We start from the raw sequence: 57,671 nt of genomic DNA on the forward strand, positions 1-57,671 counted from the left end.
GGTGCTCGGGGCCGCCGTCGGCCTCCTCGCCCCGACCGTCGGCGTCGCGCTCAAGCCGCTCGGCACCGGCTTCGTGTCGCTCGTCAGCATGATGGTCGCGCCGGTCATCTTCTGCTCGATCGTCCTCGGCGTCGGCTCGGTCGCGAAGGCCGCGACCGTCGGCAAGGTCGGCGGGCTCGCGCTCCTGTACTTCCTCGTGATGTCGACCTTCGCGCTCGCGATCGGCCTCGTCGTCGGCAACATCCTGAAGCCGGGCACCGGCCTCGAGATCACCGGCACCTTCACCGGGGCGCCGGAGGAGAAGGTCACGACCGTCGACTTCCTCCTCGGCATCGTGCCGACCTCGTTGCTGTCGTCCCTCACGAGCGGCGACATCCTGCAGGCCCTGTTCGTCGCGCTCCTCGTCGGGTTCGCCCTCCAGCGCCTCGGCAAGCGGGGCGAGCCGGTGCTGAAGGCGATCCGCTCGTTCCAGACCGTCGTGTTCCGCGTGCTCGCGATGATCATGTGGGCGGCCCCGATCGGCGCGTTCGGCGCGATCGCCGCGGTCGTCGGCGCGACCGGCGCGAAGGCCCTGCTCGGCCTCGCGACCGTGATGATCGGCTTCTACGTCACCTGCGCGCTCTTCATCGTGATCGTGCTCGGCACGATCTTGAAGCTGGTCACCGGGGTCAGCATCTTCTCCCTCATGAAGTACCTCGCCCGCGAGTACCTCCTGATCGTCGGCACGTCCTCCTCCGAGACCGCGCTCCCCCGCCTCGTCGCGAAGATGGAGCACCTCGGCGTGAAGAAGACCGTCGTCGGCATCACGGTGCCGACCGGGTACTCCTTCAACCTCGACGGCACCGCGATCTACCTGACGATGGCGTCGATCTTCATCGCGGACGCGCTCGGCAAGCCGATGGTCCTCACCGAGCAGATCGGCCTGCTCGTCTTCATGATCATCGCCTCGAAGGGCGCCGCGGGCGTCACCGGTGCCGGGCTCGCCACCCTCGCGGGCGGCCTGCAGGCCTACCGCCCCGATCTGGTCTCCGGCGTCGGCTTCATCGTGGGCATCGACCGCTTCATGTCGGAGGCCCGCGCGGTGACGAACTTCACCGGCAACGCCGTCGCGACCGTCGTGATCGGCGTCTGGACGAAGCAGTTCGACCGCGAGCAGGCCCGTCGGGTGCTCTCCGGCCAGGACCGCTTCGACGAGACCACGATGGACGCGGACGAGCACGCCCCCGAGCCGGTCGCGGTGCCGACGCCGGTCGCCCAGGAGCCGGCCCGCGTGCCGGTCGCCTGACGCACGGCTCGGGACGGGAGCGGGTCATGGAGCGGACGACGGGCTGGGCGGAGCGCATCGGGGTCGCCGAGGCGATGATCCCGGTGATCGGCGCGCTGCATCGGCGGAACGGGGTGGCGCTGACGATGCACGGACGGTCCCTCGCGGACCGGTCGGCGGTCGAGATCCTGAAACTGCACCGCGGCGCTCGCCGCATCGACGGCGTCGAGCCCGATCCCGCCCTCACCCGCCGTGTGCTCGACGCGGTCGCGGCGCTCGATCCCGGGCCGGCGGAGGTCGACCTGGCGAAGCTCGCGGCGCTCGCCCGAGCGGAGGGCGGCGACGTCGAGGCCGCGGTCGGCCGGGCGCTCGAAGCCGTCGCCGGCCGGGGCCGAGTCGGCTCCGGCACTCCCCGCGACGTGGTCCTCCTCTGGTTCGGCCGCATCGGACGGATCGTCGCCCGGCTGCTCGTCGAGCAGGCGGACGGCCCCGCCGCCCTCCGCCTCCGCGCCGTCGTCGTCCGCGGCGGCGGCCCGGCCGACCTGGAGAAGCGAGCGAGCCTGCTGCGCCGCGACTCCGTCCACGGCCGCTTCCGCGGGACGATCGTCGTCGACCACGCGTCGTCGACGATCGTCGCCAACGGCACACCGCTCCGCTTCGTCGCGGACACGGCCGCCCTCGCCGATGCGCTCCCCGACCTGACCGACGCGCTCCTGATCGACAGCACCGGCGCTCGGCGGGACGCGGCCTCCCTCGCCGCGCACCTGCGCGTCCCCGGCATCGGCCGGGTGCTGCTGACCGCGCCTGGAACGGGCGTGCGGAACGTCGTGATGGGGGTGAACCACGACGCGGTGGAGGACGCGGACCGCATCGTGGCCGCGGCCTCCTGCACCACGAACGCGATCGCGCCGGTGCTCCAGGCCGTCGACGACGCGTGGGGCGTCGAGTCCGGGCACGTCGAGACCGTCCACGCGTACACGAACGATCAGAACCTCACCGACAACTTCCACCGCGGTGACCGCCGGGGCCGGGCCGCGGCGCTGAACATGGTGCTCACCGAGACCGGCGCCGCGACCGCCGTGGCGAAGGCGCTGCCGCGGCTCGAGGGCAGACTGACCGGCAACGCGATCCGCGTGCCGACCGCCGACGTCTCGCTCGCCGTGCTCCACCTGCGCCTCACCCTCCCGGTCACGCGGGAGGAGGTGAACGAGCACCTCGCCGCGCTGTCGCTCGACTCCCCGCTGCAGCAGCAGCTCGACTACGTGGAGTCCCACGAGGTCGCTTCGAGCGACTTCATCGGCTCGACGCACGCGGGCGTCGTCGACGGCCTCGCCACCGTGTGCGCGAACGGTTCGCTGACGCTCTACGTCTGGTACGACAACGAGTGGGGCTACTCGAGCCAGGTCGTCCGACTGGCGAAGCACCTCGCGCACGGCGCGCTGCCGAGCTTCCCCGTCACCGTGTGGACCGCGGCGGGTCGGCGGCCCGCCCTCGTGGCCGCCTCCGCCGGGTAGCCGCGACCTCGTCGGCGCCGATCAGGAACCCGTGTCGTCCTCCTGGCCGGCGCTCTGCCTCCCCACAGGATCGGCGGCGAGCGTGCCGCGGGCGCCGATCGGAGCGCCGATCCCCGACCGAACGGACGCCCATGCCGACCGAGCCCCCTGCGCAGAGCAAGCGCGAGCGCCGCAACGCGGCGCGGGAGCACGCCGCTGCGCTCCGCCTCGCGGAACGTCGTCGGCAGCGCCGCCGCCGGCTCGTCGTCTGGAGCAGCGCGGGAGCGGCGGCCGCCGTCGTGCTGGCCGCGATCGTCGTGCTCGCCGTCACCCTCTCCTCCACCGCCTCGGCCGGATCGACGGCGGCGAGCGCCGGCACCATCGGCCCCGAGGGCATGGCGGACGAGACCGGCACCGTCCTCGCGGCGAACACCACGGGCACCTCCGGCGCCACGAAGGACGGCATCGCCTGCAACACCGGCGAAGGCGCGGCGGAGCACATCCACACCCACGTCGCCGTGTACGTCGACGGCCGGCTCCGTCCCATCCCCGTCGGCGTCGGCGTGGTCACCCCGTCCGTCCAGGACGCCGGCACCCCGGACGCGTTCGCCCAGGCGACGCGCTGCTACTACTGGCTGCACGTGCACGCGAGCGACGGCGTCATCCACGTGGAGGCGCCCGCGAAGGCCACCTACACGCTCGGGCAGTTCTTCGCGGTCTGGGGCCAGCCGCTGTCCGCCACGAACGTCGCGGGCGCGACCGGGAGGCAGACGGTCTTCGTCGACGGCAAGCGCTTCACCGGGGACCCGGCGACGATCGCCCTCGGCTCGCGCGAGGACATCCAGATCGACGTCGGACGGGCCGTGCCGTTCCGCGCGGTCGACTGGAGCGCCAGCCAGCTGTGATCCGGCGGGGCCGTCGGCCTCGACGGGCGGCGTTCAGCGGGCGGCCTGCGCCGCGCCGGCGTCCGCGTGCGCGATGTGCGCGAGCTGCGGCCAGAGCACGATGACGAGCACGGCCGAGCCGACGAACGCGAACCAGAAGGGGGCGACGACGCCGAAGCCCTCCGCGAGCGCGCCGCCGATCCCCGCGCCCACGACCAGCCCGCCGAAGGTGGCCACGGTGTTGACGCTGTTCACCCGGCCCTGCAGCTCCTGCGGAACGGCTCGCTGCCGCACCGTGACGGAGGTCGTGCCCCAGACGAACGCGTGCGCGCCGAACAGCGCGAACACGATGTACGCGACCCACGGCGTCGTCGTGAGGGCGAGCGCGAGGTGGGTCGCGGTCTCCACGACGAGACCGACCCGCATCAGCGTCGCCAGCGACACCCGCCGCGTGAGCGCGCCGTAGCCGAGCGTCGCCGCGATGCCGCCCGCGGCGATGACGGCGGTGATCGCGCCGTACCCGATCGCGCCGAGCCCGAGCCGCTCGCGCGCGTAGAGCACGAGGACGGACCAGGCCGCGCCGTAGGTCACGTTGAACAGGAGGATGGTCAGCACCAACGTGCGGATGTTCGGGTGCGCCCACGTCCAGCGCAGCGCCTCCCCGATCTCGCGGTGGGGTCGGGCCGGCGCTCGCGGTGGTCGCGGCGGGAGCACGATCCGCGTGATGAGGATCGCGCCCGCGAGCAGCAGCAGCGCCTGCGCGACGAAGGGCAGCGCGGTGCCCGCGGCGAAGAGGAGGGCGCCGAGGGGCGGGCCGACCAGGTTCTGCATCGTCACGAAGCCGCCCATCAGCCGCGCGTTGCCGACGGCGAGGTCGTCGCGGTCGACGACGGCGGGCAGGAGGGTCGCCTCCGCGCTGTCGCCGAACACCTCGGCGACCCCGAAGGCGAACAGGGCGACGAGGACCAGCCCGATCCCGACCGCGTCGGTGAGGATCGCCGCGACCAGCACGCCGAGGACGGCGACGCGGACGAGCCCGGTGATCACCACGACGCGGCGACGGTCGAACCGGTCGGTCACCACGCCCGCGACGAGGCCGAGCACGAGCGGCGGCAGCCACTGCAGCGCGGCCGCCAGCGCGACGAGGAACGGGGACCCGGCGAGCCGCGCGACGAGGAGGGGACCCGCGGCGAGTGCGATGCCGTCACCGAGGTTCGACGTCCAGGCGGAGCCGAGCAGCCAGCGGAACGAGGCGCCCATCCGGGCCGGCGCCACCCGCTCCACCAGTCCCACGGCGGAGCAGCGTATCCGCGACGCGCAGCCGTCGTCGGACGCCGGACTACCGTTCCTGCATGGGCTCGGGCATCGTGCGGATCGTCGTCGGGGCCGTGCTCACCGTGTTCCTCGGGTCCTGGGCGCTCGCGAGCCTCGCGCTGCTCCTCGGCGGTCTCGTGCAGGGCACGAACGGCGCGACATTGATCGGCAACGCCATCGGCGCCGCGCTCGCCGTCCCGCTCACCGTGCTCGCGGCCCGTCGGCTGCTGCTCCGCGGGATCGCGCAGCGCCAGGCGGCCCGGGCCGCGCGACCGGGCCCCTCCTCCTGACCGCGCCGCGTCGCTCCGGCGCCCCGGCCTCGTCGGTCGGGATCGCGTTCGCGGGGGGGGTCGCGCGAGCCGTGTCGAGCACGCCCGAGGCGCTCACTCGTCCGTCCCGATGCGCACGATCCGGACCGACCCGGCGGGCACGCGCAGCGATCCGCTCACCGCCTCCCCGGTGAGCAGCTCGGCGCCGGTCGCACTGAGCTCCTGATCGCTTTCAGCGTGATTGATCGCGATGCGGAACCGACTCGCTCCGTCGCTGCGCTCGACGACCTCCATGCCCGTGTTCGCAGGACCGACGGGGATGCCGGTGTCGACGAGGACGTCCTCGAGCAGCGTGCCGAGGCGCTGGTCGTCGAGCCTGGTGGAGACGTACCAGGCCGTCCCCCGGCCGAACGCGTTCCGCGTCACCGCCGGCCGACCCTCCGCCCGGCCCGACGTGAAGACGCTGAGCGGCTGCGCGCCCTCCAGACGGAGGTCGTCCGCCCACAGACTCCCGGTGCCGCCGGACGACAGCGGCGCGGCCTCGTCCTCCGCGAACGGCAGGAACTCCTCGACGCGCAGGCCGAGCGGCTCTGCCAGTGGACCGAGGTATCCGCCGTCGGGGACGGCGTCGTCCTCATCGACCAGCGCGCTCGCGAAGCCGACGACGAGCCGACCGCCGTCGGCGACGAAGCGGGAGAGGTTCTCGCCCGCCCGCTTCGACACGAGGTAGAGCTGCGGCGCCAGCAGGACGGCGTACCCGGTCAGGTCCGCCTCCGGATGCACGAAGTCGACGGTCACGCGTCGGTTCCAGAGCGCGGAGTAGTACTGCTCGATCGCGCGGCGATGGCTCAGCTCGACCGACGGCCGCCACTCGAGGTCCTGCGCCCAGAACGACTCCCAGTCCCAGAGGATCGCGATGCGGGTGCGCACCTGGGACCCCTGGACCTCCCCCAGCCGTCGCAGGTCCTGACCGAGCGCCACGACCTCCTTCCAGATCCGCGAGTCCGGGCCGCTGTGCGGGAGCATCGCCGAGTGGAACTTCTCCGCGCCGTACCGCGAGGCACGGAACTGGAAGAAGAGGACCCCGTCGGCGCCGCGCCCGAAATGGCTCATGCTGTTCCTGGCCAGCTCGCCAGGACGCTTCGCGAGGTTCCTCGGCTGCCAGTTGACGGCGGAGGTGGAGTGCTCCATGAGGATCCACGGCCGTCCGCCGGCGAGCGACCTGGTGAGGTCCGCGTCCATCGCGAGCAGGACGTGGTTGTCCGTCCGCTCGGCCTTCAGGTAGTGGTCGTTCGCGACGACGTCGACCTCGCGCGCCCACTTCCAGTAGTCGACCGACGGGCAGTTCGTCGCCATGAAGTTGGTCGTGATCGGCAGGTCCGGCGTGTGCCGACGGATCGCGTCCCGCTCGCCGACGAAGCACTCGAGGAGCGCGTCCGACGAGAAGCGCGCGAAGTCGAGGCGCTGGGTCTGATTGACGACGGTCGCCGCCTGTCGGGGCGCATCGATCTCGTCCCAGAACCCGTACATCTGTCCCCAGAACCGCGTGCCCCACGCAGCGTTCAGCGCGTCGAGCGAGCCGTACCTCCGCTGGAGCCACGCCCGGAACGCGAGGACGGAGTGCGCGTCGTAGGACTCGCTGACCGGCGCCCCGTACTCGTTGTGGACGTGCCACATCACGAGCGCGGGGTGGTCGGCGTAGCGGGCGGCGAGCCGGTCGGCGATGCGGGTGGCGGCGCGCCGGTAGTCCGGCGAGCTCGGCGACACGATGCCTCGTGACCCGCGGCCGAGCACGACGCCGTCGCGCGTCACGGGCGCGGAGTCCGGGTACCGCTTCCAGAACCACGCCGGAGGCGCTGCGGTCGGCGTGCCCAGGTCGACGTCGATCCCGGCTCCGGCGAGCAGGTCCATGACCTCGTCGAGGAGGTGGAAGTCGAACTCGCCCTCCGTCGGCTCGAGCAGCGCCCACGAGAAGATCCCGATGCTGACCAGGTTGACGCCCGCTTCGCGCATGAGGTCGATGTCGCGCAGCCAGGTCTCCCGCGGCCACTGCTCGGGGTTGTAGTCCCCGCCGTACCGGATCTCGCGGGTGCCGCGAGGCCAGAAGGGGGGCGCGGCGCCGGGCTCGGCGAGCGCGTCGGAGAACCCGGCGTCCCCGCCGAGGCGGGAGGTGGACAACGACGTCATGCGCGCTCCTGACTGTGTGCGGTCACAGTTGTAACACAGCGGCAGAGGTGGGGCGCGTTCGAGTTGACAGCGCCGATCGCATGTGCTCCCCTGTAACCGCTCACAGCGACCGATCATGTCCTGCGCGGCAGACGCGTCTCGAGCGGCACCGACTCAACGAGGAGAATCTCTTGCGAATCGCATTCAAGGCGGGGGCACTCGCCGCCGTCGCTGCTCTGGCGCTGACGACCGCCGCCTGCAGCTCCCCCGCCTCGACGGGCGACACGGACGGGGCGAGCTCCGACTCCGGCCCGGTGAACCTGACCTACTGGGCCTGGGCGCCGAACATGGACAAGGTCGTCGACATCTGGAACAAGTCCCACCCGGACATCACGGTGACGGTGAACAAGCAGGACGGCGGCGACGCCGCCGTGACGAAGCTGCTGACCGCGATCAAGGCGGGCAGCGGCGCACCGGACCTCATGCAGGCCGAGTACCAGAAGATCCCGACGCTCGTGTCGGCCGGCGCCCTGAAGGACCTGTCGAAGCTCGGTGCCGCGAGCACCAAGAGCGACTTCACGGCGGGCGCATGGAACGCCGTCACCCTGGGCTCGAGCGCGATCTACGCCGTGCCGCAGGACACCGGGCCGATGATGTTCTACTACCGCAAGGACGTCTTCAAGAAGCTCGGCCTGAAGGCGCCCGCCACGTGGGACGACTACGCGAAGGCCGCAGAGGTCATCCACAAGGCGGACCCGACGCAGTACCTCGGCACCTTCTCCTCCGGCGACCCGGGCTGGTTCGCCGGTCTGACGCAGCAGGCCGGCGCGTCGTGGTGGTCGATCTCGGGCCAGTCGTGGGGCGTCGACATCGACTCGGCGGCGAGCAAGAAGGTCGCGAGCTACTGGGGCGGCCTCGTCCAGAAGGGCGTCATCGACAACGACCCGATGTACACGCCGGCGTGGAACGCCGCGCTGAACGACGGCAAGCAGGTCGGTTGGATCAGCGCGGTCTGGGGTCCGGGCGTGCTGGCGGGCAACGCCGGCAAGACGAAGGGCGACTGGGCGGCGGCCACGCTCCCCCAGTGGACCGCAGGCGCGAACGCGAACGGCAACTGGGGCGGCTCCTCGACCGCGGTCACCGCGCAGAGCGAGCACCCGCAGCAGGCGATGCAGTTCATCAAGTGGCTGAACACCGATCCGACGGCCGTGAAGGCGCTCGCCCAGATCGCGAACATCTACCCCGCTGACGTGCACGCCACGGATTCGGCGCTCACCACGGCTCCGGACTTCTTCTCCGACCAGTCCGACTTCTACCAGGTCGCGGCGAAGGCCTCCGCCGCGGTGCAGCCCTTCACCTACGGCCCGAACGTGAACGTCGCCTACAGCGCGTACACCGACGCGTTCGCGAAGGCCGCGCAGGCGAAGCAGCAGTCGCAGTTCCTGTCGGCGCTCTCGTCGATGCAGTCGACCACGACCAGCGACCTGAAGAAGTCCGGCTTCTCGGTCAAGTGAGTCGGAGGGGGCCGGAGCGATCCGGCCCCCTCTCCTTTCGGAAAGGACGCGGCATGACCGCAGTGACGCAGACGGCGCCCAGGCCCGCCGTCGCCAAGCGCCGGAGGCGCGACCTCCGCTCGCGGGTCCTCACGCCCTACGCGATGCTCCTGCCCGGCATCGTGCTGTTCCTGGCCTTCATGGCCGCACCGATCCTCTACACGGTCGTGCTGTCGCTGCAGACCGTCAAAGTGGAAGGCCTCGGACTCGGGCCCGACTCGCGGTCCGTCGTCTTCGCGGGCCTGGAGAACTACGCGAACTCGCTCGCCGACCCGGAGTTCGGGGCGAGCGTGCTGCGGGTCTTCCTCTACGGCCTCATCGTCATCCCGCTGATGCTCGGCTTCGCGCTGCTGTTCGCGCTCCTGCTCGACTCCAAGCGCAGCCGCGCGACACGGTTCAGCCGCGTCGCGATCTTCCTGCCCTACGCCGTGCCGGCGGTGATCAGCTCGCTGCTGTGGGGCTTCCTCTACCTGCCCTCGGTGAGCCCGTTCGTCTTCCTGGCGAACCTGCTGAACGTGCCGGTGCCGAACGTGCTGGGCCCGAACCTCGTCATGTTCGCCGTTGCCAACATCGCGATCTGGGGCGGTGTCGGCTTCAACATGATCGTGATCTACACGTCGCTCCGCGCGATCCCGTCGGACATCTACGAGGCCGCCCGCATCGACGGCGCGACGGAGGTGCAGATCGCCTGGCGCATCAAGATCCCGATCGTCATCCCGTCGCTGATCATGACGGCGCTCTTCTCGATCATCGCCACCCTGCAGGTCTTCGCCGAACCGACCACGCTCCGGCCGCTGACGAATTCGCTGTCCACCAGCTGGACGCCGCTGATGAAGGTCTACCGCGACGCGTTCACCCGCAACGACATCTACTCCGCCGCCGCCACCAGCGTCCTCATCGCCGTCGGCACGTTCGTGCTGTCGTTCCTCTTCCTCCGCGTCGTGCAGCGACGCGCTTTCGGTCAGGAGGACTGATCATGGCCACCATCGCGACCACTCCCGTCCTCCCCGCCACCACGCGCACGCGCCGCGGTCACGCCGAGCGTCCCAGCGCGTTCGGGACGGCGATCCTGCTCCTCGGCGTCGTCTACTGCCTGCTGCCCGTCGTCTGGGTCGTCATGGCGTCGACGAAGAACGGGTCGGAGCTGTTCTCCACCTTCACGTTCGCGCCGAGCACGCACCTCCTCGACAACATCGTCGAGCTGACGCAGTACCGCGGCGGCCTCTTCTGGCTCTGGATGCTGAACACCGCGATCTACGCGGGCGTGGGAGCCCTCGTGTCCAGCCTGGTCTCCGCCCTGTCCGGCTACGTGCTGGCCAAGTTCGACTTCCCGGGCAAAGGCGTCGTCTTCGGCATCCTGCTGATGGGCGTGCTGGTCCCGAGCGTCATCCTCGCGATCCCGCAGTACTTCCTGCTGGCGCAGATCGGCCTGACGAACACCTACTGGTCGGTCCTGCTGCCGCAGCTCATCAGCCCGTACGGCATCTACCTCGCCCGCATCTACGCGGCAGCGGCCATACCGACCGACGTGGTCGAGGCGGCGCGCACCGAGGGCGCCGGCGAGCTGACGACGTTCTTCCGCATCGCCATCCCGATGATGGCGCCCGGCCTCGTCACGATCTTCCTGTTCCAGTTCGTCGCGATCTGGAACAACTTCCTGCTGCCCTACATCATGCTCGGAGACGACCACCTCTTCCCGATCACGGTCGGCCTCTCCGGCCTGCTGAACCAGGGGGCGACGGTCCCGGCGCTGTACACGCTGGTCATCACGGGAGCGCTCCTGTCGATCGTCCCGCTGATCATCCTGTTCCTCGCGCTGCAGCGCTTCTGGCGCGTCGACCTCGCGGCCGGCGCGGTGAAGGCGTGACCGTTCCTACAATCCCGAAGGTGAGCAACGGGGCCGGGAAGCGGCGTCCCACCATCGACGACGTGGCCGAGGCCGCCGGCGTGTCCCGAGGGACCGTCTCGCGGGTCCTGAACGGCGGCCGCTGGGTCAGCCCTGACGCGCACGCGTCAGTCACCGCGGCGATCAAGCGCACGGGGTACCGGATCAACGTCCAGGCCCGCAGCCTCGCCACCTCGCGCACGGGAACGGTCGCGTTCCTGCTCACCGAGCCGCACGACCTGCTGTTCGAGGACCCGAACTTCTCGATCCTCATGCGGTTCGCCGCGGACGCGCTGGCGCGGGACGACATCTCGCTCGTCCTGATCATGGCGTCGAACGCGGACGAGCAGCGGCGCGCGCTCGACTTCCTGGGGGCCGGGCACGTGGACGGCGTGCTCCTCGTGTCCTCGCACAGCGGCGGTCAGGGATTCGTCGGTGCGATCAACCGCCTCGGCCTGCCGGCGATCGCGTGCGGAGCGCCGATCGGCTTCGAACGGACGATGGGCTGGGTCGCCGCCGACGAGGAGCAGGGCGCGCGCACGGCGACCGAGTACCTGCAGCAGATCGGTCGCCGTCGGATCGCCCTCATCGCCGGGCCGCAGGACACATCCGGCGGACAGCAGCGTCTCGCCGGCTATCGCGCGGCGCTCGACGGGGCGTTCGACGAGTCCCTCGTCGCGATCGGCGACTACGGCCGGTCGAGTGGAGCCCGTGCGATGCACGAGCTGCTCGAGCGTCGTCCCGATCTCGACGCGGTGTTCGCGGCGAACGACCGGATGGCGGCCGCCGCCCTCGGAGTCCTCCAGGCGTCCGGCCGCGCCGTCCCCGACGACGTCGCGGTCGTCGGATTCGACGACTCGCCCGCCGCGCTCGAGACCTCGCCGACCATCACCACGATGCGGCAGCCGTTCGAGCGGATCAGCCGCGAGATGGTCCGCCTGCTCGTCGGCGAGATCGGCGGCGAGCGCCCGGCCGCGATCACGATCCCGACCGAGCTCGTCATCCGCGAATCGGCCTGACCCGGCTCAGCGCGGCGCCTGCCCGAGCGCGCCGAGCCGCTCCGACGAGTCGGGAATAGCGCGGAGCAGTGGACGCTTCCACCACTCGCGCCATTTGATTGACACGTCAAATACCTGACGGGTCGACGGCGCGCCACGACCATCTGGAGAAGGAACCGCCATGACCATCACCGCAGCGCACGTCGACGGCTACCGCGCCGGGACCTGGAAGCTCGACCCCACCCACTCGGAGATCGCCTTCTCCGTCCGCCACCTGGCCATCAGCAAGGTCAAGGGCGTCTTCGAGCAGTTCGACGTCACCGTCGTCGCACCGGAGGACCCGGCGGACGCGACGGTGGAGGCCACCGTCGAGATCGCGAGCGTCAACACGAAGCAGGCGCAGCGCGACCAGCACCTGCGCACCAGCGACTTCTTCGCCGCGGACGAGCACCCGCAGATGATCTTCCGCTCCACCGCGCTGCACGCCGAGGAGGACGGCGAGTTCGTGCTCGACGGGGACCTCACGCTGCGCGGCGTCACGAAGCCCGTCTCACTCAAGGGCGAGTTCGGCGGCATCGTCACGGACGGCTACGGCCAGACGAAGGCCGGCGTCGAGGCGAAGACGAAGATCAACCGCCACGACTTCGGCGTGAGCTGGAACGCGGCCCTCGAGGCAGGCGGCATGACCCTCGGCGACGAGGTGACCGTCACCTTCGACCTGCAGTTCGTCCTGAGCTGATCCGCCGCGGCCCGGACCGTCGCTCCACCCGACGGGCGGCGCGCCGGGCCGGGCCGGTGACGTCGGCGCGGAGCGCCGGGTCGGGTCGGCGCGGGACCGATTCCGTCCCCTGCCCACCCCGATGTGTACGGTGTCCACCAGGACTCGTCGTCAGGAGGACCGCCCCATGCGCGCTGGACGCCGCATCACGATCACGCCGCTGCTCGTCGGGGACCTGCTCGTCGCCGAAGACGAGCGGCTGCCGATCTTCGTGCACCTCATCGACCACCCGGACGGCCGCCTGCTCGTCGACACCGGAGTGACCGAGCTGCACCCCGCCCTCGCGGACATGGAGCCGCGCCTGCACCCGCTCACCGAGCACGACCTGGACCTCGCCTCGATCGACGTGGTCGTGAACACCCACCTGCACGCCGACCACTGCGGCGGCAACCACCTGTTCGCCGGCACGCCGATCCTCGTGCAGCGCACCGAGCTCGCGGACGCGTCCGAGCAGGAGGACTACACCCTGCGCGACTGGGTGCACGCGCCCGGTGTGGAGTACGTCGAGGTCGACGGCGATCACGAGGCCCTCCCCGGCGTCCGCCTCCTCGCCGCCCCCGGGCACACCCGCGGGTCGCAGATCGTCGTGGTGGACGGCGAGGACGGCCCCGTGATGATCGCGGGCGACACCGCGGTCTGGGGCGGCGAGCTCGACGAGCCGACCACGCAGGGCCAGCGGCGCATCCGGTCCCTCGAGCCGACCGCCGTCTGGCTGGCGCACGCGAGCGATCCCTGGCGGCCGCCCACCGCGTGAACACGCCGGGCCGGTCCGGACGGGTCAGCGCCGGCCGGGCGCGAGATCGCGTTCGGCGACGGCGAGCAGGGCGCCTGCGGGCCCCGACGGGGGCTGCTGCGGGCGCCACACCGCGCGGAGCGAGCGCGCGAGCCGGAGTCCCGCGACGTCGACCTGCACCAGCCGGCCGGCCGCGACGTCCTCCTCCACCGCGAGACGGCTGAGGACGGTGGCGCCCCGGCCGCTCGCGACGGCGTGCTTGAGCGCGGTCGTGGAGCCGAGCTCGAGCGCGGGGCGCGCGACGAGGTGCCGGGAGGCGAGCGCGCGGTCGAGCACCTGGCGCGTGCCCGACGTCGGCTCGCGCAGCAGCAGCGTCCCGGCGATCAGCTCCTCCGGCTCGACGGGCGCCGTGCGGCGGCCCCAGGGGTGACCGGGAGCCACGACGAGCACGAGCCGGTCGCGGCCGACGGTCCGCCCGACGAGCTCCGGCGGCGTGCGCGGACCCTCGACGAAGCCGAGCGCCGCATCGCCGCTGCGGACCAGGGCAGCGACGGCCGGCGAGTTGACGGACGTCGACGCGATCGTGATGCCCGGCAGCAGATCGTGCAGCGCGACGAGCCACCGCGGCATGAGGTAGTCCGCGACGGTCAGCGACGCGGCGACGCTCAGCTGGCGCGGCTCCCCCGCCAGCACCTCGACATCGCGGCGGAACGCCGCGGCCGCCGCCACGAGCGGCGCGGCCCAGGTCGCGACCAGCTCCCCGGAGGCCGTCGGGCGCGAGCCGGTCGCGCCGCGCTCCAGCAGCGGGAACCCGAGCTGCGCCTCCAGGGTCCGGATGCGCTGGCTCGCCGCGGGCTGGCTGATGCCGAGTCGCCGTGCCGCCGCACCGAGGCTGCCGCCCTCGTGGACCGCGAGGAGGAGCCGGAGCGCCTCGAGGTCCGGCAGCCGCCCTTCCGTCATAAGTCGACTTTATGACCCCATCGGCCCGAGGCGGCTACCGCGGCGGTCGGTCGGCGCCGATCGTGGTGCGGGAGATGAGGAGTCGCATGCAGGGAATCGTCCGTCTGGCACCGGGACTCGCGGTCGTCGCCGCGATCACCGCCGTCGCCACCGCGCTCGGGGCGCTGGTGCCCGTCGTCGGGGGCCCGGTCTTCGGTATCGTGCTCGGCGCGGTCTGCGCGACGGTCCTCCGCCCCGGGTCCCGCGTCGCGGCTGGCGCGGGCTTCGCCGGGAAGCGCGTCCTCCAGGCGAGCATCGTCGTGCTCGGAACGGGCTTGTCGCTCACCCAGGTCGTGCAGGTGGGCGTCGCGTCGCTGCCGGTGATGCTCGGCACCCTGGCCGTGGCGCTGCTCGGCGCCGCGGTCGTCGGCCGGCTGCTGCGGGTCGACGGGGACGTCCGCACCCTCATCGGCGTCGGCACCGGCATCTGCGGCGCATCCGCCATCGCCGCGACCACCGCGGTGATCGGGGCGGCGGAGGCGGAGGTCGCCTACGCGATCGGCACGATCTTCACCTTCAACGTGGCGGCGGTGCTGCTCTACCCGACGCTCGGCCACCTCCTCGGCCTGTCCCAGCACGCGTTCGGACTCTGGGCCGGCACGGCGATCAACGACACCTCGTCGGTCGTCGCGGCGGCGTACACCTACGGTCCCGACGCCGGCGCCTACGGCGTCGTCGTCAAGCTCACCCGGACGCTGATGATCATCCCGATCTCGATCGCTCTCGCCGCCCTCGCCGCACACCGGGAGCGGGCGGCTCGGACCACGGAGGTTGACGCCGCTGCGCGTCGCACCATCCCCTGGCGGCGCCTGTTCCCCCTGTTCATCGTCGGATTCCTCGCCGCCAGCGCGCTCGACACCGCGGGCGCGATCCCCGCCTCGTGGCACCCGACCCTCGGCACGATCGGCGTCCTGCTCATCACCGCGGCGCTGACCGGGATCGGCCTGTCGACCCGCCTCGCCACCCTCCGCGCCGCCGGGCACCGGCCGCTGCTGCTGGGCGGCGTCCTCTGGCTGCTCGTCGGCGCGACGAGCCTGCTGCTGCAGGCCGCGACCGGGACGCTGTGATCGGGCCGGGCCCGACGCCGCGAGGGCAGCGGCGCAGCAGGTCAAGGTCGGGCCTATGGCTTCCCCGGGGCGGTTGCCGATAGTCCACGTCGGGTCGGCGTCGGTACCGTCGCGGTCACGCGCCGACGGAAGGTCCCCATGAGCACCACGAAGTCCGCCCCGACCGGTGAATCGCTGCACCGGGAGCTCAAGGTCACCGATGCCGCGTCGTTCTCGATCGGCCTGATCGGCCCGGTCGGCGTCATGGCGCTGCTCGGGGTCGGCGCCGCCGGCATCCTCGGCCGCGGCGCCACGTGGGCGTTCGTCTTCGCGCTCGTGGCGGTGTCCCTCGTCGCCTACGGGTTCGTGAAGCTCTCGCGGCACATCGCCCACACGGGCAGCGTGTACGCGACGGTGGGCATCACGCTCGGGTCGCGGGCCGGCTTCGTGGCCGGCTGGATGCTGTTCCTCGCCTACTTCACCATCGGCGCCGGCTCCACGATCGAGATCGGGCTGTTCCTCGAGCAGCTGCTGCAGGACCTCGGCGTCGCCTTCGCGCCCGACTGGCTGATCGTCGCGCTCGTCGCGCTGGTCGTCGTGCTCGTGGTCAGCCGCAGCCAGGTGCACGTCATCACCCGCGTGCTGCTCCTCGCCGAGCTGATCGGCGCGGCGCTCGTGACCGTGCTGAACCTGATCGTCCTGTTCCGGCTCGGCACGGGCACCGCGCCGGGCGGCCGAGGGCTCAGCCTCGCCTTCCTCCAGCTGCCCTCCGGCACGGACATCACGACGATCGGCGCCGCCGCCGTCTTCGGGTTCCTCGCCTTCGCGGGCTTCGAGGGCGCCGCGACGCTCGGCGAGGAGACGAGCGACCCGAAGCGCGACATCCCCCGGGCGCTGAAGATCGCGGTCGCCGTGGTCGGCGCGTTCTACCTGCTCTCGATCGTCGCCCAGACGCTCGGCTACGGCACCTCGGACGCGGACGTGAAGCGCCTCACGAACGCGGCGGCCCCGTACGGCGACCTCGGCCGTGCGTACGTCGGCCCCTGGCTCGCGGACCTGCTGACCCTCTTCGCCATCGTCAGCCTGTTCGCGATCTCGATCGGCACCCTCTCCGGCGCCTCCCGCGTGCTGTTCGCGCTCGGCCGGGGCGCGGGCCTCCGCCGCGGAATCGCCCGCGTCTCGCTGAAGGGCGTGCCCGTCGCCGCCCTGCTCGTGAGCGGGGGCGCCGCCGCGCTCTGCATGGTGATCGAGCGGCTCACGGGCGCCGGGGTGCTCGACGCCACCTACTGGGTGCTGACGATCGGCACGATCGGCCTGCTCGTCGCCTACGTCCTCGCGACCGTCGGGGCGATCCGCTTCCTGTTCTTCGGCGGCCGCACCAGGACGCCGAAGTGGCAGATCGTCGTGCCGGTGCTCGCGGTGCTCCTCCTCGCCTACACGCTGTTCAAGAACGCCGTCGGGCTCGACGCGCCCTACAGCTGGTTCCCGTACCTCGTGGCCGTGTGGCTGCTCGTCGGCGTCGCGCTCTCGTTCCGCAGGGGGCTGAAGGAGCAGGTCGCCGCGGACCTGAGCGGCTCGGACTCGACGGCGGTCGTGCCGTGACGCGCATCGCCGCGGTGCAGCTCGCCCCGGTGGTCGGGGACCTGGCGGGCAACGTCCGGCGCGCGCTCGACGCGGTCGAGGCCGCCGTCGACGGCGGGGCCGAGGTCGTCGTCCTCCCCGAGCTCACGACGTCCGGCTACGTCTTCACCACCCCGGAGGAAGCGCGCTCCCTCGCCCTGCGCCCCGACGACGAGGTGCTCGACCGCTTCGCGGCGGCCGCGGGGCCGGCGACGGTGGTCGTCGGGTTCGCCGAGGCGACGGACGGGGACCGGGTCTGCAACAGCGCCGCGCTGCTGGACGCGTCCGGGGTGCGAGCCGTCTACCGCAAGGTGCACCTCTGGGATCAGGAGAAGCGGTTCTTCGCGCCCGGTGACGCGCGACCGCCGGTCGTCGAGACGGAGCACGGCCGGATCGGCGTGATGATCTGCTTCGACATGGAGTTCCCGGAGTGGACCCGCATCGCCGCGCTCGGTGGCGCCGACCTGCTCGCGGTCCCCACGAACTGGCCCCTCGGCCCCACGCCCGACGGCGAGCGCCCCGCCGAGGTCCAGATCGCGATCGCCACCGCGCGGATGAACAGGATGGCGATCGCGTGCGCCGACCGCACCGGCACGGAGCGCACCGTGGAATGGACCGCCGGCACGACGATCGTCGACGCGCTCGGCGCCGTCGCCGCGCAGGTGGGCCCCGGGACCGGCACCGCCTGGGCCGACCTCGACCTCCGCGCGTCCCGCGACAAGAAGCAGGCGGACCTCGTCGACCTGCTCGGCGACCGGCGCCCCGACCTCTACGGCCCCCTGCTCGACTGAGGCGCTCGGCGCCCGGCCGGCGTCTCAGTCGGCCTTCGGGACGGCGAGCTCGCCGGTGGCGTACTGGGCGCGGCCGAAGCCGAACGACCAGTCCTCCGGCCCGCTCTCGATGTAGCTGATGAAGACGTCCTCGGGCTCGACCCCGGCCGCCTGCAGCTCGGTGCAGACCGCCGCGTAGAGCTGCTGCTTCGCCTCGGCGGTCCGCCCCTGCTGGGTGAAGATCTGGATCATGACGACGCCCGCGGACCGCTCGAACCCGAGTCCGGCGTCCAGGGCGATGATCTGCGACGCGGCGTGCTCGGTGATGATCTGGAAGCGGTCCCGCTCGGGGATGCCGTAGGTGCGCACGAGCGCGTCCTGGACGCCGTCGGCGATCCGGCGGACACGACCCGCGTCGGTCCCGGTGAGCAGGTCGATTCGGACGAGGGGCATCGCGGTCTCCTTCGGGGCGAGGACGGGGGCTCGCACTCTAGGGACATGGTCCTGAGCCGACGCCGTCCCGGTGCCGGACCCGACGACGGACGAGGACCGCCCGGCCCGCACCCGCGGCTTCACAGCGGAGGAATTCGCGGCGATCTTCCCTGCCCTCCTCCCCGTCGCGGGCCGCCCGACGGGGTGAGGGTGAGGAGCAGAGCGACCGCGCTGCACCGAGAGGACCGGCGATGACGACCGCGACCGACACGACCGCCACGACCGCCACGACCCGCGAGCCGTCGCCGGCGGTGCGGGCCCGCACGCGGATCCGGGACTTCCACGACGACGACCTGGACGGCGTCACGAGGCTGTTCGAGCAGGCCGAGGACGCGGCGCCGGTCTACTCGCTCTCCGAGGTCGCGGCGTCCTGCCAGAAGGACCACGCCGTCGTCGCGGTCGACGGGGACCGCGTCGTCGGCAGCGCCGTCGCGCGCGCCGCGCACGCGCAGGGCTGGCTCGTGTTCTTCCGCATCGACCGCTCCCGCGGGGAGGACCCGGACCTCGCCCGGGACCTGCTCGACGCGCTGCAGCGCAGGCTGACCCCGCTCGGCCTCAGCAAGCTGTCCGTCCTCGTGCCCGACCACATGGCGTCGTCCGCCGCCTTCACCGACCACGGGTTCCGGATGAGCCGGCAGCTGCGCTACCTGGAGCGGCGGATGCCCGTCGAGCGCCGGGAGCTCCCGCTGCTCCGCGAGGTCGGCGGCCGGCTGCTGCCGCCCGACCTGTGGCAGGCCCTGAGCGGCATGAACACCGAGAAGGCCATGCTCGACGAGCGGCTGATCGCGCCGCTCGTCGACCCCGAGCTCGCCGCCCGCTTCGGCGTCGTCCCGCCGCGCACCGTAATGCTGTTCGGGCCGCCGGGGACCGGGAAGACGACGTTCGCGCGCGCCATCGCGTCCCGCCTCGCCTGGCCGTTCGTCGAGGTGTTCCCCTCCCGGCTCGGCGACAGCGCCGCGACCATCGCCGGTGCGCTGCGCTCGACCTTCGAGACCGTCGAGCGGCTCGAGCACGCGGTGGTCTTCATGGACGAGGTCGAGGAGATCGCGTCGCACCGACGCGGCGACCCGCCGTCGCCGACGCAGGGCGTCACGAACGAGCTGCTGAAGCTGATCCCGGAGTTCCGCTCCGGGCCGGGCAAGCTGCTCATCTGCGCGACGAACTTCATCCGCTCGCTCGACGGCGCGTTCCTCCGACATGGTCGCTTCGACGCCGTCATCCCGATCGGCCTGCCCGACCGGGAGGCCCGGATGGCCATCTGGGACCGGCTCCTGCCGCCGTCCCGCGTCGGCCTCGTCGACGTCGCGCGGCTCGTGGCGCTGAGCGACGGGATGACCCCGGCGGACATCGAGTACGCGGCGCGGCACGCCTCGCAGGACGCGCTCGGGCGAGCGCTCGCCGTCGGCCGCGCGCCGGCGCTCGAGGAGGGACCGACGACCGAGGACTGCGTGCGAGCGCTGTCGGGGACGCGCGCGACGGTGACCCGCGAGGCGGTCATCGCGTTCGAGGACGACATCGCGCGCTTCGCGCGGGTCTGACGCGGGCGCCGTCCGGGCGTGGCGGACGCCCGCGCCGTGCACGAGGCGCAGGAGGCGGCTCAGCCGCGTCCCTTCAGCTCCGGGAACTGGTCGTCGCGCCACTCGTCGGCGAGCCGCTCGCCGGCGGCGGCCGCGTCGGCCTCCCGCTGCCGCAGCTCGACGCGGCGGATCTTCCCGGAGATGGTCTTCGGCAGCTCGAAGAACTCGATGCGCCGCACCCGCTCGTAGGGCGGCAGCTGTTCGCGGGCGTGCCTGAGCACCGCGAACGCGGTGTCGCGATCCGCGGACCAGCCGTTCGCGAGCGCGACGTACGCCTTCACGAGGTTCAACCGCGTGGGATGCGGCGCGGGGACGACGGCCGCCTCCGCGACCGCCGGGTGCTCGATGAGCACGCTCTCGACCTCGAACGGCGACACCTTGTAGTCCGAGGACTTGAAGATGTCGTCGGTGCGGCCGATGAAGGTGATGACGCCGTCCCCGTCCCGCTGAGCGACGTCCCCGGTCCCGTAGAACCGGCTCCCGGTCGCCGCGCCGGTGCCCGGGACGCCGAGGTAGCCCGCCATCAGGAAGGGCGCGCCCTGCGCGAGGTCGAGGGAGATCTCCCCCTCGTCCGCCTCCTCGCCGGTGATCGGGTCGATCAGCGTGATCGCGACCCCGGGCAGCGGGACGCCCATCGACCCGCTGCGCACCGGGCTGCCCGGCGTGTTCGCGATCGTCGCCGTGGTCTCCGTCTGGCCGTAGCCGTCCCGGATGGTGAGCCCCCACGCGTCGCGGACCCGCTCGATGACCTCGGGGTTCAGGGGCTCCCCGGCGGAGAGGGCCTCGCGCAGCGCGGTCGGTCGCGCGCCGAGCTCGGCCTGGATCAGCATCCGCCAGACGGTCGGCGGGGCGCAGAACGTCGTCACGCCCGCCCGGTCGAGCTGCGCGCGCAGCGCGACCGCGTCGAAGCGCCGGTAGTTCGACACGAAGACGGTCGCCTCGGCGTTCCAGGGGGCGAAGAAGCAGCTCCAGGCGTGCTTCGCCCAGCCGGGCGAGCTGATCGCGAGGTGCACGTCCCCGGGTCGCAGCCCGATCCAGTACATCGTCGTCAGGTGGCCGACCGGGTAGGAGGTCCGGGTGTGCACGACCATCTTCGGCCGGCTCGTGGTGCCGGAGGTGAAGTAGACGAGGCAGGGCTCGTCGCTGCGGACGGCGACCTCCGGCAGCGGGTCCGCCGACGCGGCCGCGTCGCCGTAGTCGAGCCAGCCCGCGGGAGCGCCGCCGACGGCGATGCGCGTGAACCCGTCGAGCTCCGCGAACTTGTCCGCGTCGGCCGCGTTCGCGATCACGTGCCGCACGAGCCCGCGGTCGACGCGGTCGGCGAGGTCGTGGGCCGCGAGCACGGTCGTCGTGGGCAGGATGACCGCGCCGATCTTCATCACGGCGAGCATCGACTCCCACAGCTCGACCTGGTTGCCGAGCATGAGCATGACGTGGTCGCCCGGCCGGACGCCCTGCGCCGCGAGCCAGCCGCCGACCCGGTCGGACCGCTGCCGCATGCGGTCGAAGGACACGCGCTCCTCGCTGCCGTCCTCCTCCACGATCCACAGCGCCGTCCGCTCGTTCCCGAGCGCGATGCGGTCGAACCAGTCGACCGCCCAGTTGAACGCCGGACCGGTGTCCGGCCACACGAACTCCGCCGACGCCCGCCGGTGGTCCTCCCGCAGCTCGATCAAGCGGTCGCGGCTCGCGCGGAAGACCTCGTCGGCTGCCATGGGCTCATCATGCCCGTCGGCGCCCGCCGGCGCGGGGACGCCGTCGCTCCGGTCGCCCCGCGCCCGCGGCCGACGCGGTCAGGTGAGGCGCGTGTCCGCGAACACCGTCATCGCGTCGCGGTAGAACGCGCCGAGCCCGGGGCTCACTCGGTCGAACGTCTCCGCGAAGCGCGCGTCGTCGACGTAGGTCGCGCCGAGACCCCGGAACGCCGCGGCGTTCGGCGTCCACATCGGGAGGATCCCGTCGTGGACGGCCTGGATCTCGGCCTGCACCCGTGCGTCCGACGGGGACGCGCCCGCTGCTCGCAGCTCCGCCATCCGCACCATCTGCGCGGTCCACTCGCGCTGCCGCGTCGCGATCTCCTCGGCGGACATGCTCGCCGCGTACCGCTCGGAGGACGCCGCCTCCTCGGGCCAGCGCTCCCGCGCCTCCTCCGCGTAGCGGCCGTGATCGAACCCTTCGAACAGGTTCTCGGGCCGGTCCATCGTCATGGTCGTTCTCCCTTCGTGCTCCTCGAGGTCCGCGATGGTGCGGGCGACGGTGGCGGCGACGACCGTGAGACGGTCCCGCTCCGCGACGAGCCGCTCGTGGTGCCGGCGCAACGCGCCGATCCGATCGCGCTGCGCGTCCAGGACCGCCCGGATCTCCTCCAGGGGCAGCCCGAGCTCGCGCAGCACGAGGAGCTGCTGCAACCGCAGGAGCTCCTCCTGCCCGTACAGGCGGTAGCCGTTCGCCCCCGTGCCCGCCGGAGGCAGCAGCCCGATCGCGTCGTAGTGACGCAACGTCCGCGACGTCACGCCCGACGCCCGGGCGACCTCGACGATCGTCCACACCGCCGCCGCCTCCGTTCCTCGTGAACCGCCGGCGTCGCCGGCCCGATCGACCGTAGGCATTGACGCGACGGCAAGGTCAAGCGCTGCGGCGGTCCGCGGCGCGCCGCGTCGACGGACCCCGACGGAGGGCCTCGTCCTGGACGCGCCCCGTCCAGTGGGTCAGAGTCGCGGCATGCGGCTCCTCCGGCACTCGATCAACGTCACGCTCGACGGCTGCGTCCACCACGAGGCGGGGCTGCCGCCGGACGCCGAGTCGATGGAGTTCTGGACCGCGCAGCTGGCGCAGGCGGACGCGCTGCTCCTCGGTCGCGTCACCTACTCGATGATGGAGGCGGCGTGGCGGAAGCCCGACGCGGCGGGGTGGCAGGACCGGGTGACCGAGCAGCAGATCCCGTTCGCGGAGACGATCCACGCGGCGCGGAAGTACGTCGTCTCGAGCACGCTGGACGGCGCGGACTGGAACGCCGAGCTGCTGCGCGGCGACCTCGGGCGCGCCGTCTCCCGGCTGAAGGAGCAGCCGGGCGGACCCCTGTGGGTGGGCGGCGTGACGCTCCCCCGGGCACTGGCGGACCTCGGCCTGATCGACGAGTACGAGTTCCTCGTGCAGCCGGTGATCGCGGGGCACGGCCCGACGCTGCTCGCGGGCCTGCACGCCCGGGTCCGCCTCGAGCTCCTCGAGCGCCGCGCGTTCCGATCCGGCGCGATCGCCCTGCGATACCGCCCCGCCTGACCGGCGCGAGGCGGGGCCGGGTCGACAAATCTGAACAGACCTGTACAGTTAAGATGCAAGCTGAACAGGTCTGTTCAGTCGAGAGCACCGAGCAAGGAGCCCGCCATGACCACCCCCGCCTACTTCGACGAGTACGAGAACCTCGCCCTCAGCCGCGACGAGGACGGCGTCCTCGTCCTCCGGTTCCACACCGACGGCGGCCCGCTCACCTTCACCGGCCGCACGCACGAGGACCTGCCGAAGGCACTCGAGGCCGTCTCCCTCGACCCGGACAACCGAGCGCTCGTCATCACCGGCACCGGCGACCACTTCATGAAGGACATCGACGGCCCGAGCCTCGGCGAGATCTTCAAGCCCGCCGCGTGGGAGAAGACGCGCGTCGAGGGGCGCAAGGTCCTGGAGCGCCTGCTCGACCTGCCGATGCCGGTCGTCGGCGTCGCCAACGGCACCGCGACCATCCACTCCGAGTACCTGCTGCTCGCGGACGTGCACATCGCCTCCGAGAAGGCCGTCTACGGGGACTTCCCGCACCCCGCCTTCGGCATCACCGCCGGCGACGGCCTGCACGTGGTGTGGGAGGAGGTCGCCGGCACCGCTCGCGCCAAGCACCTCCTCTGGACCGGCGACACCATCGATGCGCAGACCGCGCTGCAGTGGGGCGTCGTGAGCGAGGTCGTCGAGCACGAGCGCGCCCTCGAGCGCGGCCTCGAGATCGCCCGCAGGCTCGCCGCGAAGCCCGCGCTGTACCGGTCCCTGCAGAAGCAGACGCTGAACGTCAACCTGCGGCGCCGCCTCACCCTCGACGTGCCGTTCGGCATGGCCCTCGAGGGCCTCACCGCCGCCGACCTGGCGTACCAGCAGCAGGCCTGACCCGCGTGCGGTGGGTGCCGGAGCCGGCACCCACCGCACGGACGTAAACTGAACAGGTCCGTTCAAGGAGTTCACATGGAGACCGTTCCCCGCTCCCGACGCCGCCCCGCGCTCGAGCGCGTCGTCAAGACCGCCGACCGGCTCTTCTACGCCAACGGCATCCACGCCACGGGCGTCGACACCATCGCGGACGAGGCCGACGTCTCCAAGGCGAGCATGTACACGTACTTCCGCACCAAGGACGACCTCGTCGGGGCCTACGTCGAAGGCCGCAGCGTCGCATGGCGGGAGCACCTGACTGCGGAGCTGGAGGCCGCCGACCTCGGCCCCGCGGCCGAGGTCCTCCTGGTGTTCGACCTGCTCGGGGCGTGGTTCACGACCGACGACTTCAACGGGTGCCCGTTCATCAACGCGGAGGCCGAGTCGACCCGCGACTCGCCCGCGCACCTCGTGAACGTCGAGCACCGACGCTGGATCCGCGACCTGTTCGCGGACCGCTGCGCACGGGCCGGGGTCGCCGACCCGATCGCGACGTCGATCCGGCTCTCGATGCTCTACGACGGCGCCATGGTCGGTGCGCACACCGACCCCGGGATCGCCTGGGCCGTCGAGGCCCGCGCAGCAGCGGCCGCGCTGCTGCACTGAACGACCGTCGCCGTCGCGGTGACGAGGAGAGGACGACCATGGACCTGACCGATCGATCCGGCATCATCACCGGTGGTGGGAGCGGGATCGGCCGCGAGCTCGCGGTGCAGCTCGCCGCCCGCGGCGCGTCGCTGCTGCTCGTCGGCCGCCGCGCCGATGCCCTGCAGGAGACCGCCGACCTCGTCGTCTCCGCCGGCGGGACCGCGCACGTGCTCACCGCGGACGTCACCGAGCGCGACGCGCCGGAGGCGATCGTCCGCGAGGCGCAGCAGCGGCTCGGCACGGTCGACCTGCTGATCAACAACGCGGGCAACGTCCGCGCGGGGCGCCTCGAGGGCGTCGACCCCGACGACATCCGGGCGATGATCGACCTCAACCTGACGGCACCGATCCTGCTGACGCGCCTCGCCCTCCCCGAGCTGCGCCGCGCGGCGACGGGGAGGCCGTCGGTGGTGCTGACGATCTCGAGCGGGATCGCCCTGGTCAACCTGCCCTTCTATACGACCTATGCCGCGACGAAGACCGGCGTCGCCGCGTTCGGGCACGCCCTCCGCCGCGAGCTGCACGGCTCCGGCGTGCACGTCGCGACGCTCTACCCGGGGGCCACCGCGACGGCCATGATGGACTCCTCCGACGCCCAGGAGTCGCTCGGCTTCGGCCGCCGCCCCACCGCCGACGTGGTCGCCGAGACGCTCGCCGCCCTGGAGCGGGACGAGCACGAGATCAACACGGCTCTGCCGAGCCGACGTCGCCTGCAGGACCTGCACCGGACGGCTCCGCTGGAAGTCGACGAGGCCCTCGCGCCGCAGCTCGCCGACCTCGAAGCGGCCGTTCGCTCGCACCGGAGCATCTGAGCGTCCGGCCCCGGGCCGGCAGGTGCGGATGCGCACCGTCCACCGGGGCGCGGAGGACGGATCGTGCGGTGGTCGATCGGGCGTCGTCGGCACGACCGCGGCCTGCGGAAACGACAGAACCCCCGGATGACCGGGGGTTCTGTCTCTCGTGACCCCAGCGGGATTTGAACCCGCGTTACCGCCGTGAGAGGGCGAAAGGGCGACCCGCTCCAGCCAGTAAGTTCTCGTCTCTCACCTGGTCAAACGACACTTCTGAATCACCGAGAGCGGGCCCCGATCACCGCGGACCCGAGCCAATCGTTGCCATTCTGTTGCCACGGCGGGAGTGGTCGAGCGCGGCGTGTCGAGCGGGACGCGGCCAGCTCGACGACCGACAGACTCCACACCTCTGGCTCAAGCGGCTCCGCCTACGCTGCTTGAACAGCAGGAAAACGCCACACGGGGATGCGCCGTCGTACCGATTCGCGATTTGCAACCACCGCCGCACGCACGTGGCCGAGGCCCTGAGGCACTTCGCGACCTGCCTGACCTGCACCTCTCCAGCCACGCTACCTCGAGCACTTCGCCGGATTTCGTCCCGTTTTGTTTCTGTCGTACGGACGATCGTCCCGACGAGCGCTCGATCTCGCCGCGCGTCAGCAACCAGCCGAATCTTGCAGCAGGACAGGAAGGAGGGCGGATGCTCCGCTATCGGCTTGGAGCATCCGCCCTTGGATCAGAGGACGATCTGGTGAACGTGTCCATCCACGCCGGTCACGACGATCCACGCTGAACCGGAGAGTCCGTTGTCGGCCCCTACCGCTCCGACAAAGTTATCGCTGCCGAATTCCGACCGCTTCGTCCACCCGTCCCAGGTCGAGCTTGAGGTGTGCCAGGTGTTCTGCCACAGGGTGTAATCGCCGGCACGTGCGAACAGATACACGCCGCCACCGGTCGCGAGCAGGGTCGGGCTTCCGCTAACGGTTCCGCCAACATCCGTCCAACTGCCCCATGTCCCCGCCGTTGAGCGGGTCCGCCACCAGACGGCGTCGTCAGGGGTTCGAACGGCGACGTACGTTCCGTTGCTGTCGCTGACCGCGCTCGGCCGTCCGTAGATCGGCACCCCATTGGGGGCACCGATGCTGCTCCAACTCGACGAGTTGCTTCGCGTCCAGACCGAACCGTCGGCGCCGCGCGCGAACAGCGACCACGATGTCGGCCCACCGAAGGCGACTGTGGGAGCGTCAGTGATCGTCCCTCCGAGGCTGGTCCAGGATCCCCAACTCGCTCCGTCGTAGGTGCGCTGGTAGACGGCGTTGTCCGAACCACGGACAAAGAGGTCGATGCGTCCGCCGGAGGATCCGTACGCTGCCGGCTGCCCCAAGATCTGACCGGAGACCGGACCACCGAGACTGGTCCAGGTGGTTCCCCAACTGGAGCCGGTGCGGACGTTCGTCCACAGCGCTCCGTCAGCGCCACGGACGAATCCGGTGGCGTGGAAGTCGTCGGTCCGGACGATTGCGGGGCTTGCGGAGGCTGTGCCGCCAAGACTGGCGCCGGGCACGGAGTCCGTGCCCGTGAGCTTGAGGAATGCGGTTCCGTGGGCGGGGACAGTGGTCGTGTACGAGCCGGTCGTGGTTCCAAGCGACGTCTGTGCCAGCAGGTCGGTCAGCGTCACGTTGCCGGTCAGCCCTGCGTCAGCGAAGCTGACGGTCATCGACGCCGCCGCGCTCGTCCTGTTGAGCAGCACGACTGCTCTCTGACCTGAGCCCGAGAGCACCTTGCTGTACACAGTCCCGGCTGCGGGGTTCGCGACGGCGACTCCCTGCTCGGCCAGCGGATCCTGATCCACGCTGACGATTGCGGGGTTCGTCAGGACGTTCACCATCGATGTCGGAAGCGTTCGCGGATCGGAGCCGATCACCAGCGGTGATGCCATCTCCGCCCAGAGCACAACCTGACTGGTCGACTCGGTCTGGCTCAACTCGAAACCTCCGTTGAGAGGCCGCATCGGGACCAGGTTGTCTGGATCGTTGAAGTGACCGGGTCCGTTCGCTTCCGGATGCGCTTCATTGTCGTCGAGATTTCTCAGCACATTGGACCACTCGCCAGTGCTCGGTGTTCCCAAAGCGATATCGGTGTCGGTACGCCAGGAATCGGCGATCGTCGGTCCATAGCTGTAGGCATTGCCAGCCAGCTGCGTCGACTTGTATTGCGATCCCCACGCTGCAGTCACCGGGTCGCAGAGATTCAGCAGCATCGCTCGGCCGCTCGCCGCTATCGCCGCACTGAACTGGGTGTAGACCGTTTTCGGGTCGAGATTCTGCGCGATCCCACAAAGGAAATCCACCTTGACTGCGTCGATACCCCACGCCGCGAACTGATCTGCGTCCGTGCCGTAGTGACCACCGCTGCCGAGCCCGCAATAGTTGGGGTCGTACGATCCCGCGTCCGTGTAGATTCCGAGTTTCAGTCCCCGAGCATGGACATAGGAAGCGAGTGCAGCGATGCCGTCAGGAAACCGGCTCGCATCGGGTTGAAGTTCACCTGTGGTCGAATTACGGGGGGTGGACGATTGCCAGCCGCCGTCGAGCCACACATAGTTGTAGCCTGCGGCCGCAAGTCCGCTGCTGACGAGGTAGTCCGCCACGCTCTTGACGGAGGATTCATTAAATCCACTGCCTCCACCGAGACCGTAGTAGCTGTTCCATCCCATTGTGGGCGTGCGCGCCAGACCGCTGTTGTAGTAGCTAGGTGCACCCTGATCATCTCCTGCCCAGGCAGGGAGTGCAGTGGCGATCATCATCGTCGCAGTCGCGGCGGAGATCGCCACCAGGACCTTCGTCAGCCGGTTGAGCCGCAATACCGAAGCTCTCATGCGAGACCTTTCTTGATCTCATCGTTGATGAGGCCAAGGCCGGCCGAGCCGGGTGGCTGCTGCTCGGCCCTGAGCGAGGTCACGGTACGTCTGTCGTCGTCAGCGAATTAGCACGTCTCGGTCTCAAACCTGGACGATCCCCTCACCACCTCGACGAAGGGCTCGGGCATGAGCCGCCCTCGAATGCCATGAGCACCAGTCACGCGAGAGACCGGACCTCCTTTGACGCCGCGCCATCTGCGCCAGTGGCCAGCCGCGGCGTGAAAGCGCGTTCACTCCGTCGTCCCTCGAGCCGCGCTGGACACCCGCCTGAACCTGACGCACAGTCGGGGCGTGCTCATCCCAGATGGCTTCCCTGGACAACGCATGCTCGTTCTCCCCCGACCGCGCGTTCAGGAGTTCCTCGCACAGCCCGGCACCACGGGCTTGCTCGTGACCGATAGCGGCTTCTTTCCTCGCGCTGATTCGCACGGGCGCCGCCGATCGACCCCGATCTCGCAAGGAGTCGTGATCGCCTGCGTCGACGGAGTCGGCTGGTGCGAAACCGAAAGTGGACGGTTTCCCGTCCAGAAGGGGCAGGTGATGGTCCTACCGCCTGGCTCCCCTCACTCCTACGGCGCGGACGGACTCCATCCGTGGACCTTATGGTGGTTCCACGTCGCCGGCCCCGCGGTAGACCGTTTTTTCGCGGCGTCCGGATTGACGCCGGAGAATCCGGTGCGCCGACCACGTGACCTGTATCCGGTCGTCGCTCTCATGTCCGAAGTGTTGACGTGGATGGAGCGAGACAGCACAACCACGAGTTTGAACGCCGCCGCTGGCGCTGCCTGGCATGCACTCACGCTGCTCGCGTCCGACCGATCTCGCGAGACCGACTCGAAGGATGTCATCGAACACACAACCGAATATTTGCGCAACCACTTGGCCGATCATGTTTCAATCCGAGAGCTCGCCTCGTTGGCCTCGCTCAGTCCGTCTCGTTTCAGCGCGCTCTTCAAGCGTCAGATCGGATATTCGGTCGTTCAATATCACACCCTGCTCCGGATGGCCCGCGCGAGAGAGTTGCTCGACACCACCTCCCGCCCGGTGGCCACTATCGCAGCAGAGGTCGGGTACGTCGATTCATTCTACTTTGCTCGACAATTCAAGAAAGTCCACGGGATGACAGCAAGGCAGTACCGCGCACAGCGGAAAGGGTGACGGCAAGGAGCTTGACTGCAACAGCAAGCACGATTTGGCCGGAGAAACGACCGTCTGGTAACTCTTCTCTGCCAAAATGCACCTTGGGCGCGTCGCCCGCTCTGAAGCTGCATCAAATGCATCTGTTTCTCGGATCTGACGCCGCCGGCCACGTCCGCGGCAGGGATCGTCGTGCCGGGATGCGCAGCTGTGTCATGCGCGGTGTCGCGAGTGCTGCCCGTCAGGGCAGCGCGGATCCGATCGCATGATCCAAGACGCGATTTGCCCGCACCGGGCGCTGACCGGCTACTCCGACGCCGTGGACTCGGATCCGACCGCCTCGTCCAGCCGCCCCCGCGCACGAAAGGCCCGTGGAGAAGTCCCGTTTACGGCATGGAACTGACGCGAGAAGTAGAAGGCGTCTGCATAGCCGACGCGCTCCGCGATTTCAGCGACGGTGAGGTCCGTCGTCATCAGGAGTTCTCGGGCTCGAGCGCTGCGCAGCCGCTTGACATACTCCATGACGGGGACCCCGGTCGCTCGGCGGAAAACGGCAGAGAAATGGGATGCGCTGAGGCCGACCCTCCGAGCAAGGGCCCCAACGGTGTGCGGTGCGGTGAGGTTCGATCGGATGTGATCCTGCACGGCGCGGATGCGGTCACCGTCGGATCCCGGCCCCCTACGGCGCTCAGCAGCCAGGTTGGCGAGCATGGTCCACGCCGATCCCGCGGCGGCGTACAGGGTAGGGATCGTCTCGTCCCGTTCGAGCACGGCGACCACACCTTCGATGGCCGCCGCGGCACTCGCGGGCTCGCGGAGCCGGAGGACAGGAGCTGACGCAACGCCGATGGCTTCGACCAGTTCGCGACTGTCCGCGCCCGCGACGTGCATCCACCAGATGCTCCAGGGGTCGAGCACATCGGCGACGTAGCTGTGCCGCGTGCCAGAGGGCAGCACGATCGCGTCCCCTGCTGAGGCGCGATGCGCGACGCCCGCGACCGTCACGACGCCCGATCCGGCCGTGCACACCATGACGATCGATTCGGGTGCCCCGAGCGGCCGGACCCGACCGTGCGCTGCGGCGTGCGGGAAATAGCCGGCGTCCGTGACGAGCAGGCGTCGCGTCACCGGCTCTCGGAGGGCCGACTCGACGAGCGGCCGGGGCAGTACGCGGAACCGCTGACCGGGGAAGCCGTCGCGCACGAGCATGCACGGAGGCTATGTCCCGGTCAGAGGATCGTCCAGGTCTTCCGTCGAATCCGCCATTCAGAGGCGCCTCAGCGCCTTCCTACGATGCCGTCATGCTCGATGACGAGAATGCTCCTCCGGTCTATCGACCTGTGCCGATCCCGGCAGCCGCGCCGGCCCGGCTGACGATCTGCCTTTGGGACTTCTCCTGGTACGTCCGGACCGGGGCGGGCGAGCCGTTCGAGGACCTGGATCGCGCTGCAGCCGACACCGCCGAGCGGGGCTACAACACGGTCCGCATCTGCGCGATGCCGTTCCTTCTGTTCGGCTCAGGGCTCGACGCGAGCACAGTGAAGCTTGACCGCCTCGGCGGTGAGTACGCGCAGCGCGTCCGCTGGTACGACGTGAAGTCGCCGACGACCTTCGACGGTCGGCAGCAGCTGCTCGACCTCTTCGCGGCCTGCCGGGCGCATGGACTCTTCGTGATCCTGTCCAGTTGGGAGTACCAGCAGTCATCGTCCTTCTCGACCACGCCGGACTGGTGGCAGGCTCTCGAGGCTGTCGCCCCCGACGACCGCCCGGTCGCCCTCGCCGAGGCCCTGTCCGGACTGATCGACTTCGTCGAGGAGCACGGCTTCGGCGACCTGATCGCTTTCACCGAGCTGCACAACGAGGTCCACACCGGGCACCTCGCGGACGGACTGCCCGACTGGCGCACCCACGACGCGGAAGCGGTCGTCGCGCTCAGGCCCCGACTGAGTCGCGGGCTCCGTCGGTTCCACGAGCTGCAGCCCAGTCGACCGGTGACCGTCAACTACTCGAGGGTGCCGGTTGCCGCGATGCGGGCGATCCCGAGCGAGATCGATGTCGCCGTGTTCCATCCGTACGTCTACGGCGTCCTTGACGAGACGACCGAGGCCTTCGACCTCCGCGGCAGCCTCACCGACTTTCCGCGTGCCGCCGTCGACGCCGCCGGGATCCTCCGAGCGGGCGCACCGGACGCGGTGAGCTGGGTGCTGCCCGAGGACACCGGCTGGAAGATGGACGCGACCATCGTCGGCAAACCGGAGATCTTCCTGCACGACTGGGTCGACGCCGCTGCCTTCGACCGCTTCCTCTACGAGCGCTACTCGCTGCACCGGATCGAGATGGAGCGCGTCCTCCGCATCTGGCTCGACGTCGCCGCTGACTTCGCGGCCGCGCGCGGCATCCCGCTCGTCTTCGGCGAAGGGTGGATCGGCTACACCCCGCTCTTCGGGAACTTCGAGGAAGGGCCGGTCGGCGCGGAGTTCTGCCGCCTCGCGGTCCGTGAGTCGAAGCGCGTCGGAGCGCTGGGCACGATCGTCTGCTCGAACGCAGCTCCGCACCACCCGATGTGGTCCGACGTGGACCTCCAACGCGACTGCAACGCCTTGTTCCTCTCCACCTGACCCCGCACCACACATCACAGCCGTCGCACCGTCGACGGATATGTCGAGGAGGACATATGACCGCCAACGCCTTCACCCGCAGGAGCCTGCTCTCCGGCGCGCTCGCCGTCTCCGGCGCCGCCCTGCTCAGCTCGTGCGCCACATCCGGGTCGACGACCGCCGCAGGCGGCGGCGGAAACGGAGCGATCACGCTCCAGTCGTCGCTCTCCGACCCGGCGCCGAAAGCCGCACTGACCAAGCTCGTTGCCGACTACAAGAGCGGCAAGGTCACCCTCAACACGGTTGCCATCGAACAGTTCCGGGCACAGCTGTCGACGTACCTCAGCTCGAGCAACCCGCCCGACGTCCTCACCTGGTACGCGGGTTCCGTCGCACGCGACTACGCATCAAAGGGCTACCTGCTCGACCTCTCCGACCTCTGGGAGGGCAACGGCGCCGCGGCGAACTACTCGGCTGCGCTGAAGGACCTCTCCACCGGCTCCGACGGCAAGCAGATTTTCCTTCCGACGAACTACTACTGGTGGAGCGTCTTCTTCCTGAAGTCGAAGTTCCAGAAGTGGGGCGTCTCCGTCCCGACCACCTGGGACGAGTTCATCTCGCTCTGCGAGAAGTTGAAGGGGATGGGCGTCAATCCGCTCGCCAACGGCATCGGCTCGACGCCGTGGATGGCGTCCGGCTGGTTCGACATCCTCGACCTCCGAATCAATGGCGCGGACTTTCACAAGGAACTGCTGGCGGGGAAGCACTCGTTCGACAGCACCGAGGTGAAGAAGGTGATGTCGTACTACGACCAGCTCATCCCGTTCTTCGACCCCAACATGACGTCCTACGCGTGGCAGGACGCAGTCACCCCGCTCGTGCAGGGCAAGGACGCGATGTACCTGACGGGCGCATTCATCAGTCAGAACATCACCGAGAATCCGGACGACCTCGACTTCTTCACGGTGCCGGTGATCGATCAGTCCATCCCGAGGGCGGAGGAGGCCCCGACGGACGGCTACTTCGCGAGCGCGAAGACGAAAGACGCGAAGGCCACGAAGAAGTTCCTGGCCTATCTCGCGTCCGGCCAGTCGCAGCAGGCGTACATCGAGGCATCGAAGTCATCGAACCTGCCGACCTCGTCCGACGTCGACACGTCGAAGTTCTCCCCGCTCGTTCAAAAGGGGCTGAAGATGCTCGGCGAGACGAAGCAGATCACGCAGTTCTTCAACCGCGACTCGTCGGACGCGCTCCAGACCACCGCTGACACCGCGCTGACGCAGTTCCTCGCCAAGCCGAAGCAGGTCGACAGCATTCTGAAGACCTGGCAGAGCGCCGCTCAGCGCGTCTTCGACGCATGACGGCGACCCTCGGCGCCGCGACGACGACCGGCGCGACGACCCGTCTTCCGCGGCGCCGAGGGCGGCTCAAGCGGGTGCCGCCGGTCATCTGGGCGTTCCTGATCCTGCCCTTCGCCTTTGAGATCGCACTGGTCTTCTGGCCGGCCGTCAACAGCTTCTACATCGCGCTCACGAAGTGGAACGGCGCCGGAGCGCCCGAGTTCATCGGCCTGAAGAACTTCGCGAACCTGGCGACCGACCCCGTCTTCGGGCAGGCGCTCGGCAACACCGTGATCTGGATGGTCGGCTTCGGCGGCGCCTCGATCGTGATCGGGCTCTGCCTCGCGGTCGCGCTGAACAAACCACGTCGGTTCGTCGGCCTCTACCGCGGCGCCATCTACCTGCCGATGGTCTTCTCACTCGCCGTGACGGGACTGTTCTGGCGCCTCCTCTACCAGCCGGAGGGCGCCGTCAACACGGTCCTCGGCAGCATCGGTCTTGGCTCACTCGAGCAGCAATGGCTCGCCGACCCGAACACCGCGCTGTACGCGGTGCTCATCGCCGCTGTCTGGCGCCAGTGCGGCTACATCATGGTGCTCTACTTGGCGGGATTGAAGGGAATCGATCCCACGCTGGAGGAGGCCGCCGCAGTGGACGGCGCCACCCGCTGGCAGCGGTTCTGGCGGATCGTCATGCCGCAGCTGCGCGGCGTGAACACAGTCGTGATCGCCGTCACAGTCATCGATTCGCTGCGCACCTTCGACATCGTCTGGGCGATGACCCGAGGCGGCCCCTACAACTCGACCCAACTGCTTTCGACCTACATGTACCAGACGAGCTTCAGCACCGTCGACCTCGGCTACGGCTCCGCGATCGCAGTCGTCATCTTCCTACTCGCCGTCGTCTTCATCATCGGCTACCTCGTGCGCGCCTCACGGGAGGAGGACTGACATGACCGCCATCGACTCCCCCTCCCACGTCAGCGCCCAGGTGCCCGCGCCGCGTCGCCGCCGCGGCCTGCGCGGCATCGGGTTCCACCTCGTCATGGCACCACTCAGCGCCTTGTGGATCGCACCGATGGTGTTCGTCGTCCTCGTCGCATTCCGATCCTTCGCCGACATCACCTCGAACGGGCTGGGCGCCCTCCCGGCATCTTTCTCGTTCGACGGATTCACCACGGTCTTCACCCAGGCGCTCGCTGGCGGCGCGCTGATCAACAGCGCGGTGATCACGGCCTTCACGGTCTTCTTCTCGCTGCTGCTCGCCTCGTGGGCGGCCTTCGCGCTCAGCCGGTACGAGATCCCCTTCCGCCGAGGACTGCTGCTGACCATGCTCGCCGGCAACCTGCTGCCACCGCAGATCCTGCTGATCCCGGTCGCGCGGATCTGCGACAGCCTCGGCATCGCCGACACCCTGTTCGCGCTGATCCTCGTGCAGACCGCGTTCGGCCTCGGGTTCTACACGTTCGTGCTGCACGGGTTCATGCGCTCGATTCCCGGCGAGATCTTCGAGGCCGCCAAGGTCGACGGCGCCGGTGAGATCCGGACGTACCTCCGCCTCGTGCTGCCGCTCTGCCGCCCCTCGCTCGCCGCGCTGGCGGCGCTCGCGACAACCTGGGTCTGGAACGACCTGCTGTGGGCGCTGACCGTCCTACGGACAGAGACGAAGTTCCCCATCACGGCGGAGCTGCTCAACATCCAAGGCGGATTCGTCAGCCAATGGAACGTGGTGGCTGCCGGCGCCGTCATCGCCGCGCTACCCACCGCGGCGGTCTTCCTGATCGCGCAACGGCAGTTCGTGTCCGGTCTCACCCTCGGTTCGAACAAGTGACGGCGACCGAACCGCGCCCACAGTGGGAGCTGCGGACGCGCAGGACGGCGTACATCGTGAGCCTGCTGCCCGCACGGGACGGGCTCGTGCTCGACCACTGGGGTGCGCCAGCCGCGACCGCTCCCTGGGCGGAGCCGACCCGAGTGGTGGGCATGGTGCCGGAGTCGGACGTCTCCCCGCTCGAGTTCGCTTCTGACGGACAACGGCACACCGCATTCGCCGAGCTCCTGATCGATCGAGGGAACGGCAGGACCGGGGCGCGCTGGACCGTACTCGACGACCTCGCGGCCGACTCACACCGCCTGACCGTCCCCTTCATCGATGAGACCGGCACGCTCCGACTCGAACTGCACTACGCCACCTCCCCGGAGCACGACGCGGTTCGGCGCTGGGTCCGACTCACCAACACCGGCAGCGAGGCCGTCGAGCTGCGTCGCGCGTTCAGTGCGGGCTGGAACCTTCCCCTCGGTCCACACGTCAGAGTCGAGCACCTCGCCGGCTGGTGGGCCGGCGAGACGCGGCGACGGTCGACCGACCTCGAGGCGGCGACGCTCTCCATCGGCAGCCGCATGGGCATCACGGGCTTCGAGCACGCGCCAGTACTGACCCTGACAGCCGCGACGAACACGAGCGAGGCGTACGGTATCGCGCTGGCTTGGAGCGGCTCATGGCGGATGCGAGCGGAATCGCCCGCCGTCGGCCGCCACGTCCGCGTCTCCGGCGGCCCACACGAGGACACGACGGTCGTCGCGCTGCTGCCCGGCGAGACCTACGAATCGCCCGAGTCGATCGGCGTTCGCAGCGACGCCGGGAGCGACGGAATCCGGCGCGCCTGGCACGAGTACGAGCGGACGCTCGCGCGCGACCACGGCGAACACCACCGGCCTGTCGTCTACAACTCCTGGTACGCCACCACCTTCAACGTGCGCGAGGAACACCAGGCAGTCCTTGCTGAGCGCGCCGCGCGCCTCGGTGCGGAGGTCTTCGTGCTCGACGACGGCTGGTTCGCGGGCCGGGACGACGACACTCGAGGCCTTGGCGATTGGCGGCCGGACAGTCAGAAGTTCCCTGATGGCCTACGACCCCTCGCGGATCGGGTGCGAGGACTCGGTATGCGGTTCGGCGTGTGGATCGAACCGGAGTGCGTCGATCCGGACAGTGACCTCTTTCGCGCGCATCCCGACTGGATCTATCGCGCCGACGGGCGACCCGCTCTGACGATCCGCAACCAGTACGTGCTCGACCTCGGACGCCCGGAGGTGGAGGCGTGGATCGCCGACGTCCTCCGCCGACTGCTGGACTCGGCGCCGATCACCTACCTCAAGTGGGACATGAACCGCGCGGTGACGGATGGTGGCCGTCCCGGGGACCCGCACGGCCGAGAGTGGTCGATCCAGCACGTGCGCGCCTACCACCGGCTTCTCGACCTGCTCCGTTCCGAGTTCCCCGAGGTCACCGTCGAGGCTTGCGCGAGCGGCGGTGCCCGCATCGACCTCGCCGTGCTCGCCCGATCCGACGTGGTGTGGACGAGCGACGAGGTCGGACCTCGCGACAGACTCGCCATCCAGCACGGCTTCCTGACCGCGTACCCGGCATCAGTGATGAGCTCGTGGGTCACCGACGAGCCGGGCTCCGTCGACCGGTCGAGCGCGTCGCTCGGCTACCGGTTCGCCGTCGCCATGTGCGGGGTGCTCGGTGTCGGCGCCGACCTGCTGCGGTGGAACGACGTCGAACTTGAGCGCGGCGCGGCGATGGTTGCGGCCTACAAGGACCTACGCGGCGTCGTGCACCGCGGCGAAGCGTACTTTCACGGGGACCCCGCCGATCCGACCTACGCCATCGAGTTCCGCGGCCCGGATGACGACCCGCGCCAGGTGCTGCTCGTCTTCGACCGGGACCGGGAGCGTCGACGGGACCGCGACGCCGTCCGCATCCGGCCCGTCGCTTTGCGGCCGGGGACTTCATATCGATCAGACGCGTTCGCGCTACCGGTGACCGCCGGCGGCCCGCCATTCACCGTGCCGTTCCGCTGGGCCGAGGACGCGGACGTCCTCGTGCTCACCCCCATCGACAACCAGGAGGAGCCATGACGCTGACCCCCGACGCCGAGGTCGCCGTCGATCCACTGACCCCGCCCCCACCGCCGGCACTCGCAGCGAGGCTGGCGGACGGCGCAGCCGTGGCCTGGTCGCAGCCGATCGTGGTGCCCACCTACCTCCCCGAGGCGCCGTCCACAGTGCCGATGTACCTGGATCACCGCGTCTACCAGGGGTCGAGCGGGCGGGTGTACCCGCTGCCATTCGTCGAACGCATCGCGTCCGAACCAACGGACCACACATGGCAGGCGATCCACATCGAGAACCGCTATCTGCGCCTCGTGATCCTCCCGGAACTCGGCGGCCGCATCCACGTCGGCCACGACAAGACGACCGGATACGACTTCTTCTACCGGAACAAGGTGATCAAGCCTGCACTGGTGGGTCTCACCGGGCCGTGGGTCAGCGGCGGGGTCGAGTTCAACTGGCCGCAGCACCACCGCCCCGCCACCTTCCTGCCTGTCGAGACCCGCATCGAGGAGCACGACGACGGGTCGGTGACCGTCTGGTGCGCCGACCATGACCCTTTTGAGCGGATGGCGGCGGTGCACGGCATCCGAGTGCATGCCGACCGGTCGACGGTCGAGGCGGTCGTCCGCCTGCACAACCGCACCGATGTGCGCCAGTCGTTCCTCTGGTGGGCCAACGCCGCGGTTCGCGTGCATGAGGACTACCAGTCCTTCTTCCCGCAGGACGTGCGCTACGTCGCCGACCACGCCCGACGCGCCATCACCGCCTTCCCCGCGGCTGATCGGCCCTACTACGGCGTCGACTACCCGGCCCGGGCCCGCGAGGTACCGGGAGCGGACCGGATCGACTTCTACGCGAATATCCCGGTCCCGACCTCGTACATGATCGTCGACTCCGCGGAGTCGTTCTTCGGCGGCTACGACCACGCGGCGGGAGCCGGGTTCGTGCATTGGGCCGATCGGCGATTTTCCCCGGGCAAGAAGCAATGGACCTGGGGCAACGCTCCCTTCGGGCACGCCTGGGATCACCTGCTCACCGACGAGGACGGCCCGTACGTCGAGCTGATGGCAGGCGTCTACACAGAGAACCAGCCGGACTTCTCCTGGCTCCTGCCCGGCGAGGTGCGCCGATTCACGCAGACCTGGTACCCGATCCCCGGCATCGGGCCGGCCCACCAGGCCACGACGGAAGCGGCGCTGCACGTCGACCTCGACACGACGACGGCCACCGTGTCGACCGCCGTGACCCGGCCCGTCACCGGCAGGCTGCAAGTCCGAGCAGGGACCCGAGTGCTGGCCGAGCACACGACGGCCATGGATCCGGGGGAGGTCTACCGGCTGCGAGCCGATTACCGCGGCGAGGCGGTCGAGGATCTCGTCGTCGAGCTGCTCGACGGTTCCCGATCGCTCGTCTCGTGGCGCCTCACCGTCCCTGACGACGACGAGCCCTGGACCGCGACCGAGCCACTTGCGCCGAAGGATGTGCCCACGACGGAGGAGCTCTATCTCACGGGCCTCCACCTCGAGCAGTACCGGCACCCGACCCGGTCACCGCTGCCCTACTGGCGAGAAGCGTTGCGGCGCGACCCCGGTGACTCGCGCGTCCACCTCGCGCTCGGCTGGCACGCCTACCGGCGCGCCGAGTACGACAGAGCAGAGGACCACGCTCGTGCGGCGATCCGCCGGCTGTCGCTCCGCAACGAGAACCCGCGCAGCACCGAGTCCTGGTACCTGCTCGGCCTGATCCTCGCTCGCATCGGTCGAGAGCGCGAGGCGATCGCAGCACTCGGCAAGGCCGCGTGGGATGGCGGGTGGCGCGCGGCATCTGGCGTCGTCTCCGCTCGACTGCGCGCGCAGCGGGGCGACGTCGACGCGGCGCGGGATGATGTGCTCGCGCTGCTCGAGGAGGGCGCGAACGATCCCCGTCTCGTTGCGATGCGGATCCTGCTCGGTCGACGGCGCGGTGAGGACGTCAGCGCCCGCGTATCCGCAGCGCAGGTGAACAGCCCGCTCGACGATCTGCTGCGGCACCTCACCGACGGCGCAGTCCCAGCGGATGGTGGCCTCGCGGTCGACCTCGCGATGGAACTCGCGGGAGCCGGAGCGACGGACGACGCGATCGCCCTCCTCGAGCAGGCGGCGACGAGCGAGATCGGCCCCTGCGGCAATGTTCGCCCCATCGCCCTGTATCTGCTCGCACTCATCGCCGATCGGGCGGGCCGGCCGGAGACGGCGGCCTCCGCGCGTCGCCGCGCGTCGGAAGTCGATCGGCGGTGGTGCCTCCCTCACGGACTGGACGCTCACGATGCGCTCGTCGCCGCCCGGCAGGCTGACCCTGGCGATGGTCTCGCTGCCGCGCTACTCGGGATGCTCCTCTATGCAGCCGGACGCCGCCGTGACGCCGTGAATGCGTGGCGGGACGCCCTCCAAACCGGCTTCGAGGACGCGACACTCCATCGCAACCTGGGGCTCGGTGCCTATGCGGTGCTCGGCGACGACGACCTCGCCTGGCGGTCATACGAGCGGGCCCGCGCGCTCGACCCGAACGACGCGCGCCTGCTGTTCGAGCAGGACCGGCTGGCCGAGCGGCTCGGCCGGGACAAGCAGGATCGGCTGGCGCGGCTCGAAGCCGCCCAGCGGCTCGTTTCGCAGCGCGATGACCTGACCGTCGAACTCGCACGCCTCCGCACCGCAGCCGGACGCGCAGCCGACGCGCTCGCCCTCTTCGACGGACGCTCATTCCAACCCTGGGAGGGCGGCGAAGGCCGCGTCCTCGCGGCCTGGGACGAGGCGCGCGACGCGCTCGGACTCCCCCGAACGGAGCCGCCTACCTCGCTCGGCGAAGCGCGGCCGGTCGTGCTCCCACCCGCCGCACTCCGGGAGGACGGCACGACCGACTACTTCGCCACCAGCCTCCCCGAGCTCCTGCTCTTCACTCGGGAAGTCGACGACTGACCGCCGACGACGTGATCCGCTTGCACTCGGGTCCCGTGCAGGCGGTCGTATTGCCGGCGCTCGGCGGCAGGCTGATCTCCCTGCGGCACAGCAGTCGTGAGTTCCTCTGGCACGACCCATCACTGCTCGACGACGCGTTCCGACCGCGGGTCCCAGTAACTCCGCAACCGGCCGGCTCCCCGATGGAGAGCTGGCAGAACTGGGGCGGCGACAAGTCGTGGCCCGCGCCACAGGCGCGCGGGATCGCTGACGTCGGATGGCATGGGCCGCCCGACGACGTCTTCGACGGCGGCGTGTACGAGGTCCTCGACCGCCGTTCCGAGGACACGATTCGTCTACGGAGCGCTGTCGACGCCCGTACCGGCCTGCAGCAGACCAGGACGATCGTCCTCACGGACGTCGGCGCCCGCATCAAGACGACAATCACCAACCGATCCACGCAGCCCCGCACGTTCGCCCCGTGGGAGGTCATGCAAGTCGCCGTGGACGTCGAGGACGAGACGAACGGAGCGATCGAAGTCGAATGCGCCGGCGGCTGCCGCGTGGCTGAGCTCGTGCGGTGGTGGGGTCACGTCCGCATCGCCCGGAAACGGGATGCGGTCTCGATCGGATTCGGCGACGCCGTTGCAAAGCTGGGCTTCCCCGATGCGACGGGGCGGGTCCGATGCCGCTTCGCCGACGGAGCCCGCCTGGCGCTCTCATTCACGCCGAGCCCCGTCGCGCCGGAGAGCGCTCCGTTCCAACTCTGGCTCCAGACCCCCCTCGCTCGCGCCCCTGAGGATTCCGGCGGATGGCGCCCGATGCATCGGCTCATCGAACTGGAACCCGTTGGGGCACTCACCGATCTCGCCCCCGGCGAATCCGCGTCAGTCACGGCGGACTGGACCCTCCTCGCTGAGCAGCGAAGGAGCCCTACCCGCGTCCCGAAACTCAGGTCGGGCACATAGATATAGGTCATCACTTTACGAAAGGGATGTCCGACTAAACACCAAGATAGAACCCCTTCTGCAGACCGAGACTCACCAATACGGCGACACTCGAAGCGGGCCGCGCGCTCATGACAAGCAAGACTCGGTCTCGGATCTACGACGATTCCGCCGGCGATTGAAGACCGCCCGGTGCGCCTCGCCCCCTTTTTCGAGAACTCTGGATGGCGTCCACCCGGTCCACTGAAGATGGCCACATCACCTCAATGCCTGCCACTCAGAAGCAGTCGGATGCCACTAGGCCCCACCAACGTTGGCGAAACTCGCTTCCCCGCCGTCACGATCCACCGATCCCCACCGACGAACCGCTTCCTAATCGCACCACGCCACTCAGCCCTGACACTTCACCTGAACACCGCAAAACACCACACCCAGCTTCCACTCCTGACCTCCCCCGCCACACCTGTCTTGCCCTGTCCTGGCCTGCCACCTGCACTCGCGAACCACCCACACACAACTGCTCTTGCTCTTCAAGTTGTGTGTGGGTGGTTCGCGAGCGGCGCCAGCCGAGGTGGCAGGCCAGGACAGGGCAAGACGCCCGAAACCCCTCGCAAGACCCCTCGCACACGGCGAGGCACGATACGAGGGGTCTCGTCCCGCCGCCGTCCGATGGTCGTCCGGGGACCCGCCCTCGTCAACGGGCAAGGCTCACCGCGACCTAGAGGGCGCGAGAGCCCCTGCTACCTCGCTCCGCCTTGCACCCGGATCACCTCGTACGTTGAAGCTTCAACGGTCGTCGATCGTGTAGGCATAGGTGAGCGGTCTAATGCCGAAGCCAGGCTCCAGCTCCCGCTGACCAGTAGGAGACACAGGTGTACGTCCGTCGACTCGTCTGCAAGAACGTACGAGGGTTCGAGGAGATCGACCTCGACCTTTGCCCAATGTACGAGGCACCTAACCGCAGCGATCGGCGCAAGGAACTTGCCGCTCTCTCCGCTGTCGACGGGCTACTAGCGCCTGACGAGCCCACTCCAGCCGATAATCCATTTCCAGGGTGGACAGTAATCACGGGCGACAACGGCTCAGGGAAGTCCACCGTCCTCAAGTCCATCGCACTAGCTCTTCTCGGTCCCGAGAAAGCACGATCCCTTATCCAGTCCTACGACGGATGGGTCACTGTCGGACAGAAGCGCGGCGAGATTTCTTTGGAGATCCGCCCCGATGCAAGTATCGATAAAACTCGAGCCGGCGGGCACCCCTACAAAGACACCTTCTGGGCGGAAATTGACGTCCATATGGACGAGGATCAGCCCGGCGGAGCACCCTGGATCGTGAGTCCCAGCGACCACTTCAAGCACAAGAAGCTAGGAGCACAGACGGGCCCCTGGCAACTCGCCACAGCGGGATGGCTTGGAATTGGATATGGACCATTTCGCAGGCTATATGGCTCATCTCCGACCGCAGCTGGCCTCGAGGCAGACCCCATCAAAGCACGGTTCGCCACCTTATTTATGGAGGACGCCACGCTCAGAGAGGCCGAGAAGTGGCTTCAGGATCTTGATTACGTCAGCGCAAGGGCATCCACGCAGGATCAACAGCGGCGCGCAGGGGCGCAACTGGCAGTGGTTCAGGAGATCCTGTCCGCAGACTTCCTCCGGAACGGGATGACATTCGATCGAGTAGACGCAAGTGGCGTGTGGCTAAAGGACGCAGATCGACGTCATCTCCGCCTGTCAGACATGAGCGAGGGCTATCGGGCGGCTCTTGCGATGCTGATTGACATCGTGCGACACCTTTTCCTGTGCTACGACGACGCGATTGATCGAGTACACCGGGATGAGCAGGGCCGCGTCTCCTTGAAAGCTCCGGCCGTTGTGATTATCGACGAGATTGATGCTCACTTGCACCCAGCTTGGCAAAGAGAGATCGGACCTTGGCTGACGTCGCATTTCCCGCTGATCCAATTCATCGTCACGACGCACAGCCCACTTGTCTGCCAGGCGGCTACCGGCGGACGCATCTACGTTCTCCCATCGCCAGGCTCGTCAGACGAACCGCGTCGAGTAACGGCAGCCGAATACGAACACCTGCTGGCCGCAGATACCGACGAGGTACTAGCTTCGCCCGCCTTCCAGGTCCGCCAGCCTCGGCCGCCCCGAGTCATACGTGCAATGAAGCGACACGCCGAATTGCAGCAGTTGGCATTGTTCGAGGTTGAAGTACCTGCCGAGGCACGCGCCGCAGATGAACTTGAGCAACTGGAGCTCTTCTTCGAGGGCCGACTGACGGAGCACTAATGCGACGCATCGGACCGGCAGCTTGCCCACCTCGAGTGCACACCGAGCTCACTAAACGTCAAGCCCTAGCTTCCGCGTCGCCGAGCAATGTTGACGACCTCTGGAACGCTTTTCGCAAACTTAAGTCGTACGGTCGTCTGAGCGAGAGTCTTGCGAAACCACTCGGCGCACGCAAGAGATGTGCATATTGCAGCGACTCCCGAGCAGCGGATGTGGAACATTTCAGACCGAAGTCAATGTATCCAACATACGCGTTCACGTTCGAGAACATGCTGCTAATCTGCACGGAGTGCAATCGGCGGAAGTGGACAAAATTTCCTCTTGACGCCCGAGGCGTGCCGAAGTTGATTAATCCCTACTTCGACGACCCTTGGGACGTCTTCCGGTTCATGCCCCTGACAGGGTATTTGGATAGCCGTATAATCGGGTTTGAGGACGGCGCACCGGTGCGAGACAGCCGCGGCGAAGCAACACTTGATGTTCTTGGCGAGATTCTCAATAGCGGACCTCTCCTGCAGGGGCGTCGAGACAACTGGCAGCGTCTACTCAGATGCTTGCAGGTCGCGTTGCAGGGATCCGACCCTCTTCCGACGAGCCGAGAGTCGCTGTGGGCAGGAGACGACGATTTCGGGCTGGGCGATTACATCTTGGACCGCGAGGGTAAGGAAGAACCAGACATCCTCGCTTGGCGCGACGCCGCGCCCTCAAGATGGGGTGACCTTCGGGTGCTTCCACGCTGATTACGCGTAAGCGGACAGCGGTCACTCGCACGCCCGGCGGACGAAGCTCGGGAGCACGAGCCACCATCGTGGCCGGCGGTCGCACTCCACAGTCCCTTGGCCGGTCATACGCACCGACCTGGAACGCCGTCCAAACGGGTGAGATGCGGCTGGTCATGGAGGAGGCGTTCGGATCGGTCGCCGCGCTGTATTGGTTCGATCGATCACGAAAGCAGACGACCTCAGTCTACGCGTGTGGTCGAACGACGAGGCGGAGATCGAATTGTTCTCCCGCGCGCTTGCAGCGAGGGCCGTGTTCAGGTACGGCATGACCCCGAGTCCTCTCGGCATTCGTCCTTCGGCGGCGTGAAGAGCTCCGGCTAGGGTCGCGAGCTCCCTGCGGCCAGATCTGCGAGTTCTGCAACCTGTAGACCGTGTGGCGACCGCGAGGTCGTCTGTCTCACGTCGACGCCCGGCCCGGACGCGACTGAGGAGGTGAAGGGCGAGGTACGCGGCGCCGAACCGCACGTCGACGTGCTGCGCCTCGCCAGCAGGGACGCGGAGCTAGGTGCGCGCGCCCTGGTCCCATCAAGCGCGAGCGAACGTAATCGGTCGCAAGTTCGGCGAGGACGCGGCCGATCGGGGTGAACGTAGCCACTATTGCGTAAGGTTCGACACATGCCACTGAACGACGAGGAAGCAGTGAAGAAATTGCTTGAAACTTCTTCACTGCATGACCTTACCGACGAGCAAGTTCTGCGTCTCGCAGCGTTGTTGCCAGAGATGCCGTCGTCTCTTAGACAGACGCTGTTTGACCAAGTTCCTGGTTTGCGCGAAACCGCGCTTCAGAGTTCGAAGGTGTTTGAACAGATCTTTGAAGAGTCCCTCCGTGCGAACGACACCCACCAGTCCGAGTTCCATCAGGCGATGGTTGATATCCGAAAGGCTATTAGCGGCCGTCTCGAACAAGCCAGCCTAAGTGAGGAACAGGAGAGACATCTCATCAACGTCCTTATGGAAACGGGACGGATGGAGTATTTAAAGGACACGGAGAATAAGGCCTTCACGGCGGAGCAGGCGGAGGCAGCGCGGTGGTTCACTGCCGTGCAGACAAGCCTGCCCCTCGCAGTCACAATCGTCTCGGCCGGAGCACGTCTCGTGCTCCTGAGACGAGGCCTGCGTCTCTGACGCCTCGATTTCCCATCTAGTTGAATTGTGGAATCGCACACTCGGCGCGCTACTCCCCGAAAAAGTCACAATCTGCAGGTGGCTTGACACAACCCAGTTTCCCGCCTCAGAGCAAGCTCCATCCATTTTCCGCCGGTGGGTACTTCCCCGTGTGCGGTGCATGGGAATCGGCCATCGCGTAGAGCAGCGGAGCCTCGCCCTGGCGTGCTCACACTATCGCGAGGCCGCGCGAAAACTGCACAACCGAATCAGGTTCTGTGCCTTGCGAAGTTGTTCTAGTGATCGAGGATGCTCGAGATCGCGGGGATCACGAGCATGGAGAGATGGTTCGTTAGTGCCGGATCATCGTTCAGAGATCTGCGGAGGCGCGCCCAGTTCAACTGGACGAGTAATCGAGGGCGGTAGCCGTCGAAGAAGTAGTGCTCGCCTCTACACGAGGACGCAGTCGGCCGACTAAATCATCGAACAATGGCGTACGAGGGACTGACGGCGTAAGAGGCCTTTGAGAGCGTGAATCCCTCGATCTTCTTCGTCGCACCCTCAAAGATAGTGAAGTTGCAAGACATCCCGTGGGGGTGAGATCTGCACGTGAGTCCGTTCACGTCGATCACCACGCCGACAGGAAGCACTTTCGCCTTGTAGGAGTACCCGCGCACCGAGATCGCAGTATTTCCGCATCCGGGAGCGATACCGCCCTCCTCGTAGAGGAATCCGGACCAGCCGCCCGCCTCGCACGGGGTGCGGTATGGAAGTGTCCAAGCAGGGTCAATCGCCATGCAGCCGACTGCGGGGTAATCCGAGCCCTCTTGCGCTCGGTCGGTCGAGCATCGGACGGAATGATCCGGCGAGTCCCAGCTGTAGACGTACTCCAGGCTCGGGTCAAAAAGGCCGCTCTTGTCGCGAAATCGAGCAAGTTAAGAGGCAGTGTGGATCCGCGAAGGGGCGGCCTGGACCGCCGCGGAGTCTCGCGCGCCGCATCCCGGGTCGCCCTGCAGTGTCGTGATCGGACCGTGCGCAAGAGTTGTGGTTCTTGCGAGCGTGTAGTCCAGCCTGACCTTCGTCTGTGGACAGGTGCCCTCGGCCGTCGTTGCTAACCATCCGACGTCGGTGCGCAGCTTGCCGTCAGCAAAGATCGCGTCGCTGAATCCAGGGAGTCCCGCTCCGCCTGCCGTCGTTAGTTCGCCGGGATCGATAAGGCCGATGGGTTTGAGGTCGTTCTTGTACACGGCGATGTAGGAGTAACCACCACCAGCCCCGGAGGCCGAACAGCCGAGGCTGATCGCGATGTCGCCGCGGTCCAAATCGGACATCCGCGACCGCCCGTCCGCGAGCAAGGCGATCGATTTCGATGTGGGGTTGGCTGCGTCGCCGTCGTAGAAGTCCAGGAGGCTGATGCCGCCGTTGCCATTCGTGCCAGGAATGGCGAAGCTGCCGTTCTCTAGGACGGCAGGCTTGTCGTAGCAGACACCCGCCGGAACCGTGATCGATCGGACTGCCGTCTTGAGGGACGCCTGCACCCGCGTGTCGATGTCGTCGTGGACCGACCCGAGCACGTCGTTCGTAAGCTCGATGTCCCTGGTGAGTTGACCGTGACCGCATGGGACCTTGCTGTCGACGATCGGCACACTGAGTCGCTTCGCGTCCACCTTCGCGACGACGCCGAGTGCGACGCCGACTTGATCCTGAGCCGCCCGGGAGACGTTGACCGTGTAGGCGCACGTGGTCTGATCGTGTTCACGACTCGGAGACGGAATCGCGGAACCTGAGGTGACGATGGTGTCGCCAAGATGAAGGGTTGTTGCCGGGTCGGCCTGTCGGAACCACGAGCTGTTCGTGATGTAGTCCGCGTTCCCCGCCAGCTGTACCAGGTGGATTGAGGAAGGGATCGCCGGAAGTTTCCGGATAGCGGCGGACCCGTACTGCAGGGCGTTGGCCGCGTCCGACTCGAGCGTGGTCACGGGGGTAAGGGCGTCGATCTTCGTGCAGATGCTGTCAGCGTCGGCGGTGCTGACCCGCCCGCATGCAGCGAGTATCGCGGTGGCGAGCGTCAGGAACGGTTGGCCGCCGAGGCCGCCGGTCACACCTGCCCCGAGAACGGCGCCGTGGGCGAGGCTGTCCATAACCGAGCCCTTGTACGGCGTCCCCAGTGTGATGATGGTGCTGATCTCGCGAGCGCGCGTCTCAGCGCCATTTATGGACGGCGAGAACGTCTGCTCGATCGCGAGGCCGCCCATCGAGTGCGCGACGAGGACGACCTTTTGACCGGACGCTCGGAACAGACAGTCAATCGCAGTCGCCAGCGCTGTCCCGATGTGCGGATCGGTCACCCACCGATCGGACCATTGGTGGTAGTCGAATGTGTAGACCGCCGAGCCAGCCATGTCCTGCAATTGCCCAACGAGCGACGTGCGCGCAGCCACGGTCCCTGCGGCGTTGGATGTGAGATCGATCTTTCCGGAGAAATTGCCGGCCCGGGTGTCGTCGTGCTGTGACCGACCGTTCCACCCGTGGATCATGATCACCGGCACGAATAGTCCTTTAGGGCCCGGCGAGATGCTGATCGGGTACCCGCTCGGGTCCTTGTCCGGGCCGCTCGTCAGCTTTGGCGCCAACTGCAGTTGCGAGTTGGTGCACCCTGTTGTCGAAGGGCTCGAAGCGAGCATTACCGGTGATGCCGCTGCAGGGAAACCAAATCCCACAATTGAGATGCCTGCGAGGACGACGGACGCCAGGAGCAGTCCAACGATCCCGCGAGTCACTGGCTCACAGGCAGAGTGCCGACCACGACCCATCGTGCACCTTCCTTCATCATCGACACGAGGTAGGTCGCGGGGGGCAGCTTCGGGCTCGTCAACGTCGCAAGGAGCGTCCCGCTCGTCCGCGACGCCATTGCCCAGGATTTCCGGTCGACTACGACCGTCGACCCCGACGGAACCGCGTCGGCAATGTTTACCGAGTCCCTTCGACCGCTGGGTACCAGCGAGGCAGGATTTGACGCGAGTCGCGCGAGCGCCTTTGACGCTTCCATACCGATCTGGGCCGAGGACGCCGCAGCACTGCGCGATGTCGGCGTGGCGATGGGTTTCGTGTCGACTCCACGAACCCCGAAGAACCACACGCCGATCCCGATGGCTGCGACAACGATCAGGAGGGGAACGGCGACCAGTGAGACTCGCTTCATCGAGCGATGCCTCCTAGGTCTCGAGTGCGGATCACGCAGCACGGTTCGGAGTCCCCGCACCTCGCGTCGAGGCGATTGGCGTACGCCACCCCAAATGCGAGCATCGGCTCGGGTCGGGTTCCCACGGCTGGAGCGGTCACAAGGGACTCCTTCAGAGAACGAGTCGTCACGCTACGGCTAGCACCATGCCGATCGCCAGCCATGGTTCCATAGGCCTGATTTACAGTGACGTCGTCGGATACGAGCGTGAGTGTCTAGACCCGCTCCGCCCCGCCCTCCCCAGGCTGTATTCCAACCGCTTGACCTGCTCCCGGCACCCCAACCTCGTTGTGACGTCGATACACAGCGACGCTGCACGGCGGCCCGCATTTTGAGAACGTGGGTGCCGTCGAGGAGGACTGATGGGGTCGGTCGAGTCGTATGCCAATGGGCAGGGCAAGCGGTATCGCGTTCTGTACCGCCGTCCAGATCATGGGCAGACGCAGAAGCGCGGCTTCCGCACGAAGAAGGAAGCCGAGCTGTTCTTGGCGAGCGTCGAGCTCGACAAGCAACGAGGCGCCTACATCGACCCGTCGAAAGCGCGAGTGGCGCTTGGTGAGTGGATGGATGTCTGGCTCACGAGTCGGACGGACATGCGCGCGACGACGAGGACGCGCGTCGAAGGCATCATCCGCAATCGCATCGTCCCTGCGCTCGGTTCCACGCAACTTTGGTCGCTCAATCGTCTTCAGGTGCAGCAGTGGGCGTCCGAACTGCCCGGCGCACCAGACAGCGTGCGCAAGACGGTGAACGTGTTGTCCAGCGCCCTGCGCCTCGCGGTCGAGGACGGAAGGATCGTCGCCAATCCCGCACAGCGACTGAAGCTGCCCAAGGCCGTGAAAAGTGGCAAGCGATACCTGACGCATGACCAGGTCGCCGCGCTCGCGACCGAGGTCGGACAGCGGTCGAACGGCAGCGCGCTCGGCTACGACGTTGTGATCTTGACCCTGGCGTACTGCGGGCTGCGCTGGGGCGAGTTGGCCGGACTCCGTGCGATGGACGTCGATCTCGCCCGGGCACGTCTCGAGATCCGGCAGACGATCGTTGCGGATAAGGGCTATCCCCGCATCGAGCCACCCAAGGACTACGAGCACCGATCGGTCGCGATTCCGGCCTTCCTCGTGCGCGGTCTCGACAGCGTGCTTCAGGGGCGAACAGACGACCAACCAGCCTTTCGCGGCGCGCGTACGGCCGTTCACCTGAGGAACCACGTCTTTCGGAACGGCTGGTTCAATCCGGCGGCGGCGATCGGTCTCGAGGGACTCACCCCGCACGAGCTCCGCCATACAGCGGCAAGCCTCGCTGTGAGCGCCGGCGCGAACGTGAAAGCGGTCCAGCGGATGCTTGGCCACGCCTCCGCCGCGGTCACCCTCGACGTGTACGCGGACCTGTTCGACGACGACCTGGCATCAGTAGCGACAGTGCTCGATCAGCGGGCGATGCAGACGAATGTTGCCAATCTGTTGCCACGGCGCCCCTGACCCAGCGTGTCGCACCGACCGCAGAAACAACAAAACCCCCGGATGACCGGGGGTTTTGTCGTGCGTGACCCCAGCGGGATTTGAACCCGCGTTACCGCCGTGAGAGGGCGACGTCCTAGGCCGCTAAACGATGGGGCCGCGCGCTGCGCAGGAGCGCAACGGTCGACAAGTATGCCACACCCGCCCGCCCGCTCCGAACACCGCGCTCCGGGGGCCGCGCGCGACTGATGGGGCGGTGCGCTCGGCCCCATCAGCCGCGCGGAGCCCCCGGAGCGATGGCGGCAGCGGCGCTCGGCGGCGGCGCTCAGCGGCGGCGCCGGACGAGGCGGCGCCACCGGCGGCGGAAGCGCACCGCCGCGGTCGGGCGGACGATCGTGATCGCCTCCGTCACGTCGGGGCGGAGCAGGTGGACGGGCGTCGCCCGCTCGAGGTCGAGCTGCTCGAGCACGTGGTCGACGGAGGCGAGGACCGAGCCCTGCAGCATCCACAGGTCGGGTCGCTGCCGGGGGTCGAGATCGAGCAGCGTCAGCTCGGTCAGCACCGCGCGCGCCTCCCCCACGGCGCCGAGGGTGCGCTCCCTCGCGAGCACGCGGTCCGGCTCGTTGCCGTCGTACTCCGCACCGACGAGGTCGCCGAAGGCGCGGAGGCCGGTCGCGGCGTCGTCGAGCACGACCGCGAACGCCCGGCGCAGCTCGGCCGCTGCCGGATCGTCGTCGCCTCCCCCGGTGGCGGACCGGGAGAGCACGACGAGCAGCGCCCGCTCGGCGGCGAGGCACCGCTCGAGCCGGTCGAGCGCGCCGCGGAGCGCCGGGTGGACCGCGTCCGTGGTGAGCGCGAGCGGGTTCAGCACCCGCGTCTGCTCCACCTCGCGGACGGCATCCCGCGCCACCGCGGTGTCCTCCGTCACGTGCCCGGTCCACTCGAGCCACGCCGCGACCTCCTCGCGGGCGGGCGCCCGCGCCCCGAGGGCCTGAGCGACCTCCGCGAGCAGCGCCGCCTGCGAGCGGGCGACCCGGCGGACCGCCTCACCCGCCTGGGCGTTCGGGATCGCGACGGGGACGAGGAAGGAGAACAGGATCCCGACCACCGTGCCGATCAGCGTGTTCACGAGCCGGCCCTCGGCGCCGAGGCCCGGTGCGGAGACGGCGAGGATGAGCATCGCGCTGATGGGCGTCTCGAGCGACTGGTCGCCGAGCCGGAACACCTTCGCGAGCACCAGGGTGACCGCGATGACGAGCGCGAGACTCCACCAGGACAGCCCGGTCCACGTCGTGACGAGGACGGCGACGAGGACGCCGGTGAGCACCGCGCCGATCCGCACGAGCCCCATGACCAGCGTGCCGACCGTCGACGCCTGGACGACGAGCAGCGCGGTCAGCGGCGCCGTCAGATCGTGGATCCCCGGCGACACCGCATCCGCCACGAGGTACGCGACCACGGCCGCGACGGTGAGGCGCGCGATCTGCGTCGCGGACGGTCGGAGCCGGGCGGGCACCTCCGCCCACGAGGTCGGGAACGAGGGCCAGACCCAGTCGAGCAGCCGGTGCACCCGGAGCCGGGCGCGCGAGCGGCGCCCCTCCGACCCGGACGACGACACGGCACCTCCGCTCCGCGCAGCGGATCCTCGGCGGTCCGGTGGTTGGCTCACCGCATGCGCATCACCAAGCTCGAGCATGCCGCGCTGATCCTGGAGGAGGCGGGACGCCGCCTCGTGATCGATCCGGGCGGTCTCACGAACCCGATCCTCGGCCTCGAAGGCGTCGACGCCGTGGTCATCACCCACGAGCACGCCGACCACTGGACGGCCGATCAGCTGCAGCGGATCCGGGACGTCAACCCGGACGCGCCGGTCTACGGCCCGTCCGGCGTCGTCCGCGCCGCGGAGGGCGTCGACATCACGACGGTCGCCCCGGGGCAGACGGTCGACGTCGGCGGCTGGACCCTCCGCTTCTTCGGCGGCAACCACGCCCAGATCCACCCGTCGATCCCGATCATCGAGAACGTCGGCGTGCTCGTGAACGAGCGCCTCTACTACCCCGGCGACTCGTTCTACGTGCCCGTTGGGGTGGAGGTCGACACCCTCGCGGCGCCCGCGGGCGCGCCCTGGATGAAGATCGCGGAGGGCATGGACTACATCACGCAGGTCGCGCCGAAGCGCGCGTTCGGCACGCACGACGGCGTGCTCTCCGCCGCGGGCGTCGGCCTCGTGCACGACCGGCTCAAGGCGGTCACGGAGGCGAAGGGCGGCGAGTACTTCGCCCTGAAGCCGGGCGACACCCTCGACATCTGATCCCGTGCTGCAGGAGTTCCTGCGGTCGAACGCGGGAACTCCTGCAGGACGGAACGGGCGTGCTCAGTCCGTCGCGCCGTCGAGGAGTCGGGACACGATCGGTGCGGCCGGCGCCGCCCTGAGCGAGGCGAGCGACCCCTGCTGCAGCACCCGGCCCCGGTCGATGACGACGACCTCGTCCGCCAGGGCCTCCGCGTCGCGGACATCGTGGGTGACGAGCAGCGCCGAGCCCGCGAACGCGCGGAGCTGCGCGCGGATCGCGTCGCGGAGCGCGGGCCGCAGCTCCGCGTCGATCGCCGCGAGCGGCTCGTCGAGCAGGACGAGCCGCGGGCTCCGGGCCAGCGTCCGGACGAGCGCGACGCGGGCGGCCTGGCCGCCGGACACGGCGCTCGGCCGGCGGTCCGCGAGGTCGGCGAGGCCCGCGTCCGTCAGCAGCCGATGCGCCTCCGCGCGGGCCGCGGACCGCGAGCGCCCCTGCGTCCGCAGCCCGAAGGCGACGTTCGCGGCGACGGTGAGGTGCGGGAACAGGGCCGACTGCTGCTGCACGACGCCGATCGGGCGGCGTTCCGGTGGCACGACCCGGCCGGACGCCACGTCCTCGAGCACCTCGCCGTCGACGACCACCCGGCCGCCGTCGAGGGGCAGGAGGCCAGCGATCGCCGCGACCGCCGTCGACTTCCCCGCGCCGTTGCGACCCATGAGCGCGACGACCCGGTGCGCGGGCACCACCAGCCGCGCGTCCAGCACGAAGCCGTCGCGCTCGACGCGGAGCTCGGCGTCGAGGCCGCTCACCGCCCGATCCCCTGCAGCCAGTGGTCCCGCAGCGATACGAGCACGGCGACCGCCACGACCATGAGCACGACGGAGATCGCGATCGCCGCCTCGGGATCGCTGTTCAGCGCGAGGTAGGCGGCGATCGGCAGCGTCTGCGTGACCTTCGGCAGGCTGCCCGCGAAGGTCACCGTCGCGCCGAACTCGCCGATCGCCCGCGCGAACGCGAGCACGGCGCCGGCGGCGACGCCCGGCGCGGCGAGGGGCAGCGTGACCCGGACGAAGCGCGTCCACGGCCCCGCCCCGAGCGTGGTCGCAGCGACCGCGAAGCGGCGATCGACGCCGCGCAGCGCTCCCTCCACGCCGAGCACGAGGAACGGGAGGCCGACGAAGGTCTGCGCCACGACCACCGCGGCGGTCGAGAACGGGATCTGCACGCCGGTCGCCTGGAAGAGCGGACCGCCGAGCAGCCCGGTCCGCCCGAGCAGCAGGAGCAGGGCGATGCCGCCGACGACCGGCGGCAGCACGAGCGGCGTGATCACGAGCGCCCGCACGAGCCGCCGCAGCGGGCCGGGCCAGCCGTCGGCACCCGAGAGCACGACGGCGAGCGGGACGCCGAGGAGGACGCAGCACCCGGTCGACGCCGCGGCCGTGCCGAGCGAGAGGCCGAGCGCCGGTAGCACGGTGTCGCCCGCGAGGAGGTCGCCGAGGTGCGCCCACGGCGCTCGGGCCAGGAGCGCGACGAGCGGGCCGACGAGCAGCAGGAAGGCGATCGCGCCCGGGACCAGCACGGCGCGCGGGATGCGGGCGAGGGGGTCGCGCCGACGACGCGCGCTCATCGCGGCCGCAGCAGTCGGGATCCGCAGCAGGAGCGCCGCGGAGGTCTATCGCGGAGCAAGGAACCCGGCCGCCCGTAGGTCGGCCTCGTGCGCCTGCACGTACGCGACCCACGCCCCGGCCAGCGCCGCGTTCCTCGAGCCCTTCAGCGGCGCGATCGGGTACGCGGTGACCGCCTCGTCCGCCTCCGGGAACGGGATGCCCTCGACCTTCGAGCCCGCGGCCCGCACGTCGGTGACGTAGACGAGGCCGGCGTCGGCCTCGTTCCCCTCCACCTTCGTCAGCACACTGGTGACGTCGGGCTCGTAGCTGTCCGGCTTCGGTGCGACCTTCGCGAGGTCGAACACCTGCGTGGCCGCCGCGCCGCAGGGCACCGTCCGGTCGCAGACGACGACCGTCTTCGCCGCGTCGCCGAAGTCGGCGAGCCCCGTGATCCTCCCCGGGTTCCCCGGCGGCACCGCGATCTCGAGCTCGTTCCGCGCGATGACGACGGGATCTCCGGCCGTGAGCGACGCGTCCTGGACGGTCCGCATCGTCTTCGTGCTCGCGGCGGCGAAGACGTCCACCGTCGCACCGGAGACGATGGAGGCCGCGAGCGTCGAGCTGCCGCCGAAGTTGAAGGTGATCGTCGTCCCGGGGTGCTCCTGCTGGAAGGACGCGGCGAGCTTCGGGAACACCTCGTTCAGGCTCGCGGCCGCGTCGACCGTGATCCCGCCGCCGAGCGACGGGGAGGGCGATGAGGACGGCGCCCCGCTCGCGGCGGGCAGGTCCTGCGCGCAGCCCGCGAGCGCGAGCGCGGCCAGCGCGGCGACGGCGGCGAGCGCGGGGAGGCGGCGGGTCACCGGACCTCCCGCCGCGGGTCGGCGTGCTCGATCACGACGGTCGTCGCCTTGACGGAGGCCGTCGCGACCGCGCCGGGCTCGAGCCGGAGCTCGTCCGCCGCCTCGCGGCTCATCAGCGAGACGAACCGGAACGGACCGGCCTGCAGCTCGACCTGCGCCATCACGCCGTCGCGGAGCACCCGGGTGACGATTCCGGTCACGCGGTTCCGCGCGGAGGACGTGCCCTCGGCGGGCAGCAGGCGGGCGAGCGGCGACTCGTTGGCGATCTGCGTCGCGAGCGCCGCGAGCTCGGCGCCGCCGACGGTCGCCGGGCCGGCCGAGCGGTCGACCTCGATGCGGCCGCTGTCGCCCCAGCGGCGGAGGGTGTCGTCGCTGACGCCCAGCAGTGCCGCCGCATCCGTGACCCTGATCCGATCGACCACCGCTCCCCCGTTCCGCATTCGCGTCGGAAATGGAGCCTACTGGCCGCATCCGCGGAGCCGAGTCGCCGGTGGTTGGATCGACGGGTGCTCGACGCCCGCTTCGCCCGGCAGGTGCGCCTGCCCGGCTTCGGGCAGGCGGGGCAGGAGCGGCTCGGCGCCGCACGGGTCGTCGTCGTCGGAGCGGGCGGGCTCGGGAGCGCGATCCTCCCGACGCTCGCCGCCGCGGGCGTCGGTGACCTCGTGATCGTCGACGACGACCGGGTCGAGACGACGAACCTCCACCGGCAGACGCTGTACGGCGCGGACGACGTCGGTGCGCGGAAGGCGGAGGTCGCCGCCGCGAAGCTGTCGGCCACCGCCGTGGTCGAGCGGGTCACGAACGCGAGCGCGCCCGCGCTCGTCGCGGGGGCGACGGTCGTGGTCGACGGCACGGACGACCTCGACGCCCGCTACGCCCTCGACGACGCGTGCGCGGCGGCCGGGATCCCGCTCGTGTGGGGCTCGGCGATCGGCTTCACCGGGCAGGTCGGCGTGGCCGCACCGGGTGCGCCGCGCTGGCGGGACCTCTTCCCCCGGCGGCCGGACGCGGGCACGCTGGACACCTGCGAGACGGTCGGCGTGCTGCCGAGCGTGTGCACCACGGTCGGCGGCGCCATGGCCTCCGAGGTGCTGAAGCTGCTCATCGGCATCGGGGCGCCGCTCGTCGGGCGGGTGCTGGTCTTCGACGCGGCCGCGGCCACCGTCCGGGAGATCGCGTACGGTGCGGCTGACGACCAGGGGACATCGGGAGACGAGGGGACGATGGCGGACATCGAGGAGATCTCACCGGCCGAGACGGCCGAGGTGCTGCGGAGCGGAGCGGACGTCACGCTGCTCGACGTGCGCGAGCCGTGGGAGGCCGAGATCGCGGCCCTGCCCGGCTCCGTGCTCATCCCGCTCGGCGAGCTGCCGGACCGCATCGGCGAGCTCGACGTGGACCGCCCGGTCATCGCCTACTGCCACGGCGGGGTCCGGAGCCTCCGCGCGGCGCAGGCGCTGCAGGACGCCGGGCTCTCCGTGAAGTCGATGGCCGGCGGGATCGACGGGTGGAGCCGCACGGTCGACGCGGACGTGCCGAGGTACTGATCGATGGCCCGCCGCCGCACCGTCGACGAGCACGCCGGGCGCATCGCCGCCCTCGTCGGGCCGAGCCTCGCCCGCCACGAGACCGAGGTGCTCCCGCTCGCGGGCACGCTCGGCCGCGTCACCTCCGAACCCGTCACGACTGCGGGGCCGCTGCCGCCGTTCCGCAACGCGCAGATGGACGGCTACGCGGCGCGGTCCGCCGACGTCCGCCGGACGCCGGTCGTCCTGCCCGTGGACGGCGTCGTGCCGGCCGCGGCGTCGGCCGCGCAGACGCTCGAGGAGGGGCACCTCCTCAAGGTGATGACGGGCGCACCGGTGCCGGAGGGCGCCGACTGCGTCGTGCCCGTCGAGCAGACCGCGGAGGAGGACGGCGGCGTCCGCATCCTGCGCCCGGTCGAGCCGGGCGCGTTCGTCCGCGAGGCCGGCAGCGACGCGCTGCCCGGCACCGTCGTCGTGCCCGCGCACACGCACCTCGCACCGCGGCACATCGCGGCCGCGGCGGCGGCCGGGGTCGCGGAGGTCGTCGTGCGCCGACGGCCGCGGGTCGCGGTGATCGCGACCGGTGCGGAGGTCGTGCCGCCCGGAGCGCCGCTCGCCCTGGGGCAGGTCCACGACGTGAACGGCGTGACGCTCGCGGCGCTCGCGCAGGAGGCCGGCGCGGAGGTCGCCCTCGTCGATCTGACGCCCGACGACCCGGCGGCCTTCGAGCAGGCGCTGCTGCGCGCCGTCGGCGCCGCGGACCTCGTGCTCACCGCGGGCGGGGTGTCGAAGGGCGACTACGAGGTCGTCCGGCAGGTGCTCGAGCCCCTCGGCGCCGACGTCACCGAGATCGCGATGCAGCCGGGCGGCCCGCAGGGGTTCGCCTCGGTCCGCGGCGTGCCGGTCGTCTGCCTGCCCGGCAACCCGGTGTCGGCGCAGGTGTCGTTCACCGTGTTCCTCCGGCCGCTCCTCCGCGGCGCGGTCGGCCTGCCCCTGATCCCGGCGGTGCCGATGCCGCTCGCCGCGGCCCTGCACTCGCCGAAGGGCAAGCGGCAGTGGCTGCGCGGCGTCGTGAAGGCCGAAGGCGTGTACCCGGTCGGCGGCGCCGGTTCCCACCTCGTCGTCGCGATGGCGGGGGCGGACGTGCTGATCGACGTGCCCGCCGAGACCGACTTCGTCGGGGCGGGCAGCACCGTCTCGGTCCTCCCGCTCTGACGGGGGCGGCGAGAATGGGCGCATGCCCTCCTCGCTGACGCACCTCG

At 69.7% G+C, this 57,671-nt stretch carries 48 protein-coding genes and 1 tRNA gene (2 of these 49 only partly in view); 33 read left to right on the forward strand and 16 right to left on the reverse strand.

The annotated features are described in order from the left end of the window. The 3 genes from CLV52_RS15690 to CLV52_RS15700 all read left to right on the forward strand — a co-directional run. Positions 1 to 1,285: the 3' portion of a cation:dicarboxylate symporter family transporter gene (locus tag CLV52_RS15690; protein WP_133767283.1), read on the forward strand. Its footprint begins 74 nt before the window's first position; only the last 1,285 of its 1,359 coding nucleotides appear in the window; its start codon lies off the left edge, out of view; the stop codon is at positions 1,283 to 1,285. A 26-nt stretch (positions 1,286 to 1,311) separates the two neighbouring features. Beyond that, on the forward strand, positions 1,312 to 2,778 hold the full coding sequence (locus CLV52_RS15695) for a glyceraldehyde-3-phosphate dehydrogenase (RefSeq protein ID WP_133767284.1): 1,467 nt from the start codon (positions 1,312 to 1,314) through the stop codon (positions 2,776 to 2,778). A 131-nt stretch (positions 2,779 to 2,909) separates the two neighbouring features. After that, positions 2,910 to 3,662 (forward strand): hypothetical protein, encoded by a 753-nt coding sequence (locus CLV52_RS15700; protein WP_133767285.1) that lies wholly within the window; start codon positions 2,910 to 2,912, stop codon positions 3,660 to 3,662. A gap of 33 nt (positions 3,663 to 3,695) precedes the next feature. On the opposite strand, the gene CLV52_RS15705 is transcribed toward CLV52_RS15700, so the two are convergent. Further along, a complete protein-coding gene (locus CLV52_RS15705) occupies positions 3,696 to 4,934 on the reverse strand; it encodes an MFS transporter (RefSeq protein ID WP_246018181.1) in 1,239 nt (412 codons plus the stop codon). Positions 4,935 to 4,993: 59 nt separating this feature from the next. On the opposite strand from CLV52_RS15705, the gene CLV52_RS15710 reads away from it, so the two are divergent. Next, complete coding sequence (locus CLV52_RS15710) at positions 4,994 to 5,245, forward strand: hypothetical protein (protein WP_133767286.1); 252 nt, start codon at positions 4,994 to 4,996, stop codon at positions 5,243 to 5,245. 93 nt (positions 5,246 to 5,338) lie between these two features. Here the strand turns inward: CLV52_RS15710 and CLV52_RS15715 are convergent, their stop codons facing one another. Then, the gene (locus CLV52_RS15715) at positions 5,339 to 7,411 is read right to left on the reverse strand and encodes a beta-galactosidase (RefSeq protein ID WP_133767287.1); all 2,073 of its coding nucleotides are present in this window, start codon (positions 7,409 to 7,411) and stop codon (positions 5,339 to 5,341) included. Between the two features lie 170 nt (positions 7,412 to 7,581). Between CLV52_RS15715 and CLV52_RS15720 the strand changes: the two genes are divergently transcribed. From CLV52_RS15720 to CLV52_RS15745, 6 genes are all read left to right on the forward strand, one after another. Next, positions 7,582 to 8,904, forward strand: a complete 1,323-nt coding sequence (locus CLV52_RS15720; protein WP_133767288.1) for an ABC transporter substrate-binding protein — start codon at positions 7,582 to 7,584, stop codon at positions 8,902 to 8,904. A 53-nt stretch (positions 8,905 to 8,957) separates the two neighbouring features. Beyond that, on the forward strand, positions 8,958 to 9,917 hold the full coding sequence (locus CLV52_RS15725) for a carbohydrate ABC transporter permease (protein ID WP_133767289.1): 960 nt from the start codon (positions 8,958 to 8,960) through the stop codon (positions 9,915 to 9,917). A 2-nt stretch (positions 9,918 to 9,919) separates the two neighbouring features. Further along, complete coding sequence (locus CLV52_RS15730; RefSeq protein WP_133767290.1) at positions 9,920 to 10,810, forward strand: carbohydrate ABC transporter permease; 891 nt, start codon at positions 9,920 to 9,922, stop codon at positions 10,808 to 10,810. Positions 10,811 to 10,830: 20 nt separating this feature from the next. Then, on the forward strand, positions 10,831 to 11,847 hold the full coding sequence (locus tag CLV52_RS15735; RefSeq protein ID WP_133767291.1) for a LacI family DNA-binding transcriptional regulator: 1,017 nt from the start codon (positions 10,831 to 10,833) through the stop codon (positions 11,845 to 11,847). 160 nt (positions 11,848 to 12,007) lie between these two features. Next, positions 12,008 to 12,565, forward strand: coding sequence for a YceI family protein (locus CLV52_RS15740; protein ID WP_133767292.1), 558 nt, complete (start codon positions 12,008 to 12,010; stop codon positions 12,563 to 12,565). A 166-nt stretch (positions 12,566 to 12,731) separates the two neighbouring features. Next, entirely contained in the window at positions 12,732 to 13,358 is a 627-nt protein-coding gene (locus CLV52_RS15745) for an MBL fold metallo-hydrolase (protein WP_133767293.1), read from the forward strand. A 24-nt stretch (positions 13,359 to 13,382) separates the two neighbouring features. Here CLV52_RS15745 and CLV52_RS15750 read toward each other — a convergent pair whose 3' ends face one another. Beyond that, positions 13,383 to 14,297 carry a LysR family transcriptional regulator gene (locus CLV52_RS15750; protein WP_133767294.1) on the reverse strand — a complete coding sequence of 305 codons (915 nt, stop codon included), beginning with the start codon at positions 14,295 to 14,297 and terminating at the stop codon, positions 13,383 to 13,385. Positions 14,298 to 14,383: 86 nt separating this feature from the next. Between CLV52_RS15750 and CLV52_RS15755 the strand changes: the two genes are divergently transcribed. From CLV52_RS15755 to CLV52_RS15765, 3 genes are all read left to right on the forward strand, one after another. Further along, the gene (locus CLV52_RS15755; RefSeq protein WP_211342720.1) at positions 14,384 to 15,403 is read left to right on the forward strand and encodes a YeiH family protein; all 1,020 of its coding nucleotides are present in this window, start codon (positions 14,384 to 14,386) and stop codon (positions 15,401 to 15,403) included. 138 nt (positions 15,404 to 15,541) lie between these two features. Further along, a complete protein-coding gene (locus CLV52_RS15760) occupies positions 15,542 to 16,984 on the forward strand; it encodes an APC family permease (RefSeq protein ID WP_133767296.1) in 1,443 nt (480 codons plus the stop codon). Beyond that, positions 16,981 to 17,793: a nitrilase-related carbon-nitrogen hydrolase gene (locus CLV52_RS15765; protein ID WP_133767297.1), complete on the forward strand. Its 813-nt coding sequence runs from the start codon at positions 16,981 to 16,983 to the stop codon at positions 17,791 to 17,793. Before CLV52_RS15760 ends, CLV52_RS15765 begins: the two co-directional genes overlap by 4 nt. 24 nt (positions 17,794 to 17,817) lie before the next feature. On the opposite strand, the gene CLV52_RS15770 is transcribed toward CLV52_RS15765, so the two are convergent. Further along, a complete protein-coding gene (locus CLV52_RS15770; protein WP_133767298.1) occupies positions 17,818 to 18,225 on the reverse strand; it encodes a tautomerase family protein in 408 nt (135 codons plus the stop codon). 230 nt (positions 18,226 to 18,455) lie between these two features. Between CLV52_RS15770 and CLV52_RS15775 the strand changes: the two genes are divergently transcribed. Continuing rightward, a complete protein-coding gene (locus tag CLV52_RS15775; protein ID WP_133767299.1) occupies positions 18,456 to 19,802 on the forward strand; it encodes an ATP-binding protein in 1,347 nt (448 codons plus the stop codon). Between the two features lie 59 nt (positions 19,803 to 19,861). Here the strand turns inward: CLV52_RS15775 and CLV52_RS15780 are convergent, their stop codons facing one another. Beyond that, positions 19,862 to 21,556 (reverse strand): AMP-binding protein, encoded by a 1,695-nt coding sequence (locus CLV52_RS15780; protein ID WP_133767300.1) that lies wholly within the window; start codon positions 21,554 to 21,556, stop codon positions 19,862 to 19,864. A gap of 78 nt (positions 21,557 to 21,634) precedes the next feature. Next, positions 21,635 to 22,450 carry a MerR family transcriptional regulator gene (locus tag CLV52_RS15785; protein ID WP_133767301.1) on the reverse strand — a complete coding sequence of 272 codons (816 nt, stop codon included), beginning with the start codon at positions 22,448 to 22,450 and terminating at the stop codon, positions 21,635 to 21,637. 112 nt (positions 22,451 to 22,562) lie between these two features. On the opposite strand from CLV52_RS15785, the gene CLV52_RS15790 reads away from it, so the two are divergent. The 4 genes from CLV52_RS15790 (at position 22,563) to CLV52_RS15805 (ending at position 25,489) form a co-directional block, all read left to right on the forward strand. Then, positions 22,563 to 23,120 carry a dihydrofolate reductase family protein gene (locus CLV52_RS15790; protein WP_133767302.1) on the forward strand — a complete coding sequence of 186 codons (558 nt, stop codon included), beginning with the start codon at positions 22,563 to 22,565 and terminating at the stop codon, positions 23,118 to 23,120. Between the two features lie 105 nt (positions 23,121 to 23,225). Next, on the forward strand, positions 23,226 to 23,990 hold the full coding sequence (locus CLV52_RS15795) for an enoyl-CoA hydratase/isomerase family protein (protein WP_133767303.1): 765 nt from the start codon (positions 23,226 to 23,228) through the stop codon (positions 23,988 to 23,990). Positions 23,991 to 24,065: 75 nt separating this feature from the next. Beyond that, complete coding sequence (locus CLV52_RS15800) at positions 24,066 to 24,635, forward strand: TetR/AcrR family transcriptional regulator (RefSeq protein ID WP_133767304.1); 570 nt, start codon at positions 24,066 to 24,068, stop codon at positions 24,633 to 24,635. A 38-nt stretch (positions 24,636 to 24,673) separates the two neighbouring features. After that, positions 24,674 to 25,489 carry an SDR family NAD(P)-dependent oxidoreductase gene (locus CLV52_RS15805; protein WP_133767305.1) on the forward strand — a complete coding sequence of 272 codons (816 nt, stop codon included), beginning with the start codon at positions 24,674 to 24,676 and terminating at the stop codon, positions 25,487 to 25,489. Positions 25,490 to 26,204: 715 nt separating this feature from the next. Here the strand turns inward: CLV52_RS15805 and CLV52_RS15810 are convergent. Continuing rightward, complete coding sequence (locus CLV52_RS15810) at positions 26,205 to 28,346, reverse strand: DUF8189 domain-containing protein (protein ID WP_133767306.1); 2,142 nt, start codon at positions 28,344 to 28,346, stop codon at positions 26,205 to 26,207. A gap of 333 nt (positions 28,347 to 28,679) precedes the next feature. On the opposite strand from CLV52_RS15810, the gene CLV52_RS15815 reads away from it, so the two are divergent. Beyond that, the gene (locus CLV52_RS15815; RefSeq protein WP_133767307.1) at positions 28,680 to 29,546 is read left to right on the forward strand and encodes an AraC family transcriptional regulator; all 867 of its coding nucleotides are present in this window, start codon (positions 28,680 to 28,682) and stop codon (positions 29,544 to 29,546) included. Between the two features lie 285 nt (positions 29,547 to 29,831). On the opposite strand, the gene CLV52_RS15820 is transcribed toward CLV52_RS15815, so the two are convergent. Continuing rightward, a complete protein-coding gene (locus CLV52_RS15820; RefSeq protein WP_133767308.1) occupies positions 29,832 to 30,734 on the reverse strand; it encodes an AraC family transcriptional regulator in 903 nt (300 codons plus the stop codon). 92 nt (positions 30,735 to 30,826) lie between these two features. On the opposite strand from CLV52_RS15820, the gene CLV52_RS15825 reads away from it, so the two are divergent. The 9 genes from CLV52_RS15825 (at position 30,827) to CLV52_RS15865 (ending at position 45,442) form a co-directional block, all read left to right on the forward strand. Beyond that, positions 30,827 to 32,143: a cellulase-like family protein gene (locus CLV52_RS15825; protein WP_133767309.1), complete on the forward strand. Its 1,317-nt coding sequence runs from the start codon at positions 30,827 to 30,829 to the stop codon at positions 32,141 to 32,143. Between the two features lie 56 nt (positions 32,144 to 32,199). After that, positions 32,200 to 33,483 (forward strand): ABC transporter substrate-binding protein, encoded by a 1,284-nt coding sequence (locus CLV52_RS15830; protein ID WP_133767310.1) that lies wholly within the window; start codon positions 32,200 to 32,202, stop codon positions 33,481 to 33,483. Next, a complete protein-coding gene (locus tag CLV52_RS15835; RefSeq protein WP_133767311.1) occupies positions 33,480 to 34,412 on the forward strand; it encodes a carbohydrate ABC transporter permease in 933 nt (310 codons plus the stop codon). The genes CLV52_RS15830 and CLV52_RS15835 overlap by 4 nt, the downstream gene beginning before the upstream one ends. A gap of 1 nt (position 34,413) precedes the next feature. Next, on the forward strand, positions 34,414 to 35,292 hold the full coding sequence (locus CLV52_RS18990; protein ID WP_133767312.1) for a carbohydrate ABC transporter permease: 879 nt from the start codon (positions 34,414 to 34,416) through the stop codon (positions 35,290 to 35,292). A 152-nt stretch (positions 35,293 to 35,444) separates the two neighbouring features. Beyond that, positions 35,445 to 37,382 (forward strand): alpha-galactosidase, encoded by a 1,938-nt coding sequence (locus tag CLV52_RS15845; protein ID WP_246018193.1) that lies wholly within the window; start codon positions 35,445 to 35,447, stop codon positions 37,380 to 37,382. Continuing rightward, on the forward strand, positions 37,379 to 40,312 hold the full coding sequence (locus tag CLV52_RS15850; protein ID WP_133767314.1) for a DUF5107 domain-containing protein: 2,934 nt from the start codon (positions 37,379 to 37,381) through the stop codon (positions 40,310 to 40,312). The genes CLV52_RS15845 and CLV52_RS15850 overlap by 4 nt, the downstream gene beginning before the upstream one ends. A gap of 35 nt (positions 40,313 to 40,347) precedes the next feature. Beyond that, positions 40,348 to 41,259, forward strand: a complete 912-nt coding sequence (locus CLV52_RS15855) for a hypothetical protein (protein WP_133767315.1) — start codon at positions 40,348 to 40,350, stop codon at positions 41,257 to 41,259. An 851-nt stretch (positions 41,260 to 42,110) separates the two neighbouring features. Beyond that, entirely contained in the window at positions 42,111 to 43,535 is a 1,425-nt protein-coding gene (locus tag CLV52_RS15860; RefSeq protein ID WP_133767316.1) for an AAA family ATPase, read from the forward strand. Between the two features lie 1,397 nt (positions 43,536 to 44,932). Continuing rightward, positions 44,933 to 45,442, forward strand: a complete 510-nt coding sequence (locus CLV52_RS15865) for a hypothetical protein (protein ID WP_133767317.1) — start codon at positions 44,933 to 44,935, stop codon at positions 45,440 to 45,442. Positions 45,443 to 46,356: 914 nt separating this feature from the next. On the opposite strand, the gene CLV52_RS15870 is transcribed toward CLV52_RS15865, so the two are convergent. Both CLV52_RS15870 and CLV52_RS15875 read right to left on the reverse strand, forming a co-directional pair. Further along, a complete protein-coding gene (locus CLV52_RS15870) occupies positions 46,357 to 47,970 on the reverse strand; it encodes an esterase/lipase family protein (protein ID WP_162850889.1) in 1,614 nt (537 codons plus the stop codon). Positions 47,971 to 48,197: 227 nt separating this feature from the next. Further along, positions 48,198 to 48,623 (reverse strand): hypothetical protein, encoded by a 426-nt coding sequence (locus CLV52_RS15875; protein WP_133767319.1) that lies wholly within the window; start codon positions 48,621 to 48,623, stop codon positions 48,198 to 48,200. A gap of 401 nt (positions 48,624 to 49,024) precedes the next feature. On the opposite strand from CLV52_RS15875, the gene CLV52_RS15880 reads away from it, so the two are divergent. After that, positions 49,025 to 50,143: a site-specific integrase gene (locus tag CLV52_RS15880; RefSeq protein WP_133767320.1), complete on the forward strand. Its 1,119-nt coding sequence runs from the start codon at positions 49,025 to 49,027 to the stop codon at positions 50,141 to 50,143. 65 nt (positions 50,144 to 50,208) lie between these two features. On the opposite strand, the gene CLV52_RS15885 is transcribed toward CLV52_RS15880, so the two are convergent. Continuing rightward, positions 50,209 to 50,281: transfer RNA gene (locus CLV52_RS15885), tRNA-Glu, on the reverse strand. Between the two features lie 166 nt (positions 50,282 to 50,447). After that, the gene (locus tag CLV52_RS15890) at positions 50,448 to 51,740 is read right to left on the reverse strand and encodes an FUSC family protein (protein WP_162850890.1); all 1,293 of its coding nucleotides are present in this window, start codon (positions 51,738 to 51,740) and stop codon (positions 50,448 to 50,450) included. Positions 51,741 to 51,794: 54 nt separating this feature from the next. On the opposite strand from CLV52_RS15890, the gene CLV52_RS15895 reads away from it, so the two are divergent. Continuing rightward, a complete protein-coding gene (locus tag CLV52_RS15895) occupies positions 51,795 to 52,433 on the forward strand; it encodes an MBL fold metallo-hydrolase (protein WP_133767322.1) in 639 nt (212 codons plus the stop codon). 63 nt (positions 52,434 to 52,496) lie between these two features. Here CLV52_RS15895 and CLV52_RS15900 read toward each other — a convergent pair whose 3' ends face one another. The 4 genes from CLV52_RS15900 to CLV52_RS18540 are packed head-to-tail and all read right to left on the reverse strand — an operon-like array spanning position 52,497 to position 55,305. Then, complete coding sequence (locus CLV52_RS15900; RefSeq protein WP_133767323.1) at positions 52,497 to 53,225, reverse strand: ABC transporter ATP-binding protein; 729 nt, start codon at positions 53,223 to 53,225, stop codon at positions 52,497 to 52,499. Beyond that, complete coding sequence (locus tag CLV52_RS15905) at positions 53,222 to 54,043, reverse strand: ABC transporter permease (protein ID WP_133767324.1); 822 nt, start codon at positions 54,041 to 54,043, stop codon at positions 53,222 to 53,224. The genes CLV52_RS15900 and CLV52_RS15905 overlap by 4 nt, the downstream gene beginning before the upstream one ends. A gap of 45 nt (positions 54,044 to 54,088) precedes the next feature. Further along, on the reverse strand, positions 54,089 to 54,883 hold the full coding sequence (gene modA, locus CLV52_RS15910) for a molybdate ABC transporter substrate-binding protein (protein WP_133767325.1): 795 nt from the start codon (positions 54,881 to 54,883) through the stop codon (positions 54,089 to 54,091). Further along, complete coding sequence (locus CLV52_RS18540; RefSeq protein WP_246018182.1) at positions 54,880 to 55,305, reverse strand: TOBE domain-containing protein; 426 nt, start codon at positions 55,303 to 55,305, stop codon at positions 54,880 to 54,882. Before CLV52_RS18540 ends, modA begins: the two co-directional genes overlap by 4 nt. An 84-nt stretch (positions 55,306 to 55,389) precedes the next feature. On the opposite strand from CLV52_RS18540, the gene CLV52_RS18765 reads away from it, so the two are divergent. The 3 genes in view from CLV52_RS18765 to moaCB are tightly spaced (at most 22 nt apart) and all read left to right on the forward strand, a layout consistent with a single transcriptional unit that may run on beyond the window. Further along, on the forward strand, positions 55,390 to 56,430 hold the full coding sequence (locus tag CLV52_RS18765) for a ThiF family adenylyltransferase (protein ID WP_162850892.1): 1,041 nt from the start codon (positions 55,390 to 55,392) through the stop codon (positions 56,428 to 56,430). 3 nt (positions 56,431 to 56,433) lie between these two features. Then, complete coding sequence (locus tag CLV52_RS15920; RefSeq protein WP_133767327.1) at positions 56,434 to 57,624, forward strand: molybdopterin molybdotransferase MoeA; 1,191 nt, start codon at positions 56,434 to 56,436, stop codon at positions 57,622 to 57,624. A gap of 22 nt (positions 57,625 to 57,646) precedes the next feature. Beyond that, positions 57,647 to 57,671, forward strand: the 5' portion of a protein-coding gene (gene moaCB, locus CLV52_RS15925) for a bifunctional molybdenum cofactor biosynthesis protein MoaC/MoaB (protein WP_133767328.1). The gene runs 980 nt beyond the window's last position; the window shows 25 of its 1,005 coding nt (coding positions 1-25); its start codon is at positions 57,647 to 57,649; its stop codon lies off the right edge, out of view.

Source organism: Amnibacterium kyonggiense, assembly GCF_004364555.1.
In the GTDB taxonomy this organism is placed as follows: Bacteria; Actinomycetota; Actinomycetes; order Actinomycetales; family Microbacteriaceae; genus Amnibacterium; species Amnibacterium kyonggiense.

Excerpts from the sequence above, each read along its gene's own strand:
- CLV52_RS15695 (WP_133767284.1), top strand. The coding sequence starts at position 1,312 with ATGGAGCGGACGACGGGCTGGGCGGAGCGCATCGGGGTCGCCGAGGCG.
- CLV52_RS15700 (WP_133767285.1), top strand. The coding sequence starts at position 2,910 with ATGCCGACCGAGCCCCCTGCGCAGAGCAAGCGCGAGCGCCGCAACGCG.
- CLV52_RS15710 (WP_133767286.1), top strand. The coding sequence starts at position 4,994 with ATGGGCTCGGGCATCGTGCGGATCGTCGTCGGGGCCGTGCTCACCGTG.
- CLV52_RS15715 (WP_133767287.1), bottom strand. The coding sequence starts at position 7,411 with ATGACGTCGTTGTCCACCTCCCGCCTCGGCGGGGACGCCGGGTTCTCC.
- CLV52_RS15725 (WP_133767289.1), top strand. The coding sequence starts at position 8,958 with ATGACCGCAGTGACGCAGACGGCGCCCAGGCCCGCCGTCGCCAAGCGC.
- CLV52_RS15730 (WP_133767290.1), top strand. The coding sequence starts at position 9,920 with ATGGCCACCATCGCGACCACTCCCGTCCTCCCCGCCACCACGCGCACG.
- CLV52_RS15740 (WP_133767292.1), top strand. The coding sequence starts at position 12,008 with ATGACCATCACCGCAGCGCACGTCGACGGCTACCGCGCCGGGACCTGG.
- CLV52_RS15745 (WP_133767293.1), top strand. The coding sequence starts at position 12,732 with ATGCGCGCTGGACGCCGCATCACGATCACGCCGCTGCTCGTCGGGGAC.
- CLV52_RS15750 (WP_133767294.1), bottom strand. The coding sequence starts at position 14,297 with ATGACGGAAGGGCGGCTGCCGGACCTCGAGGCGCTCCGGCTCCTCCTC.
- CLV52_RS15755 (WP_211342720.1), top strand. The coding sequence starts at position 14,384 with ATGCAGGGAATCGTCCGTCTGGCACCGGGACTCGCGGTCGTCGCCGCG.
- CLV52_RS15760 (WP_133767296.1), top strand. The coding sequence starts at position 15,542 with ATGAGCACCACGAAGTCCGCCCCGACCGGTGAATCGCTGCACCGGGAG.
- CLV52_RS15770 (WP_133767298.1), bottom strand. The coding sequence starts at position 18,225 with ATGCCCCTCGTCCGAATCGACCTGCTCACCGGGACCGACGCGGGTCGT.
- CLV52_RS15775 (WP_133767299.1), top strand. The coding sequence starts at position 18,456 with ATGACGACCGCGACCGACACGACCGCCACGACCGCCACGACCCGCGAG.
- CLV52_RS15780 (WP_133767300.1), bottom strand. The coding sequence starts at position 21,556 with ATGGCAGCCGACGAGGTCTTCCGCGCGAGCCGCGACCGCTTGATCGAG.
- CLV52_RS15785 (WP_133767301.1), bottom strand. The coding sequence starts at position 22,450 with ATGCCTACGGTCGATCGGGCCGGCGACGCCGGCGGTTCACGAGGAACG.
- CLV52_RS15790 (WP_133767302.1), top strand. The coding sequence starts at position 22,563 with ATGCGGCTCCTCCGGCACTCGATCAACGTCACGCTCGACGGCTGCGTC.
- CLV52_RS15795 (WP_133767303.1), top strand. The coding sequence starts at position 23,226 with ATGACCACCCCCGCCTACTTCGACGAGTACGAGAACCTCGCCCTCAGC.
- CLV52_RS15800 (WP_133767304.1), top strand. The coding sequence starts at position 24,066 with ATGGAGACCGTTCCCCGCTCCCGACGCCGCCCCGCGCTCGAGCGCGTC.
- CLV52_RS15805 (WP_133767305.1), top strand. The coding sequence starts at position 24,674 with ATGGACCTGACCGATCGATCCGGCATCATCACCGGTGGTGGGAGCGGG.
- CLV52_RS15810 (WP_133767306.1), bottom strand. The coding sequence starts at position 28,346 with ATGAGAGCTTCGGTATTGCGGCTCAACCGGCTGACGAAGGTCCTGGTG.
- CLV52_RS15820 (WP_133767308.1), bottom strand. The coding sequence starts at position 30,734 with ATGCTCGTGCGCGACGGCTTCCCCGGTCAGCGGTTCCGCGTACTGCCC.
- CLV52_RS15825 (WP_133767309.1), top strand. The coding sequence starts at position 30,827 with ATGCTCGATGACGAGAATGCTCCTCCGGTCTATCGACCTGTGCCGATC.
- CLV52_RS15830 (WP_133767310.1), top strand. The coding sequence starts at position 32,200 with ATGACCGCCAACGCCTTCACCCGCAGGAGCCTGCTCTCCGGCGCGCTC.
- CLV52_RS15835 (WP_133767311.1), top strand. The coding sequence starts at position 33,480 with ATGACGGCGACCCTCGGCGCCGCGACGACGACCGGCGCGACGACCCGT.
- CLV52_RS18990 (WP_133767312.1), top strand. The coding sequence starts at position 34,414 with ATGACCGCCATCGACTCCCCCTCCCACGTCAGCGCCCAGGTGCCCGCG.
- CLV52_RS15845 (WP_246018193.1), top strand. The coding sequence starts at position 35,445 with ATGGTGCCGGAGTCGGACGTCTCCCCGCTCGAGTTCGCTTCTGACGGA.
- CLV52_RS15850 (WP_133767314.1), top strand. The coding sequence starts at position 37,379 with ATGACGCTGACCCCCGACGCCGAGGTCGCCGTCGATCCACTGACCCCG.
- CLV52_RS15865 (WP_133767317.1), top strand. The coding sequence starts at position 44,933 with ATGCCACTGAACGACGAGGAAGCAGTGAAGAAATTGCTTGAAACTTCT.
- CLV52_RS15875 (WP_133767319.1), bottom strand. The coding sequence starts at position 48,623 with ATGAAGCGAGTCTCACTGGTCGCCGTTCCCCTCCTGATCGTTGTCGCA.
- CLV52_RS15880 (WP_133767320.1), top strand. The coding sequence starts at position 49,025 with ATGGGGTCGGTCGAGTCGTATGCCAATGGGCAGGGCAAGCGGTATCGC.
- CLV52_RS15895 (WP_133767322.1), top strand. The coding sequence starts at position 51,795 with ATGCGCATCACCAAGCTCGAGCATGCCGCGCTGATCCTGGAGGAGGCG.
- CLV52_RS15905 (WP_133767324.1), bottom strand. The coding sequence starts at position 54,043 with ATGAGCGCGCGTCGTCGGCGCGACCCCCTCGCCCGCATCCCGCGCGCC.
- CLV52_RS15920 (WP_133767327.1), top strand. The coding sequence starts at position 56,434 with ATGGCCCGCCGCCGCACCGTCGACGAGCACGCCGGGCGCATCGCCGCC.